This is a genomic window from Nocardia uniformis NBRC 13702 (genome assembly GCF_001613345.1).
In the GTDB taxonomy this organism is placed as follows: domain Bacteria; phylum Actinomycetota; class Actinomycetes; order Mycobacteriales; family Mycobacteriaceae; genus Nocardia; species Nocardia uniformis.
The window spans coordinates 115,344-171,681 of sequence record NZ_BDCE01000070.1 but is presented as its reverse complement, the minus strand read 5'-3'; the positions used below and the strand labels follow the sequence as shown (position 1 = coordinate 171,681).

Annotated in this window: 53 protein-coding genes and 1 pseudogene (1 of these 54 running past the window's edge); 25 read left to right on the top strand and 29 right to left on the bottom strand. The window is 67.2% G+C overall.

Translation table 11 applies throughout. The features are described from left to right. Positions 1–67 precede the first annotated feature (67 nt). Positions 68–217, bottom strand: a complete 150-nt coding sequence (locus NU1_RS43435) for a hypothetical protein (RefSeq protein ID WP_212761213.1) — start codon at positions 215–217, stop codon at positions 68–70. On the opposite strand from NU1_RS43435, the pseudogene NU1_RS44355 reads away from it, so the two are divergent. Further along, positions 161–301: pseudogene (locus NU1_RS44355) on the top strand (transcriptional regulator CynR); the annotation flags it as partial. The gene NU1_RS43435 and the pseudogene NU1_RS44355 overlap by 57 nt on opposite strands. An 86-nt stretch (positions 302–387) precedes the next feature. Here NU1_RS44355 and NU1_RS26585 read toward each other — a convergent pair. Both NU1_RS26585 and NU1_RS26580 read right to left on the bottom strand, forming a co-directional pair. Then, positions 388–840, bottom strand: coding sequence for an SRPBCC family protein (locus NU1_RS26585; protein ID WP_067525425.1), 453 nt, complete (start codon positions 838–840; stop codon positions 388–390). Positions 841–1,050: 210 nt separating this feature from the next. Continuing rightward, on the bottom strand, positions 1,051–1,773 hold the full coding sequence (locus NU1_RS26580; RefSeq protein WP_067525424.1) for a S1 family peptidase: 723 nt from the start codon (positions 1,771–1,773) through the stop codon (positions 1,051–1,053). A gap of 357 nt (positions 1,774–2,130) precedes the next feature. Here NU1_RS26580 and NU1_RS43430 point away from each other — a divergent pair, with 357 nt between their 5' ends. The 3 genes from NU1_RS43430 to NU1_RS26565 are packed head-to-tail and all read left to right on the top strand — an operon-like array spanning position 2,131 to position 5,200. After that, on the top strand, positions 2,131–2,631 hold the full coding sequence (locus NU1_RS43430) for a hypothetical protein (protein ID WP_067525422.1): 501 nt from the start codon (positions 2,131–2,133) through the stop codon (positions 2,629–2,631). Continuing rightward, positions 2,628–3,797, top strand: coding sequence for an MAB_1171c family putative transporter (locus NU1_RS26570; RefSeq protein ID WP_067525420.1), 1,170 nt, complete (start codon positions 2,628–2,630; stop codon positions 3,795–3,797). The genes NU1_RS43430 and NU1_RS26570 overlap by 4 nt, the downstream gene beginning before the upstream one ends. Then, complete coding sequence (locus NU1_RS26565) at positions 3,794–5,200, top strand: cytochrome P450 (RefSeq protein WP_067525418.1); 1,407 nt, start codon at positions 3,794–3,796, stop codon at positions 5,198–5,200. The genes NU1_RS26570 and NU1_RS26565 overlap by 4 nt, the downstream gene beginning before the upstream one ends. On the opposite strand, the gene NU1_RS26560 is transcribed toward NU1_RS26565, so the two are convergent. The 3 genes from NU1_RS26560 to NU1_RS26550 all read right to left on the bottom strand — a co-directional run bounded on the left by NU1_RS26560 (position 5,197) and on the right by NU1_RS26550 (position 6,715). Next, entirely contained in the window at positions 5,197–5,598 is a 402-nt protein-coding gene (locus NU1_RS26560) for a hypothetical protein (protein WP_067525416.1), read from the bottom strand. The genes NU1_RS26565 and NU1_RS26560 overlap by 4 nt on opposite strands. After that, positions 5,595–6,251 (bottom strand): hypothetical protein, encoded by a 657-nt coding sequence (locus NU1_RS26555; protein WP_067525414.1) that lies wholly within the window; start codon positions 6,249–6,251, stop codon positions 5,595–5,597. Before NU1_RS26555 ends, NU1_RS26560 begins: the two co-directional genes overlap by 4 nt. Positions 6,252–6,505: 254 nt before the next feature. Then, positions 6,506–6,715: a hypothetical protein gene (locus NU1_RS26550; protein WP_067525412.1), complete on the bottom strand. Its 210-nt coding sequence runs from the start codon at positions 6,713–6,715 to the stop codon at positions 6,506–6,508. A gap of 254 nt (positions 6,716–6,969) precedes the next feature. On the opposite strand from NU1_RS26550, the gene NU1_RS26545 reads away from it, so the two are divergent. Next, the gene (locus NU1_RS26545) at positions 6,970–9,375 is read left to right on the top strand and encodes a heavy metal translocating P-type ATPase (protein ID WP_084521830.1); all 2,406 of its coding nucleotides are present in this window, start codon (positions 6,970–6,972) and stop codon (positions 9,373–9,375) included. A gap of 217 nt (positions 9,376–9,592) precedes the next feature. On the opposite strand, the gene NU1_RS26540 is transcribed toward NU1_RS26545, so the two are convergent. After that, positions 9,593–9,853: a hypothetical protein gene (locus tag NU1_RS26540; protein WP_157553064.1), complete on the bottom strand. Its 261-nt coding sequence runs from the start codon at positions 9,851–9,853 to the stop codon at positions 9,593–9,595. Between the two features lie 271 nt (positions 9,854–10,124). Between NU1_RS26540 and NU1_RS26535 the strand changes: the two genes are divergently transcribed. Genes NU1_RS26535 through NU1_RS26525 form a run of 3 tightly spaced genes read left to right on the top strand, consistent with a single transcriptional unit; the run spans position 10,125 to position 12,696 of the window. After that, positions 10,125–11,144, top strand: coding sequence for an Acg family FMN-binding oxidoreductase (locus NU1_RS26535; protein ID WP_245720320.1), 1,020 nt, complete (start codon positions 10,125–10,127; stop codon positions 11,142–11,144). 35 nt (positions 11,145–11,179) lie between these two features. Further along, a complete protein-coding gene (locus NU1_RS26530; RefSeq protein WP_067525406.1) occupies positions 11,180–11,779 on the top strand; it encodes an Rv1733c family protein in 600 nt (199 codons plus the stop codon). 20 nt (positions 11,780–11,799) lie between these two features. Next, positions 11,800–12,696, top strand: coding sequence for a universal stress protein (locus NU1_RS26525; RefSeq protein WP_067525404.1), 897 nt, complete (start codon positions 11,800–11,802; stop codon positions 12,694–12,696). 68 nt (positions 12,697–12,764) lie between these two features. Here the strand turns inward: NU1_RS26525 and NU1_RS26520 are convergent, their stop codons facing one another. Together NU1_RS26520 and ppsA are read right to left on the bottom strand one after the other, a co-directional pair. Beyond that, complete coding sequence (locus NU1_RS26520; RefSeq protein WP_067525402.1) at positions 12,765–14,492, bottom strand: GAF domain-containing sensor histidine kinase; 1,728 nt, start codon at positions 14,490–14,492, stop codon at positions 12,765–12,767. 103 nt (positions 14,493–14,595) lie between these two features. Then, positions 14,596–16,902: a phosphoenolpyruvate synthase gene (gene ppsA, locus NU1_RS26515; protein ID WP_067525400.1), complete on the bottom strand. Its 2,307-nt coding sequence runs from the start codon at positions 16,900–16,902 to the stop codon at positions 14,596–14,598. Between the two features lie 204 nt (positions 16,903–17,106). On the opposite strand from ppsA, the gene NU1_RS26510 reads away from it, so the two are divergent. Beyond that, the gene (locus NU1_RS26510) at positions 17,107–18,483 is read left to right on the top strand and encodes a wax ester/triacylglycerol synthase family O-acyltransferase (protein ID WP_067525480.1); all 1,377 of its coding nucleotides are present in this window, start codon (positions 17,107–17,109) and stop codon (positions 18,481–18,483) included. Between the two features lie 9 nt (positions 18,484–18,492). Further along, positions 18,493–19,494, top strand: a complete 1,002-nt coding sequence (locus NU1_RS26505) for a zinc-binding alcohol dehydrogenase family protein (protein WP_067525398.1) — start codon at positions 18,493–18,495, stop codon at positions 19,492–19,494. Between the two features lie 6 nt (positions 19,495–19,500). Here the strand turns inward: NU1_RS26505 and NU1_RS26500 are convergent, their stop codons facing one another. Continuing rightward, the gene (locus NU1_RS26500; RefSeq protein ID WP_245720319.1) at positions 19,501–20,670 is read right to left on the bottom strand and encodes a site-2 protease family protein; all 1,170 of its coding nucleotides are present in this window, start codon (positions 20,668–20,670) and stop codon (positions 19,501–19,503) included. Between the two features lie 388 nt (positions 20,671–21,058). Then, complete coding sequence (locus tag NU1_RS44350; protein WP_084521821.1) at positions 21,059–21,937, bottom strand: DUF302 domain-containing protein; 879 nt, start codon at positions 21,935–21,937, stop codon at positions 21,059–21,061. A 527-nt stretch (positions 21,938–22,464) separates the two neighbouring features. On the opposite strand from NU1_RS44350, the gene NU1_RS26490 reads away from it, so the two are divergent. Both NU1_RS26490 and NU1_RS26485 read left to right on the top strand, forming a co-directional pair. Then, entirely contained in the window at positions 22,465–22,908 is a 444-nt protein-coding gene (locus NU1_RS26490) for a pyridoxamine 5'-phosphate oxidase family protein (RefSeq protein WP_067525476.1), read from the top strand. 174 nt (positions 22,909–23,082) lie between these two features. Beyond that, complete coding sequence (locus tag NU1_RS26485) at positions 23,083–25,809, top strand: HAD-IC family P-type ATPase (RefSeq protein ID WP_067525394.1); 2,727 nt, start codon at positions 23,083–23,085, stop codon at positions 25,807–25,809. 39 nt (positions 25,810–25,848) lie between these two features. Here NU1_RS26485 and NU1_RS26480 read toward each other — a convergent pair whose 3' ends face one another. From NU1_RS26480 to NU1_RS26455, 6 genes are all read right to left on the bottom strand, one after another. Then, complete coding sequence (locus NU1_RS26480; RefSeq protein ID WP_067525474.1) at positions 25,849–26,664, bottom strand: alpha/beta fold hydrolase; 816 nt, start codon at positions 26,662–26,664, stop codon at positions 25,849–25,851. 236 nt (positions 26,665–26,900) lie between these two features. Next, the gene (locus NU1_RS26475) at positions 26,901–29,306 is read right to left on the bottom strand and encodes a lysylphosphatidylglycerol synthase domain-containing protein (protein ID WP_067525392.1); all 2,406 of its coding nucleotides are present in this window, start codon (positions 29,304–29,306) and stop codon (positions 26,901–26,903) included. Further along, positions 29,303–30,034, bottom strand: coding sequence for a phosphatase PAP2 family protein (locus NU1_RS26470; protein ID WP_084521829.1), 732 nt, complete (start codon positions 30,032–30,034; stop codon positions 29,303–29,305). The genes NU1_RS26475 and NU1_RS26470 overlap by 4 nt, the downstream gene beginning before the upstream one ends. Before the next feature lie 43 nt (positions 30,035–30,077). Then, positions 30,078–31,064, bottom strand: a complete 987-nt coding sequence (locus NU1_RS26465; RefSeq protein ID WP_067525388.1) for an Acg family FMN-binding oxidoreductase — start codon at positions 31,062–31,064, stop codon at positions 30,078–30,080. A gap of 136 nt (positions 31,065–31,200) precedes the next feature. After that, complete coding sequence (locus NU1_RS26460) at positions 31,201–31,602, bottom strand: DUF302 domain-containing protein (protein WP_067525472.1); 402 nt, start codon at positions 31,600–31,602, stop codon at positions 31,201–31,203. 45 nt (positions 31,603–31,647) lie between these two features. Next, positions 31,648–31,917: a metal-sensitive transcriptional regulator gene (locus NU1_RS26455; RefSeq protein ID WP_067525386.1), complete on the bottom strand. Its 270-nt coding sequence runs from the start codon at positions 31,915–31,917 to the stop codon at positions 31,648–31,650. 252 nt (positions 31,918–32,169) lie between these two features. Between NU1_RS26455 and NU1_RS26450 the strand changes: the two genes are divergently transcribed. Together NU1_RS26450 and NU1_RS44530 are read left to right on the top strand one after the other, a co-directional pair. After that, the gene (locus NU1_RS26450; protein ID WP_067525470.1) at positions 32,170–32,787 is read left to right on the top strand and encodes a mycothiol-dependent nitroreductase Rv2466c family protein; all 618 of its coding nucleotides are present in this window, start codon (positions 32,170–32,172) and stop codon (positions 32,785–32,787) included. Beyond that, the gene (locus NU1_RS44530) at positions 32,787–32,942 is read left to right on the top strand and encodes a DUF8730 family Cys-rich protein (RefSeq protein ID WP_503826551.1); all 156 of its coding nucleotides are present in this window, start codon (positions 32,787–32,789) and stop codon (positions 32,940–32,942) included. The genes NU1_RS26450 and NU1_RS44530 overlap by 1 nt, the downstream gene beginning before the upstream one ends. Positions 32,943–32,968: 26 nt before the next feature. Here NU1_RS44530 and NU1_RS26445 read toward each other — a convergent pair whose 3' ends face one another. Continuing rightward, positions 32,969–34,357 carry a wax ester/triacylglycerol synthase domain-containing protein gene (locus NU1_RS26445; RefSeq protein WP_067525384.1) on the bottom strand — a complete coding sequence of 463 codons (1,389 nt, stop codon included), beginning with the start codon at positions 34,355–34,357 and terminating at the stop codon, positions 32,969–32,971. 46 nt (positions 34,358–34,403) lie between these two features. Then, a complete protein-coding gene (locus NU1_RS26440) occupies positions 34,404–35,117 on the bottom strand; it encodes a CBS domain-containing protein (protein ID WP_067525382.1) in 714 nt (237 codons plus the stop codon). A 188-nt stretch (positions 35,118–35,305) separates the two neighbouring features. Between NU1_RS26440 and NU1_RS26435 the strand changes: the two genes are divergently transcribed. Together NU1_RS26435 and NU1_RS26430 are read left to right on the top strand one after the other, a co-directional pair. Next, positions 35,306–35,881 carry a CBS domain-containing protein gene (locus NU1_RS26435; RefSeq protein WP_067525380.1) on the top strand — a complete coding sequence of 192 codons (576 nt, stop codon included), beginning with the start codon at positions 35,306–35,308 and terminating at the stop codon, positions 35,879–35,881. A 499-nt stretch (positions 35,882–36,380) separates the two neighbouring features. Then, positions 36,381–36,635, top strand: coding sequence for a hypothetical protein (locus tag NU1_RS26430; protein WP_157553061.1), 255 nt, complete (start codon positions 36,381–36,383; stop codon positions 36,633–36,635). Between the two features lie 193 nt (positions 36,636–36,828). On the opposite strand, the gene NU1_RS26425 is transcribed toward NU1_RS26430, so the two are convergent. The 3 genes from NU1_RS26425 to NU1_RS26415 all read right to left on the bottom strand — a co-directional run bounded on the left by NU1_RS26425 (position 36,829) and on the right by NU1_RS26415 (position 38,919). Further along, entirely contained in the window at positions 36,829–37,470 is a 642-nt protein-coding gene (locus NU1_RS26425) for a DUF4389 domain-containing protein (protein ID WP_245720323.1), read from the bottom strand. A 140-nt stretch (positions 37,471–37,610) separates the two neighbouring features. Further along, positions 37,611–38,564 carry a universal stress protein gene (locus NU1_RS26420; protein WP_157553058.1) on the bottom strand — a complete coding sequence of 318 codons (954 nt, stop codon included), beginning with the start codon at positions 38,562–38,564 and terminating at the stop codon, positions 37,611–37,613. A gap of 160 nt (positions 38,565–38,724) precedes the next feature. Then, positions 38,725–38,919 carry a hypothetical protein gene (locus NU1_RS26415; RefSeq protein WP_157553055.1) on the bottom strand — a complete coding sequence of 65 codons (195 nt, stop codon included), beginning with the start codon at positions 38,917–38,919 and terminating at the stop codon, positions 38,725–38,727. A 228-nt stretch (positions 38,920–39,147) separates the two neighbouring features. Between NU1_RS26415 and NU1_RS26410 the strand changes: the two genes are divergently transcribed. Together NU1_RS26410 and NU1_RS26405 are read left to right on the top strand one after the other, a co-directional pair. Next, entirely contained in the window at positions 39,148–39,444 is a 297-nt protein-coding gene (locus NU1_RS26410; protein WP_067525370.1) for an Hsp20/alpha crystallin family protein, read from the top strand. 101 nt (positions 39,445–39,545) lie between these two features. Next, positions 39,546–40,505, top strand: a complete 960-nt coding sequence (locus tag NU1_RS26405; protein ID WP_212761211.1) for a 1-phosphofructokinase family hexose kinase — start codon at positions 39,546–39,548, stop codon at positions 40,503–40,505. 605 nt (positions 40,506–41,110) lie between these two features. Here NU1_RS26405 and NU1_RS26395 read toward each other — a convergent pair. Beyond that, on the bottom strand, positions 41,111–41,419 hold the full coding sequence (locus tag NU1_RS26395) for an SHOCT domain-containing protein (protein WP_245720318.1): 309 nt from the start codon (positions 41,417–41,419) through the stop codon (positions 41,111–41,113). 233 nt (positions 41,420–41,652) lie between these two features. On the opposite strand from NU1_RS26395, the gene otsB reads away from it, so the two are divergent. The 3 genes from otsB (at position 41,653) to NU1_RS26380 (ending at position 48,280) form a co-directional block, all read left to right on the top strand. Further along, positions 41,653–45,642 (top strand): trehalose-phosphatase, encoded by a 3,990-nt coding sequence (gene otsB / locus NU1_RS26390; RefSeq protein ID WP_281221270.1) that lies wholly within the window; start codon positions 41,653–41,655, stop codon positions 45,640–45,642. 104 nt (positions 45,643–45,746) lie between these two features. Continuing rightward, a complete protein-coding gene (locus tag NU1_RS26385) occupies positions 45,747–46,664 on the top strand; it encodes an ABC transporter ATP-binding protein (RefSeq protein ID WP_067525360.1) in 918 nt (305 codons plus the stop codon). Beyond that, complete coding sequence (locus NU1_RS26380) at positions 46,661–48,280, top strand: ABC transporter permease (protein WP_067525358.1); 1,620 nt, start codon at positions 46,661–46,663, stop codon at positions 48,278–48,280. Before NU1_RS26385 ends, NU1_RS26380 begins: the two co-directional genes overlap by 4 nt. Before the next feature lie 184 nt (positions 48,281–48,464). Here the strand turns inward: NU1_RS26380 and NU1_RS26375 are convergent, their stop codons facing one another. The 4 genes from NU1_RS26375 to NU1_RS26360 all read right to left on the bottom strand — a co-directional run bounded on the left by NU1_RS26375 (position 48,465) and on the right by NU1_RS26360 (position 50,730). Continuing rightward, a complete protein-coding gene (locus NU1_RS26375; RefSeq protein WP_067525357.1) occupies positions 48,465–49,112 on the bottom strand; it encodes a DUF2267 domain-containing protein in 648 nt (215 codons plus the stop codon). 13 nt (positions 49,113–49,125) lie between these two features. After that, on the bottom strand, positions 49,126–49,680 hold the full coding sequence (locus NU1_RS26370) for a flavodoxin domain-containing protein (RefSeq protein ID WP_067525355.1): 555 nt from the start codon (positions 49,678–49,680) through the stop codon (positions 49,126–49,128). A gap of 68 nt (positions 49,681–49,748) precedes the next feature. After that, positions 49,749–49,991 (bottom strand): hypothetical protein, encoded by a 243-nt coding sequence (locus NU1_RS26365; RefSeq protein WP_157553053.1) that lies wholly within the window; start codon positions 49,989–49,991, stop codon positions 49,749–49,751. Positions 49,992–50,073: 82 nt separating this feature from the next. Further along, positions 50,074–50,730 carry a response regulator gene (locus NU1_RS26360; protein WP_067525351.1) on the bottom strand — a complete coding sequence of 219 codons (657 nt, stop codon included), beginning with the start codon at positions 50,728–50,730 and terminating at the stop codon, positions 50,074–50,076. A gap of 201 nt (positions 50,731–50,931) precedes the next feature. Between NU1_RS26360 and NU1_RS26355 the strand changes: the two genes are divergently transcribed. Together NU1_RS26355 and NU1_RS26350 are read left to right on the top strand one after the other, a co-directional pair. Continuing rightward, a complete protein-coding gene (locus NU1_RS26355) occupies positions 50,932–51,639 on the top strand; it encodes a hypothetical protein (RefSeq protein WP_084521819.1) in 708 nt (235 codons plus the stop codon). Between the two features lie 112 nt (positions 51,640–51,751). Beyond that, positions 51,752–52,678 carry a universal stress protein gene (locus NU1_RS26350; RefSeq protein ID WP_067525349.1) on the top strand — a complete coding sequence of 309 codons (927 nt, stop codon included), beginning with the start codon at positions 51,752–51,754 and terminating at the stop codon, positions 52,676–52,678. Here the strand turns inward: NU1_RS26350 and NU1_RS26345 are convergent. Next, on the bottom strand, positions 52,653–53,348 hold the full coding sequence (locus NU1_RS26345) for a universal stress protein (protein WP_067525347.1): 696 nt from the start codon (positions 53,346–53,348) through the stop codon (positions 52,653–52,655). The two genes, NU1_RS26350 and NU1_RS26345, sit on opposite strands and share 26 nt — an antisense overlap. 421 nt (positions 53,349–53,769) lie before the next feature. Here NU1_RS26345 and NU1_RS26340 point away from each other — a divergent pair, with 421 nt between their 5' ends. Further along, a complete protein-coding gene (locus NU1_RS26340) occupies positions 53,770–55,227 on the top strand; it encodes a bifunctional aminoglycoside phosphotransferase/ATP-binding protein (protein ID WP_067525345.1) in 1,458 nt (485 codons plus the stop codon). Positions 55,228–55,304: 77 nt separating this feature from the next. On the opposite strand, the gene NU1_RS26335 is transcribed toward NU1_RS26340, so the two are convergent. Continuing rightward, positions 55,305–56,054 carry an SDR family NAD(P)-dependent oxidoreductase gene (locus tag NU1_RS26335; protein ID WP_067525466.1) on the bottom strand — a complete coding sequence of 250 codons (750 nt, stop codon included), beginning with the start codon at positions 56,052–56,054 and terminating at the stop codon, positions 55,305–55,307. Positions 56,055–56,196: 142 nt separating this feature from the next. Between NU1_RS26335 and NU1_RS26330 the strand changes: the two genes are divergently transcribed. Next, a protein-coding gene (locus NU1_RS26330; RefSeq protein WP_067525343.1) for a hypothetical protein crosses the window boundary here: on the top strand, positions 56,197–56,338 show its 5' portion. The gene runs 266 nt beyond the window's last position; the window shows 142 of its 408 coding nt (coding positions 1–142); the start codon lies at positions 56,197–56,199; its stop codon lies beyond the right edge, outside the window.

Here is a 56,338-nt window from a genome sequence, read left to right as displayed (position 1 = left end):
ATGAATTCGACCTCGGCATTGCCTCTCGATCGCCAGCACCTGCCGGGTATCGCCGCCACCGGACTGTTCAGAGAATCTCGGCCGGGTCGTCGGCGCACGACCCGGCCCCGATCTCGGTGCGACGGTACCGGCGCGGGTTGTCGCCGAGCATCAGCTCACGCTGCTGAGCGCGGAATTCGCGACCCGGACCCGGATCGACGACTATTGCGACGCACACTGCGTGCGTCCACGAATTGCCGTGCAGGCCAACTGTATTCGGGCGCTTATCGACGTCGTGCAGTGCAGTTCACCGGTCACGGTACTGCCGCGTGCCGTCGCCGAGAATCATCGCGGATCGACCGCGGTTGGTCGTCGGCCGTGGCTACCGAAATACGTTCTGAACCAAGCCTATTCGACGACGGCCTTGATGCGTTCCAGTGTCTCGCGCATGCCATCGGCATTCGTCTTCCCGCGCGCTCGACCCGCCAGTAGCCAGTACAGCCGCAGCGGCAGGCTGTCGTGCAGCTGGAACGATTCGGTGACGTCGGTGCCGCCCTCGGCGGGCTCCAACCAGTAGCGCCACGTATTGATCTCGATACCGCCGGGACCCAGCACGGTGAAGGCGAACTCCCGACCCGGCTCGCAGGCGACGATGCGGCACACGGTCCAATACTTCAGACCCCAGCCATTGCGGTCGACATTCCCGCGGAACTTGACCCCCACGGCGGGTTCGGTTGCGCCACCGAGCCATTCGGCCGCGAACGTCTCCGGACTGAACTTCCCCGTATTCGTGATGTCGCTGATGAGCCGCCAGATTTCGTCGGCGGGTGCGGCCATCCGAACTGTCACACTTCCCTGCATCCCGTGCACGCTAGCAGGTGCGGGGTCGCGACCGTCCTCGGCCGCCCGGCGCGCACCTTCGCCGGCCGGTCGCCGACCACGCGGGGCGGACGGGCGGCAGGTGGCCCGGGCGGCCCGAACCGCGGCCGCCGTACTCGACTTCGGATTGCTTTGTCTCACAATTGTATTGCCGAGAATCCGCTACCGCGACCTCGGCGCCGGACGGGACGGTCAGAGTAGCCGGAATCCCGCGCCCGTCACGCCGAGGTGATCGATTTCGGCTAGTACCGCCGTGATCTGATTGGATACGTCCGGGTCGTGGATCGGGTTTCCGTTCCCGGTGCAGGCGGCTTCCGCGGATCCGAAGGGCGTGATCCCGGCATTGATCATGCCGACCAGTTGGTCACCGCGCAGGACTGGGCCGCCGGAGTCGCCGTGGTTGGCGCACACCTGGCTGATGAATTCGGCGGGATTCGCATCCCACACCACGCCGCAGGTGTAGCCGGTGGTGCGACCGTTCTTGCAGACCGTCTCCCACGCCCGGCCGGGTGCGCCGACGGTGGTGATGACCGACGGGCCGACCGCTCGGACCGGAGTGACATGGGCGGGGTCGAGTTCGATGACGGCCCAGTCGTGGTCGACATCCTTCGCCGCGACGAAACCGATCGGTCCGGTCCGCGGCGCGGCTTCGGCCCACACCGCCACGCCGGCGTCCTCGGCGCAGTGCCCGGCGGTAATGCCGACGAGGCGGTCGGCTCGGTCGTAACCGACCGCGGTCATGGTGCACAGCGCCACCATGGTCGGGTCGCTCGTCTGCAATGCGATACCGGACCCACCGCCGATCACGGCTGGCGCCTCCGCATGCGCCGGTCCGCACCCTGGCCCGACCGCCATCAGGGCGACCATGGCAATACCCACCGCGACCCTGCTGGCAACGCCCGTCGTGAACTCCATGCCCGCTCCATCCTTGAATCAGTGACGAGAGTGACGAGAGTGATCCGTGTCACGGTAGAGGCCGGTGTGGCGGTTTCAAGATCAACACACCGTAGGAGATCCCAGGTTTTGCGCGTCATGCGGTATCGCATGGCCGCCACCGACGGCCTTTCGGGACTCGGGGCGCGGCGATGTGATCGGAGTCCGGATCGAGTGGCTTTGTGGGACAGCGAATTTCCGGATAGGCCGGGCTCTGGGCGATGCAGGGCCGGGTTGTCCTGCACGCACTGTGTTTATGATCGTCGAGGATGACTGGTCATCTGATCGAATTTTGGGCTGGATAGTGGCGGGGACGAGGCCTGCGGGTGGTGATCTGGGATGGATGATTCGACGCACAGGGTGTTCGGCGGGCGGGCGGCAATCGCGCATCTGATCCCATCACCGTGGAATCGGGAGGAGTTCCTGGCCGCGCTGGGACAGTGGCGTGGTCGGCCGATTCAGCTGATGGCGGTCGAAGCCGACGCGCTGCCCGGTGTATGGAACCCGGTGCGGGGCACCCCGTGTGGTCTGTGGTTGGACACCGAGGCCGCCGATGTGATCGCGTACGCCGCCGGTACCACCGATTTCCATGTGGATCAGATCATCGCGCACGAAACCGGGCATATGGTGCTCGATCACGACGCGGGTACCGAAGGTATGCCCGGTTTGGAGCAATTGCTGCCGGATATCGACCCGGCCACGGTGCGGCGGGTGCTGCGGCGGTCGGAGTTCGCCGACCATCAGGAGGACGAAGCCGAGCTGTTCGCTGATCTGCTGCTGTCGAGTACCTCGCGGTGGCGCTCCAGCCGACCCATGCGCTCGTTCTGGGGTGATCGATGACGTCGTCGGCGCCGTCGGCAATCGCCTGGGCGATTCTCGGGTTCGGTCTGGTGGCGGCGACACTTCGACTGCTGTGGCTCTTCGATCGCACGCGTCCGAGTGAGCGGCTGGTCACCTACGGTCTGCTGCTGGGGACCGCCGCCGGGTTGTTGCGTGAGCGAGCGGTACAGGACTGGCTCGATGAGATCGGTGCGCTCGAAATCGGATTCACCAGACAGCTGTCGACGGCGGTGATGGTGCTGACGTTCGCACCGCTGTGCCAGTTGGCGGCCTCGTGGTCGGAGCGCTGGTCGACCCGGGCGATTCGCATGAGCCGATTCGTATGGGTCGCCGGGTACGCGTCGGCGATACTGATGCTGATCGTCGGATCGCAAGCCCGGTCGCTGGGGCAATACATCGACCGCACCGAAGGCTGGCAGACGCCCGTCTATTTCGCGTTCTTCTCCGGCTGGTGCGGGCTGACCGGTGCGCTGATGGCGTCCACGAGCCTGCGGGAGTTGCGGACCGGCGGTCTGCGCCCGCTGCATCGGATGACCTACCTGATCATCCTGGTGGTCGGTGTCTGGGCGCTGGAGGAGGCGGTCTCGATCTTCGCCAGCTCGGTGTGTGCCGCCACGGGAACCGGGCGCTCGTTCGTCGAATTCCGTTTCAGCGCAAACGAAAACAACTACATCTACCTGCTGGCCGGCGGTGCGATGGTCGCCGCCAGCGGTGTGGCGGCGGAAATCGCGCGCAGGCTGCGCGTCGACCCGGCGTCGCGCGCCGTGCGACAGCTGTACCCGATGTGGGAGGACCTGGTCGCCGCGTGCCCGGAGATCCCTCGTCCGGCGCGGTCGGGTACGCGGATGAGCCCGCGCTATCGTGTCCACCGCATAACCGTCGAGATCAGGGATTCGCTCCTGGTTCTCGGCCGGTTCGCCGAACCCGCGCCCGCCGGAGTCGATGGTCCGGCCGGTGAGGCGACACAGATCGTGGAAGCATTGCGGCGCAAGCAATCCGGTGCGGTTCCCGGGCAGTATCGGCGGCTGCAGGCTTCGGCGCCGGGCCGCGACATCGTCGACGAAACACGGGCCCTGCGACGGATCGCCGACCACTGGGCTGCTGCCCAGGCCGGTCCGTACCACCGATACGCCAGCTCCCTATTGGATGGAGACACAGCACGATGACCAGCACTACACCAGCGGTGGGGCGGATTCGAGCCAAGGACCGGGTGCTGCCGCATCCGCCGTATCGTCTGCCGGTGCTCGGTGACGTGTGGGATCTGCACGTGACCGACTCCAGCCAGTGGGGTATGCGTGGCGCGCAGAAGTACGGAGATATCTACGAGCGCAATATCTTCGGTGCCCGGGTGACCTACGTGAGCTCGCCGGACCTCCTGCGTGAGATCAACGATGACGACAAATGGGCGAAGTTCCTCGGTATCCCGATCCGCGACCTGCGCTCGGTAGCCCGCGACGGACTGTTCACGGCGCACAACAGTGAACCGAACTGGGCGAAGGCGCACGCGATTCTGGCGCCGTCGTTCACGGCGGCAGCCATGCGCGGCTACCACGCCACCATGCGCGACTGTGTCGGTGAGCTGATCGAGCACTGGGATGGCCGGGGCACGGAGTGGATCGACATTCCGAGCGATACCAACAAGGTGGCCCTGGAGGTGATCGGGCGCACGGGATTCGGATACTCGTTCGACTCCTTCGAGCGCACCGACGCCCATCCCATCGTTGCCGCGATGTTGCGTGCGCTCACCTACATCAACCGCTCCGCCTACTCCCACCCGCTGTTGGAGCGCACACTGTTCCGTGCGCAGCGCACCCAGCATCTGGCCGATGTCGAATTCGTCAACTCCGAAGTCGACGCGGTAATCGCGCAGCGGCAGCGCGAGGGCACCGGCGGGCACGAAGACCTGCTGGAGCGCATGCTCACCGCCACCGATCCGGAGACCGGGCAGCGGTTGGACTCGCAGAACATCCGTCACCAGATCCTGACCTTCCTGGCGGCCGGGCACGAGACATCGGCCGGTGTGATGGCGTTCGCGCTGCACTATCTCTCGGTCAATCCCGAGATCGCCGAGCGGGCACGCGCGGAGATCGCGCACATCTGGACCGGCGACGAACTCGAGTTCGAGCAGGTCGCCAAGCTTCGCTATGTCCGTCGCATCGTCGACGAATCGCTGCGGCTGTGGCCCACCGCGCCCGGGTATTTCCGCAAGGCCAATGCCGACACCATGCTCGGCGGGAAGTACCCGTTCGAGAAGGGCGAGTGGGTCTTCATCGTCCTGCTGCAACTGCACCGCCACACCCTGTGGGGCGACGACCCCGAGCGTTTCGATCCCGACCGGTTCCTGCCCGAGCGGGTCCGCGCCAGGCACCCCGAGTTGTACCGGCCCTTCGGTGTGGGAATGCGTGCGTGCATCGGACGCCAGTTCGCCTATCACGAGATCGTCCTCGTGCTGGCCACCATCCTGCGCAACTACGATCTGACGCCCGATCCGGACTACCGGCTGAAGGTCAAGGAGACGATCACGTTGAAGCCGGATCAGTTGCGGCTGAAGGTATCTCGGCGCGCTTAGGCTTCCGGTCCCGGCCGTTGCCGTGCGCGCAGCGCCTCGATCAGCGCTTGCCGATCGGAGGCGGCGGGCCGGCCGCGCAGGCGGACCCGCCGAACGCCGGCCTCGCGCAGTGCCCGCAGCAGATCCAGCTGCACGTAGGTGTCGACCACGCGCTGCGATGTCTCGGAATCGCTCAGGAACCACGGCGGCTGATCGAAATGTTCGGCGAGCGCGGCGAGTAATCGCGCCGACGGTGCGCCGTCCGTCCCGGCGCGGATCGCGGACAGATCGGCGGCGGTGGTCTCGACGCCGCGATCACGCAGCGCCGCGGCGACGAACTCCGTCGTGGGTTCGCCCTCCGCGGGGCTGTGCAGGGCGCGGAAGAGTATGTCGACGCGCTGTGCCAGGGACGGATTCATGCGCTCGCCTCGGTCAACCGTGTCTCGAATCGTCGGCGGGTCGACTCATCGAGTTCGACCCGCATTCCCGCCAACCACCGCCGGTACCGGGCTTCCTCCTCGTTATCGCGTGCCGGGTCGATCGTCCTGTCCAGGTACGGACCCAGAATCGCCACCAGTGGCCCCAGGGCGCCACCCTGTCGGCGGTTCGCCTCCAAGAGCTGGGTGACGAACCGGGCGTACAGCGGTTGGATGGTCGCGTCCAATCGCCGTGCCGCCGCCCGCATGGATGGCGACTCCGATTCCGCGAGGTCACCGATTTCGTGTGCGGCGGTAATCAATTCGGTAATGGTCTCGGCGTCGACGTACACCCCGGGCGGGCCGGTCACAATGCCGGTCCGCTCCTTCAGTGGTGTGGGATTGCCCCCGGCGAAGTAGACGTTCTCCGCCGACCCGGCCGTCCAGTCCAGCCCGATATCGAGCCTGCGCAGCGTTTTCGGTGTCAATCCGCGGGCTTCGCCGCGCTCGATCTTGAGCAGGGTGGGTTCGGTCGGGCCACCCCGCAGATGAACCCGCCGCCGCGATCGGTGCAGCGCCCCCATGCGGGCGACCACGACCTCGGCCAATCGCCGCGCGGACGTGTCATCCGTCGAGTCAGAGCCGGTCGCCGCCATCTACGCAATAGTAGTACGAAAATACCGTCGGCAGGAGGTCTCGGTAACACGATCAAGGTTTCCGCTGCTCGTCGAGCGATACCGCCAGGTCGTGCCTGTCATCCCCGCACTTGCTCGCCGCGCAGTATTTTCGTATTATTTTCGTATTCCGAATCGGGTCGGCGGACGCGGGCCACGAGTCGGATGCAGGCGATGGGTGATCGGCCGTGGAGGGGATGGTCGATCACCCACTGTTGCCTCCCGGCCCTCGAAAGTCAGCTCTTCGACTTATCGCCGCTCGGGTGGTGCGCACGGCCGCCGTGTGCCTGACCGCCCATCATGAACATCATCGACATCATCATCAGGGGACAGGCGAGCACCACCAGGGCGATCAGCAGTGTCGACATCGACGCGCCGCCGAGGGCCAGCCCGACAACCACCATGGCCAGTACGAGTGTGTACCACCATAAATACCGTTTGCTCACGGTCTTCCCCTTTCTTCGGGATCAGTTCGAGTCTGCTCTGGCGCACCAGGTTGTGGAACGGCACGAGGTCGCGCGGAGCGCGGCCGAACGGCCTTCGGGTGGCTGCCGAAGGGCCCTATTCGCAAGAGAACAGTCACGACAGCATCGAGAGGATGACCGGCCCGCGCCGGTCGTGGACGTCGATTTCGACGAACCGCGAGAATCGACGCTGGATCGCGTGTCCAGCAATCGTTCTCACGAAAGGAATGCTGGTCATGGCTCAGAACCCCAGGCGTAGTACGGCTGTGCTGGAAGTCGGCGGAATGCGGTCGGCCAGCCAGCAGAATGTCGTGACCGCTGTGCTCGGCCGCCGCCCCGGTGTGCTGGAGGTGTCGGCGAATCCGGTATCGCACACGGCGACTGTGGTTTTCGATCCGGAGCTGACCTCCTCGGCCGAGCTGACCGGGTGGGTTCGCGATTGCGGATTCCACTGCGCGGGTAGGCAGGTTCCCGCTCATATCTGCGATCCGATGGCCGAACCCGATCGACCCACCGGGCGTACGCCCGCTCCACCGACTGCGCACGACGTCATGGGGCACGGCGGAGACGAGGGTAGTTCGATGGCGGCGATGGTCGCCGATATGCGCAATCGCTTCCTGGTCGCGGTCCTCTTCTCGATCCCGATCGTGCTGTGGTCCCCGATGGGATCGCACATGTTCGGCCTGGATCTTCCCGTGCCATTCGCTGTGCGCGAAGATATTTGGGCGCTGGTGCTGAGCCTGCCCGTGATCTTCTATTCGTGCACGATCTTCTTCGATGGCGCCATCCGCGCGCTCCGGGCACGAACCCTGGACATGATGGTGCTGGTCGCGGTCGCGGTCGGTGCCGGGTGGGGCTACTCGCTGGTCATCACGGTAACCGGCGGAGGGGAGGTATTTTACGAGGCCGCAACGGTTTTGGCATCGTTCGTGCTTCTGGGGCACTGGTTCGAGATGCGCGCCCGCGGTGGCGCCAATGACGCGATCCGCACCCTGCTCGATCTCGCGCCGCCGAAAGCGGTGGTCCTGCGTGAGGGTGAGTCGGTGGAGGTTCCGACCGCCGAGGTGGTGGCGGGGGATCTGCTGCTGGTACGCCCCGGCGCCAAGATCGCCGTCGACGGCCTGGTCGAAGAGGGTGACAGCGAAGTCGACGAGTCGATGGTCACCGGTGAGAGCCTGCCGGTGCACAAAACCGTCGGTTCGGCGGTGATCGGTGCGACCATCAATGTCAATGGCACCCTGCGGGTCCGGGCGACGAAGGTCGGCGCGGACACCGCGCTGGCGCAGATCGTCGAACTCGTTCAGCAGGCCCAGAATTCGAAGGCGCCGGGGCAGAAACTGGCCGATCGTGCCGCGTTCTGGTTGGTATTCGTCGCCCTGATCGGCGGCGGGCTGACCTTGGCGTCGTGGCTGCTGTTCTCCGATCGCCCGTTCAGCACCGCGATGCTGTTCGCCATCACCGTCATTGTCGTCACCTGTCCCGACGCACTGGGGCTGGCGACCCCGACAGCGATCATGGTCGGCACCGGGCTCGGCGCGAAACGTGGCGTGCTGTTCAGGAACGCCCTCGCCTTGGAGGCCTCGGCTCGTATCGAGGTGGTGGTGATGGATAAGACCGGCACCCTCACCAAGGGCGAACCGGAGGTCACCGACATGGTGATCGGCGGTAGCGGTCTTTCCGAAGCAGAGATATTGCGGCTGGTGGCCGCGGTCGAACGGGAATCCGAGCATCCGCTGGCCGGAGCGATCGTGCGCCACGCGCGCGAGAACGGCACCCCGGATATCGCGGCGACACGGTTCGAGAACGTGCCCGGCCACGGTGCGATCGCCGAGGTCGAGGGGCATCGCGTGGTGGTCGGAAACCGGCGGCTACTCGACCGCGAAGGTGTCGATCCGGGGGCGTTGGCGTCGGCGCGCGACACCCTCGCCGCCACCGGGCACACCGCGGTGCTGGTCGCCGTCGACGGGGTCGCGGCGGCGGTGATCGGTATCGCCGACGCCCCACGCGAGACCTCGGCGGACGCGGTGGCCGCCCTGCGGGAGCTGGGTGTGGAAGTTGTGATGCTCACCGGCGACAACCATGCCACCGCGGCGCGGATCGCCCGCGCGATGGGTATCGACACGGTGGTCGCGGAGGTGCTGCCCGGTGACAAGGCCGCCGAGATCGCGCGGTTGCAGGCCGGTGGTCGCAAGGTCGCGATGGTCGGCGACGGTGTCAACGACGCTCCGGCGCTGGCTCGGGCCGATCTCGGTATCGCGATCGGTGCCGGCACCGATGTCGCCATCGAAGCCGCGGATGTGGTGCTGATGCGCTCGGACCCGCTCGATGTGGCGGCCGCCCTGCGGATCGGGCGCGGCACCCTGCGCAAGATGCGCCAGAATCTGGCGTGGGCAGTCGGTTACAACACCATCGCCCTGCCGATCGCCACCGGTGTCTTCGAGCCCACGTTCGGTCTGATCCTGCGCCCGGAGATCGCCGCCCTGTCGATGTCGGGCTCGAGCCTCATCGTCGCCGTCAACGCGTTGGCGCTCAAACGACTACGCCTGCCCGCCCCAACACCCGCGCGCGGCCACCTCGCCGCGGAGTCGGCCACCTCGACCGTGGAGAAGCGAACGAGTGCGATGGGCCTCGGTCATTCGTGACCTTCGTCCTCTGGGTCGCTTCGAGTGCTGGTCATCATCACATTGCTCGGTAAGTCGAAGTCAGCGCGGACGGTCGTGGTCGGCAACCGCGGCCGCGGCACGATCCGTCGTGCCGTGTGAGTACGGCCCACAGCAGCCCGCAATCGAGATCGCCTTCGAGTTATGTTGCGGCTCAGCATGCTTCGGATCTGGTGGAGTAGAGCCATTCCGTTCGCAGTCAGCGGCCCGGGTTCCAGTGCAGGTCGCCGTCGTGGTAGTAGTAGCCGGGCTCGGACGGGTTCTCCACCCAGTGGTGTTCGTAGCCGTTCTCACCGAACTGGAGGATGTAGCCGGATGTGCCGTCATCGGTTCGGCCTCCGGGTCCCGCGGCCGCCGTGCCCACCGTGAGGGTGGCTGCGGCGGCCAGTCCCAGGAAGGCCGCGGTTATCCGGAAGCGACGGTGTCCGGAGCGGCTGACGGGCTCAATCGTTTCGGTCATATCTCCAGTATTCGGCGCTCCGCCCGTGATCGCATCGGGGCCGACACCCTGATCCATCCCTGAATCGAACCCTGATCCCGGTGCTGAAGACCACGAGGGTTGGCGCAGCATCGGTCCACGGCCGGAAACCGGGTACGAGGCGCGGATCTGCGGCGACCGATCGTGGTCCGAGGACCTCAGCGATGGTGACTTTCGGCCGTCACCCTCAGCGGCGCGACACGGAATGCTCGATCACAACAGAGAATTCTTCGACAAGCGAGGGGCTGGCGTCATGACACACCTCCATGACAGCAGGGCGACCGGAACCACGGGCACGGGTGCTGGAAGCCGGCATCCCGATCATGACACTGTCCGTGCCGCAGTGGCGATGGCCGTGCGCGCGCCCTCGGTGCACAACACCCAGCCGTGGCTGTGGCGGGTCGGCGACACCACCGTGCACCTGTACGCCGACCAGAGCCGCCGACTGCCGCACACCGATCCGGATGAGCGTGATCTGCTGCTGAGTTGTGGTGCGGCACTGCATCATCTGCGGGTAGCGGCGCGGGGGTTCGGCTGGGATACGCGGGTGCACCGGCTACCGAATCCGGCTGACCCCGATCATCTGGCCGCGATCGAGTTCCGCGCCGCCGCACCGACCGAGGAGTCGGTGCGGATGGCGCGGGCGATCGGTATGCGGCGCAGTGATCGCCGGAGGTTCACCTCCTGGGAGGTGCCCGCGGGACATCTGGTGAAGCTGAGCGCCGCCGGAGCCGATAACGGGGTACTGGTACGTGATATCGATTCCGGGCCGGAGCGCTTCCATCTGTTGAGCGCCTTCGAACAAGCCGCTCGGATCCATGCGAACGATTTCTCCTACGGCGCCGAGCTGTCGCAGTGGAGTGGCCGCCACGCGACGTCGGAGGGCGTGCCCGCACGCAACGCGGTCGCGGCCGGCGATCCGACTGTGCGGCCGTTCTCGAACCCCGGACTGTCCGAGGCGGTGATCCACGATCGGGACGTGACCGACCACCTGGTGGTGTTGAGTACCGCCGGTGACGACCGGCTGTCCCGGCTGCGCGCCGGAGAGGCCACCAGTGCCGTGCTGCTCACGGCGACGATCGCGGGACTGGCCACCTGCCCGTTGACCGAACCCCTCGAGGTCTCCGCCATCCGAGACGCGATTCGCACGGATGTACTCGATGACAGCGGTTACCCGCAGATGATCATCCGGGTGGGGTGGGCCGCGACATCGGCGCCCGAAATCCCGCGGACACCGCGGCGGTCACTCGCCGATGTCGTGCAGCCATTGTGATGCGTGGCCAGCGATTTCGAGGGGATGTGGTCGCGATGTCGGATTCCACGGCACTGCCGCTTCGGCTGTGGCGGGTGCAACCGCTGAGCGCCAATCCGCTCATGCGCACGTCGGATCGGTTCGAGGCGGTGATACGCGTGCTCGCGATCGCGCTGGCGATGCTCGCGGTACCCCTGGCCGGAGCTGCCGGTACCGCGGCGTACACATCCAGCGCGGAGCGGATACGCACCGACAACTCCGCGAAAACCGTTGTGACGGCCACGGTTACGGGGGATCCGGAGCGAAAGATCCGGGCGGAGCACAACGGGACCGAGGAGTGGTTCGAGGCACCCGTACGGTGGAGTCTGGAGGGCCGGTCCGCGATGGCGAACGTCAGTGTGCCCGGCTCGACGGCAGCGGGCGACGCCGTTCCGGTGTGGATCGGTCCCGACGGTACACCGACCGGTGCGCCACAGTCGCCCGGCGCGGCGGCCGCACACGGGATAGCGCGCGGGCTACTGGTCCTGCTCGCGATATGGGGCGGTTCGGTAGCGGTGGTCGTATTCGTCGACTTGCTGTTGAGCGGTAGACGCAATGCACGTTGGGAATCGGAATGGCGCAGCCTGAATCGCCCGCTGGGCCACGACGCCCAGTGACTCCTGGAAGGGAAGAGACTATGACCGATCGAATCAATTCCGAAGGCGGGCAGGTAAATCCGCAGATCGTAGTGGCAGTGGACGGTTCCGCCGCCGCGTATGCCGCCACCGCGTGGGCCGCGGTGGACGCCGACCTGCGGCGGTGCCCGCTGCACATCGTCACTTCGTTGGGCATTCCCACCGACTACGGGCCCGGCGCGACACTGACGGATCCGGATGTCGAGTGGCTGCGCACCGACGGCGAACGCGTACTGACCGAAGCGACGCGGGTGGCCCGGACAGTGGTATCGGCCCCCGCCATCACCAGTGAGGTGATCTTCGGCCCGATCATCGCCGATCTCATCGACCGTTCGAGACAGGCGACCATGCTGGTCGTCGGCAGTCGCGGGTTGGGTACGTTCCAACGCGGACTACTCGGTTCGGTGAGCACCGCGATGTCCCGGCACGCGCATTGCCCGGTGGCCGTGGTGCATTCGACCTCCGCGACCGACGCGTTCTCGATCGGGAAGCCGGTGCTGGTCGGCGTGGACGGCACCCCCAACAGCATGCCGGCGATCGAACTCGCCTTCGAGGAGGCGTCACGGCGCAAGGTCAGTGTCGTCGCCCTGCACGCCTGGAGCGATGTGGGCGGACCGGACCTGCTCCTGGATGGCTGGGACGCGGTCCGCGAGCACGAGGAGACGCGCTTGGCCGAGAGCCTCGCCGATGTCGCCGCGCGCTATCCGGAGGTGTCGGTCCGGCGGGTGCTGGTCCGCGACCGCCCGGTGCGCTCGCTGCTCGACGAATCGGAGAACGCCCAGCTGGTGGTGGTGGGCAGTCATGGGCGGGGTGGTTTCACCGGAATGCTGCTGGGTTCCACCAGCGCGGCTCTGCTGCATTCGGTGGACTGCCCGATCATCGTGGTTCGTACTCGCTGACCGAGACGTCGGCACGTCGAACTATTCGAGATAGCCGGTGACGGCCGCCTCGCCCGGGCGACGGGTGGTCAGCGCAGAATCGCCGACCACCGGAGCTGAGTACCGGGCCGATTGCCCTCGGCGTCCGGATCGGGGCCGAGAACGAATTCTCCACCCACCTCCTCGGCGCGCCGTGCGAGATTGGTGAGGCCGCTCGGGGTGATGTTCTCCGGGATGCCACAGCCGTCATCGGTGACGACGATGACCAATTCGTCGGCGACCCCGATCTCGACAGCGACCGTGGACGCGCCCGCGTGCCGCACGGCGTTGCTGACCGCCTCGCGGATAACGGCTTCGGCATGGTCGGCCAGTTCGGGTGCGACAACCGACAGTGGGCCCGCGATCTGCACCGAACTGCGGATCTCGGTATTGCCGGTGTGCTGCCGGACGATCTCCTCGATGCGCTGCCGCAGCCGGGTGGTGGTTCCGGAGCCGCTGTGCAGGTCGAAGATCGAGGTCCGGATTTCCTGGACGACCTCTTGCAGATCGTTGACCACGTCGAGAAGTCGCTCCCGTACTTCGGGGACCCGAACGCGGGGGATGGTGCCCTGCAGAGTGAGGCCGCTGGCGAACAGCCGCTGGATAACGTGATCGTGTAGATCGCGGGCAATGCGGTCGCGGTCGGTGAGTACGTCGATCTCTCGCATTCGCCGGTGCGCGACGGCCAACTGCATGGCGAGCGCGGCCTGATCGGTGAAAGCGGCTGTCAATTCGAAGATTTCGTTGTCGTAGGGCGGGGATCCGGCCGGGCGCAGGGTGACCAGGATGCCGAGCGTGGTGTCCGGTGTCTGCAGGGGCAGCACCATCGCCGCACCCGCGTCGGGGAAGATCGCGCCGAGGTCGGTGCCGTGCGCGTCGGCCAGGCGATCCGCCGTGCGGTCGCGGAAGACCTTGCCCACGATGGTGCCCGGTACCGGCAAGGTGGGCTGGGGAGGTTTCCCGGCTCCGTGCCACTGTGTGATGCGCAGCTCGGTGACTTCGTCCGGTGCGCTGTCCGGATCGGTGACGACCGCGAGGAAAGCATGCTCCGAGCGGGTGAGCTCGCAGGCGTGATCGACGAAATTGGACAGCACCCGGTCGGTGTCGGTGCCGGCGAGGAATTCGGTGGTCAGATCGCGGATCGACTCGATCCAGGCCTGCCGGGTCCGCGAGGATTCGTAGAGCCGGGCATTGTCGATGGCGATCCCCGCCGCGGCCGCCAAGGCCTGAACGACGACCTCGTCGTCATCGGTGAACGACAGCCCGCCCGCCTTCTCGGTGAGATAGAGGTTGCCGAAGATCTCGTTGCGAATGCGCACGGGTACGCCGAGGAAGGTATTCATGGGCGGATGGTTGGCGGGGAAGCCGACCGAGGAGGAGTGGTCGGCGATATTGTCGAGGCGAATCGTTTTCGGTTGGGTGAACAGCAGGCCCAGTACGCCGTGACCGCGCGGGAGGTCGCCGATCCGGGCGCGGGTAGGTTCGTCGATGCCCTCGTAGATGAACTGGCTCAGGTCCTGATCGTGGCCGCGGACGCCGAGCGCCCCGTATTGGGCATCTACGAGGCTGATGGCGGTGTGCACGATGGTGGTCAGCGTCTGGTCGAGGTCCAGACCGGCGGTGACGGTGAGCATGGCTTCGACGAGTCCGTCCACGCGGTCGCGGGCATCGATGATCTGCTCGACCCGGTCTTTGACCTCCGCGAGGAGTTCCCGCAGGCGGAGTTGGCCGAGGGTGTCACGGACGAAATTCGAGGCGGGTCCGGGCTGCTCGGTCATGTCGAACAGCCCGAATACGGACGGTTTTGCCGGTCACTCACCCTCCCAGTGAATCATGTCCGGATCGTCGCCGCCGACACGAAACATCGACCGGCGTGGAAAGTCAGTCCGTCAGCGATGTCCGCGCATGTCCGAGCAGGATCCGACGTTCCGCGGCGGCGACGCCGCGACGGGTCGCCGCGACGGCGTCCGGAGTCACCGAAACCGAGGTGATACCCATCCTGACCAGGTGTTCGGCGAATTCCGGCCGGTTCGACGGAGCCTGCCCGCACAGCGAGGAGGTAATGCCGAGCCGCCGGGCGGTGCTGATAATGCGTCCGATGGCGTCCAGTACCGCCGGATCGGATTCGTCGAACAGTTCCGCGCATTCCTCGGAGTCGCGATCCACGCCGAGCATCAACTGAGTGAGGTCGTTGCTGCCGATGGAGACGCCGTCGATACCCATGCCGACGTATTCGGGTAGCCAATGCACCACCGACGGCACCTCGGCCATGACCCATCGGTGTAGTCCACGCTGGCGACCTAGCGGGCTCGCGTCGACCAATTCCAGGCACTGCTCCAGCTCCCAGCGGGTGCGGACGAAGGGAATCATCAGATGCAGGTTGGGAGTGCGCTCGCGTACTCGGGCCAGGGCGGTGAGTTCGAGGCGGAACAGTTCCGGCTCCCGGATGTAGCGGTAGCAGCCCCGGTAGCCGATCATCGGATTGCGTTCCTGGGGCTCGTAGCGGGTACCGCCCTGCAGGGCACGGAATTCGTTGCTGCGCAGGTCGGTCGCGCGATAGATCACCGGCCGGGGCGCGAAGGCCGCGGCGATGCGGTACAGCGAATCCGACATCCGCTCCACGAAGGACTGTTCCTCACCGCGCGCGATGAGGTCGCGCGGATGACGTCCGTCGAGTGCCTGGGTGAGCAGTGTTTCCGCACGCAACAGTCCGACGCCGTCGACATCGCTGAGCGCCACCTTCTCGGCGACCTCGGGGAGGGCGAGGTTGACATAGACGCGCGTACCGGTGGTTTCGGACGCGGGAGCGGTCGGCGTGGCCGAGCGTGGCGCGGTGGTGACCGCCGCGGATTCGGTTCGGCCCGCGTAGACCTGACCGGTGGAACCATCGACCGTGACCCAGGTGCCGTCCGTCAGGGTGGTGGTGCCGGTGCGGGTCCCGACCACGCAGGGGACGCCGAGTTCCCGGGCGACGATCGCGGCGTGGCAGGTCATCCCGCCACTGTCGGTGACCACGGCGGCGGCCCGGATAATGGTGGGCAGCCAGTCCGGATTGGTCATCGGGGCGACCAGGACGTCACCGTCGTGCAGTGCCGAACCCTCGGCCGGCGATTGCAGGACGCGCACCAGTCCGCTCGCCCGGCCCGGCGCCGCGGCCAGGCCGCGCAATAGCACCTGCGTCGGAACGGATTGGGCGGCAGCGGAACTCGGCTGATGTTCAGGGAGCATGGTGATCGGTCTGGCCTGAACCAGCCAGAGCCGCTCGTCGTCGAAGGCCCACTCCACGTCCTGGGGCAGGCCGCCGTGATGGCGCTGTACCCGCAGGGCGAGCGCCGCCACCGCCACGGCCTGCTCATCGGTCAGCGTCGGCGTGGCCATCTCGGTGTCGGTCAGGTTCACGTGCCGGTCACCATCGGTGCCGGGCACGATGGCGAAACGCTGATCACCGGTATGGGTTTCCAGCAGTGTCGGACCGTCCGCGTCGAGCAGATAGGTGTCCGGTTCGACCGCACCCGATACCACGACCTCACCTTGGCCGCGGGCGGCGTCGATGACCACGCGATCGCGGCGGCCGGTCGCCGGATCGGCGGTGAAAGCCACCCCGGCCTGTCGCGCGGTCACCATGCGCTGCACCACCACCGCCATTTCGGGCCGCTCCCGCATGTCGCGGCGGGCCCGATAGGTCAGCACCCGGGGAGTGAACAGCGAAGCCCAGCAGTCCACCAGCGCGTGCAGGAGCTGGTCGTCACCACGAATATTGGTGCGGGACAAGTTCATTCCCGCGAAGGAGGCCGTCGCGCCGTCCTCGCCGATGGCGGAGGAGCGGACCGCGACCGCCACCGCGTCGCCGAGGCGGTGATAGGCGGCTAGTACCGTCTCCCGCACGGCGGGTTCCGGATCGGTCGCGTGCACGAGTGCGCGCATGCTCCCGCACAGTTCGTCCAATCGGCGGGCGTCCTCCGGTGTCGCGCCCATCGCGGCCCGCAGTGCCTGCTCGTGCAGTGCGTCGAGTTGCGCACCGGTCGTTCCATTGTCGAGCATCTCGTCGTACGCGGCTTTGAGTACAACGAATCCGGGTGGCACCGGCAGCTGAGCCGCCACCAGTTCACCGAGATTCGCGCCCTTCCCGCCGGCGCGGTCGGCATCGGCCATCCGCAGTTCAGCGATATCGGCCACGTAGTCGCCCATTACTGCTCCGATCCCTCGAATGTCGTCTGCTGCCAGCCTCTCTCGGTGGCGTGCGGTACGACATGGCCGAAGGTCCCCTCGATTGCGGGCGTTGGACCCGTGCACCCCGGTCGTTACTCGCGGGACCCTTGATAGTGCCGGGAAAGACCCCGGATGTCCGCCCGCAGCGGCGGGCCACGCCAATTCGCGCGACAGGCCGACACGATGACTCACCTACGCCCGCTGGATTCGGGATTCATGGAACTCGAGGACGGCGACCGCCACATCAGCCTCGGTATCGGCGCGATCGCGATTCTCGCCGGGACTCCGCCGATGCGAGCCGAATTCGCCGACGCCCTCGTCGACCGACTGGCCTCGCATATCCGGCTGCGGCAGAAGGTGCGTCGCGCCCCGCTGGACCTGACCGCACCCGTATGGGAAGACGATCCGGAATTCGATGTAGCCCACCATATTCGGTGGACCGCGCTACCCGATCCGGGCGATGAGGCGGCGCTGTGTGAACTGGTGTCGACCGAACTCGCCGAGCGGCTGGATCGCGACCATCCGCTGTGGCAGTGCACGGTGGTCGAGCGTCTCGCGGATGACCGCTGGGCGCTCATCATCAAGGCACACCACAGCCTCGTGGATGGGGTTTCCGGGATCTCGTTGTTCGAGAGCCTGTGTGATCGGCCGAAAGTGGTAGCCGAGGCAACGCCGTCCACCGCGGTCGAGAAGGACTCCGCGGCAAGCTGGTTCGAACTGTTCATGAAGGGAGTTCGGCTACCCGTCGAGCTGCCGCGGCAGGTGCTCGGTCTGGCGGGAAGTCTGATTCCGGTGGCACTGGCGGCCGTCACTCCGGCGGCAGAATCGTCGTTGAACGGTCCGATCGGCACCATGCGCCGCTACGTCGTCGCCCGCACCACCCTGACCGACGCCCACGAGATCGGCGCGGCGTACGGCACGACTGTGAATGATGTGGTGCTGGCCGCGGTCGCCGCCGCGTACCGCGCGCTGTTATTGGGTCGGGGCGAGCGGCCGACCGGCGATACGCTGCGCATTTTGGTGCCGGTGTCGACGCGCGGCATTGAGGCGAAATACATTCCCGACAACAGAGTTTCGGCCATGCTGCCGTTCCTGCCCCTCGATATCAGCGATCCGGTCGCGCGGCTCACCGAAATCCATACCCGGCTGTCACACCACAAGTCCAAGGGCGAGACACAGGCCGAGACCACGCTGCTGACACTGGCGGACCGGCTGCCCTTCGCGCCCATCGCCTGGGGCGTTCGCCTGGCCGCGCACCTGCCCCAGCGCGGGGTCGGCGCGGTCGCCACCAATATCCCCGGCCCACGCCGTGAACTGACAATGCACGGCAGACGCGTGCTCGAACTGCTCCCGGCCGTCCCCACCGCCATGCGCCTACGCACGGCGATAGCCATCCTCAGCTACGGCGACCAGCTGAGCTTCGGCATTACCGGCGACTACGACACCACACCCGATCTCGCGGTCCTCGCCGAGGGCATCGAGAGCGAATTCCAGACCCTGCTCGAGCACGCCCGTCAGCACGCCTCCGATCGCGGCCCCGTCGGGTCGTCCGCGCACTAGGCTCGATAGATGCGGGCGTGGCGTGTCGAGCAACCTGGGACGATCGATCGCGGGCCGATGCGGTACGAGGAGGCGGAGGTCCCGGAACCGGGTCCGGGGGAACTGCTGGTGCGGGTGCTGGCCTGCGGGGTGTGCAGGACGGATCTGCACGTGGTGGAGGGGGATCTGCCGACGCACCGCGCCCGGGTCGTACCCGGGCACGAGGTGGTGGGGGAGGTCACCGCACTCGGGGCCGGGAGCGCCGGGGAATTCGGCATCGGGGATCGGGTGGGCATCGCCTGGCTGCGGTACACCTGCGGACAGTGCCGATACTGTCTGCGCGGAGCCGAGAACCTGTGCCCCCGGTCGCGCTACACCGGCTGGGACGCCGACGGCGGCTACGCGGAGTACACGACGGTACCCGCGGATTTCGCCCATCCACTCCCGAAGGGCTACAGCGATGCCGAGCTCGCGCCACTGCTGTGTGCCGGGATCATCGGATACCGCGCGCTCGAACGCGCGGCACTGCCGTCGGGAGGACGGTTGGGCATCTACGGATTCGGTGGCAGTGCCCATATCGCCGCGCAGGTCGCACTCGCTCGGGGTGCGCAAGTCCATGTGATGACCCGAGACGCGGTCGCGCGGGCACTCGCGCTGGAGCTGGGGGCGAGCTCCGCGCAGGGAGCCGCGGACCCGCCGCCCGTGGCGCTCGATGCCGCCATTCTCTTCGCGCCGGTGGGCGACCTCGTCCCACCCGCACTGGAGGCCCTCGACCGCGGCGGGATCCTGTCCATCGCGGGAATCCACCTCAGCGATATCCCCGTTCTGAACTATCAGCGGCACCTGTTCCAGGAAAGGGAGATCCGGTCGGTCACCGCCAACACGCGGGTCGATGCCCGTGAATTCCTCGGATTCGCCGCGGAACACCGTCTCGAGGTGACTGTCCACCCGTATCCACTGGATCGGGCCGATCGGGCGCTCGCCGATCTGGCTCATGGTCGCTTCGCGGGGGCGGCGGTGCTGGTGCCGTAGCAGGGTCTACCCCTGGTCCGCTGTCGCGTCCGACGCCCGTTCGCCGGTGACTCCGATCGGCAGGCCCAGCGCGGAACGGGTGCAGGCGAGTGCCAGGTCGGTGGCGGTGACCACGCCGCTCAGGCGGCCGTCACCGTCGATGACGGCGATAGCGTCGAGGTTGGGACGCAGGACAGTTCGGGCCGCGGCGTCGGCGACATGTTCGTCCGCGTGCGCGATTGCGGAGGCGGGCAGCCGCCGGGCTATAGCGCGAACCAAAGTGGTGTCGCGTAGGAGTTCGGGAACAGCGAGCACGTCCGGCCAGGCGATTACGGCGACCGGTCGGCCGGAATCGTCGACGACGGGGAAGACCCGGTGGTTGGTGTGCACCGCCTCCGAGCGCAAGAGTCCGCCCACCGTTTCCGAGCCCCGTACGGCTATCGGGCGCGCGGTCATGACCTCGTGAACTCTGGTGTCACCCAGACGATGACGCATACCGGCTACTACCAGCTCGGTGTGCGCGGCCGTCCGCAGGAACCAGCCGAGTAGCGCCAGCCACACACCGCCCAGGTGTCCGAACAGCCACAGTTCGGCAATGCCGAGGATGATCAACGCGGTGCCGAGAATCTGCCCGGCGCGGGCCGCGATCACCGCGGCGCGCAGACGATCGCGGGTGCGCCACCAGACGATGGCACGCAGCACCCGGCCGCCGTCCAAGGGCGCGCCGGGCAGCATATTGAATACCGCCAGCACGATATTCATCGTGGCAAGCCAGATCAGAACAGCGGTGATCGGACTGTTCGGGCTGATCACCGAGGTGAGCGCCGCGGCGCCGAGGCCGGTGGCTCCGATCACCAGGCTGGTGGCCGGGCCCGCGAGGGCGATACGCAGGTCGGCGCGCGCATTCGGCGGCTCCTCGGCGAGCTCGGCGACACCGCCCAGTAGCCACAGCACGATGTGGTCGACCCGGACGCCATTGCGGCGGGCCACGATCGCATGCGCCAGCTCGTGTCCGAGCAGTGACGCGCACAGGGCGAGCGCCCCGGCGACCGCCGAGATCCACACGACGGAGATGTCGGCGGTGCCGTCGAGGTAGACGGCGAGTACCCAGGCGAATAGGCCGACGGTGACCAGCGCCGACCAATGCGCGCCGATCCGGATACCAGCGACCTGTCCCAAAGGAATCGTTGCGCGCACGGTGGTGCCTCTCTGTGCTGTCGAAGTGCTCATCCGGCCCGAGATCGCGCCGCTGCCGCCGAGGGGGATCCGCCTTGGCGGTGATGCCGCAACACTGCGGGTGCCTCTCGGACGCAGGTGGATTCGTTCTCGGGTAGCGGCGTGCCCCGAGTCTGTCCGGAATACCCGGTGCGCCGAAACTGCCGTTCGGCCCGAATCGGCGGGCCCATGGTCGTCACGATCGCGTCGGTCGCCGTGAGCCGTTCGGGCCGGTGTGGCGAGGCATCCGCAGAAGGGGGCCGGTGGTGTCGTGACGAGCGGCGACAGATGAGAGTGCGCGGCCCGGGGAAGGCGCTGGGGCCACGGCACCGCCGCTCCGCTGGCGGTGACCGGCGGGTCCCGGCCGCGGTCACGACGTCGCGGGCGAGTACTCGACCAAGTCGTGCAGTGCGGCGATGAGTAGCCGCCGGGCTTCCGCTGCGACCGGGCGCAGCGCCGGCACCCCGGTGGCGTCGACCAGCACGTCCGGGTCGGCCGCCTCGACCACGATGCCCGTATCCACCGAGCGCACAACGACATTGCACGGCAGCAGCAGGCCGGCCTCGGGGTCGGCCGCCAACGCGCGATGGGCGAGTCGGGGATTGCAGGCGCCGAGGATCAGATAGTTCTCGATGTGCTCGCCCAGCTTCTCCTGTAGCGTCGCCCGGACATCGATCTCGGTGATCACGCCGAATCCCTGCCGCTGCAATGCTTCCCGGGTGCGTGCGACCGCGTCCTCGAACGAGGTGTCGAGATGTACGGCGATACCCGGTGCGGGAATCACCGGAATCCGGATCTCGGTGATCAGGCGTCGCGGATCGGTGACCTCGTCGGGGCCGATGAGATATGCCTCGGTCGGCGGTCCCGCGGATCGATAGCCGTTCTCCCGCATCCAGTTCTGCAGAGCGCGGTAGGCGGCGTCGAGCTCGCCGTAACCGCCGCGGTGGCAGGTGCGGGCGACGAGATGGTCGGGTTGCACCACCAGCACCGCACCCGAGGCGGGTCCGAGCCGGGGGGCGGGCTCCACCGGAATACCGAAGTCGACCACGATCGAACCGACCTGGCCCGGCTCCTCGGCGAAAGTGATGGTGGGTGCGCCGCTGGTGGTCAATCCGGCGCGTTCGGCCGTGGCCGCCAAGTCCCGCATGCCCTCGGCGATATCGGTGCCCAGTCGGTCCGCCCGGATCTCGCGTGGCAGGCAGAGCACGGTCTGCGGCACCGCCCGAACCAGATTCACCTGGTATTCCATGGAGCCCTCCTCAGTTCGTTGTGCCGAGCGTGCGCGCCGCGGCCGGGCGTGAACAGGGGAGAAGGTCCCGCCCGGGGCGGGTCCTACCGCCGCATCTGCGGGGAAGTGACAGAGGGCCCGGCTTCACGGCCTTTGCGCGCTGCCGGACGGGTCGCGCGTGACTTTGACTGGAGGCTCAGAGATGGCGGCGATCCGGAGGCGATCGGGCAATCGCGGCACGCCCATCGACGAGGACGATTACTGACGACCATCGGCTCGTGCGTCGGCTTCCGCACCGATGGTGGCGGATGACCCGGGGTCGGCAATCTCGGCAGGGCTGAAGGTGATCATGGTTGGGACCTTTGACCCTGTTGGGCGCGGCGGCGCGTCTGCTGCAATGGCAAGGTAGCGGCATATTTCGGGTTACGGAGAGCAAATGCCGCGCAATGACTGCTACGGCGCTCGGTGAGGTATCGGCGCGATCGGATGGAAAGGTGGTGCGTCGGGCGGTGATCGGGATTCCGGGCAACGGTGAGCATGGTTGCCGAATGATCGAACTCGATCGGGAGGAGTCCATGCGGCTGCTGACGGCCGCGACTTTCGGCCGCGTGGTGTTCACCCGCGACGCGCTGCCCGCCATCCGTCCGGTCAATCACCTGGTGGACGCCGGGACCATTATCGTCCGCACGCGGCTCACCTCGCGGCTCACCTCGGCCGTACGCGACTCCCGCAACCAAGTGGTCGCCTACGAGGCGGACGCCATCGACCCGGACAGCCATATCGGCTGGTCGGTCGTGGTGACCGGGTTCGCGCACACCATCACCGACCCCGAACGCGTCGATCGCTACGAGCGACTGCTGCGACCATGGGTCGACAAGGTCATGGATACCGTGATCGCTATCGAGCCGACGCTCGTCACCGGTGTGCGACTGGTCGCCGATACGGGTGATCCGCTGCCGGAAGAACCACCGATAGTCCTCTCGGAGAAGTGATTTCGTCCCTATTCGCGGTGCGGTCGGTACGCGATTGTCGAGGTTGACCCCATCGCAGAGAGGACGAACTCATGGACTGGCCGACCGCCGCGGTGATGATCGCGCTGATTATCGCGCTCACCGCCATCATCACCTCCTATCTCGCCACCCGCACGCCGAAGCAGTAGGAGATCAATGCTGGAACTGGCGAACGGCACCGCACACCATGGCCTTTCGGTCCATGAGGTGGCGTTGCTGTGGGAAACCGACCCGGGTCGCGGCCTCTCGACCGGCGAAGCCGCGCAGCGGCTGACCCGCTTCGGCCCGAACCGTCTGCCCGCCACCACGACCGCCGGGGTCGTACGGCGGATACTGCGCCAGTTCCACCACCCGCTCATCTATGTACTGCTGGCCGCCGCGGCGATTACCGCGGCGCTGTCGGAGTACGTCGATTCGGCCGTGATCCTGGGGGTGGTGCTGGTCAATGCCGCCGTCGGATTCATTCAGGAATCCAAGGCCGAAGCGGCGCTGGACGCCCTGCGTTCGATGGTGCAGACCCAGGCCACCGTGGTGCGTGACGGCCGCAGCCGCACCGTCACCTCGGACGAACTAGTACCCGGTGATCTGGTCACCCTCGAGTCCGGCGACAAGGTCCCCGCGGATGTGCGGCTGATTCGGATCACGGAGTTGCGAGTCGACGAATCAGCACTCACCGGTGAATCGATGCCGGTGGCCAAGGACGAGGTCGTACTGCCCACGACCACACCGGTATCCGATCGTCGCAATATGGTCTACTCGGGCACGCTCGTCACCGCGGGTGGTGGCGCGGGAATCGTGGTCGCCACCGGCGCCGAGACCGAACTCGGCGAAATCCACCGTCTGGTCGGGGCTTCCGAGCGCCTGGCTACCCCGCTGACCCGCAAGCTCGCCGAATTCAGCAAGATTCTGACCGTCGTCATCCTGGTGCTGGCGGCGGCCACGTTCGGCGTGGGTGTGCTGCGCGGGGAGGCGGCGGTGGACATGTTCACCGCCGCCATCGCGCTGGCCGTGGGCGCGATCCCCGAGGGACTACCGGCGGCGGTCACCATCACCCTGGCCGTCGGCGTATCCCGAATGGCGCGGCGGCGGGCGGTGATTCGCCGACTGCCCGCGGTGGAGACACTGGGCAGCACCACGGTCGTCTGCTCCGATAAGACCGGCACCCTGACCGAGAACCAGATGACGGTGCGGACCGTGTGGACGCCGGACGGGCGCTACGACGTCGACGGCTCGGGCTACAGTCCCGAAGGCACACTGCGAGACGCTCGTGGCGCAGACGTGTCGATGGATGACCATGTGGCGCTGCGATGGTCGTTACTCGCCGGCGCGGCCTGCACCGACGCGGTCCTCACCGAAGAGGATGGGCGGTGGGGCATCGTCGGCGATCCGACCGAAGGCGCGATGGTGGTCGCCGCCGCCAAGGCGGGAATCACCGCGAGCGAGGTCGCACGGTCGCTACCGCGCACGGCCACCATGCCTTTCAGCTCCGAACGCCGCTATATGGCCACCCTGCACCGCGATACCACCGCGTCGCGTCCCGGCGACGGGGTGGCACTGGTCAAGGGTGCGGTCGAACAGGTCATGGCCCAATGCCTGGGCATGCTGGGTGAGGACGGGCGGACCCGGCCACTCGACCGCGACACGATCATGGGTGCGGCCGACGAATTGGCCCGGCAGGGACTGCGCGTGCTCGCCACCGCCGTGCGGCCTTCCTTCGAATCGGCCGACCTCACCGCGAATACCTTGCGGGGCAACCTGATCCTGACCGGGCTGCAAGCCATGCTGGATCCGCCGCGCACCGCCGCCGCGGGTGCGGTCGCGGCCTGCCGGGCGGCGGGCATCGAGGTGAAGATGATCACCGGGGATCACCTCGGCACCGCGACCGCCGTCGCCGACCACGTGGGGCTACTCGACGGTGCTTCGGACGTCGAGCGAATGGGGCTCACCGGTGCGGAAATGTCCGCGCTGTCCGCGGCGGAATTCACTGACGCGGCGGAGCGCACGCGGGTATTCGCGCGGGTGTCGCCGGAGCAGAAGCTGCGGTTGGTCGAAGCCTTGCAGGCGCACGGCCACGTGGTGGCCATGACCGGTGACGGCGTGAACGACGCCCCGGCACTGCGTCGCGCGGATATCGGGGTGGCCATGGGCCGCGGCGGTACCGAGGTCGCCAAGGATGCCGCCGATATGGTGTTGGTGGACAACGACTTCGCGACCATGGAAGCCGCGGTCGAGGAGGGGCGCGGCGTCTTCGACAACATCACCAAATTCATCGCGTGGACCCTGCCCACCAATATTGCCGAGGGGCTGGTGATTCTGGCGGCGGTGGTCGCAGGTGCCGCCCTGCCGATCCTGCCCACTCAGATTCTGTGGATCAATATGACCACCGCCGTCGCGCTCGGTTTGGTGCTGACCTTCGAACCGAAGGAACCCGGCATCATGAACCGCCCACCCCGCGACCCGGATCAGCCATTGCTCACCCGGGCGCTGGTGACGCGGATCCTGCTGGTGTCGGCGCTGCTGGTGGCGGGCTCGTGGTGGTTGTTCGAGTGGGAGGTCGCACACGGGGCCGAGCTCGAGGCGGCCCGGACCGCGGCGGTGAACCTCTTCGTGGCGGTCGAAGCGATCTACCTGTTGAGCTGCCGCTCCCTGACCCGGTCGATCTGGCGGATCGGCCTGTTCAGCAACCCGTGGCTCATCGCCGGCGTCACGATCCAGATCATCGGCCAGCTCGCGCTCACCTACCTGCCCGCCATGAATACCATCTTCGGCACCGCGCCCATTACCGCGGACACCTGGCTGCGCATCGCGGCCGTTACCGCGATTGCCGGAGCGGTAGTGGCCGTCGACAAGGGATTGCGCCGCAAATACGGTGCGACGGAATGAGATTGCCGCTCTCCGGCATGGCCGGCGGCACGGTCCGGGTCAGCGGGAAGCCCCCTCCCGCGTATTCGCCTGGAAGTGCTCGACGAGCAGGCGGGACAGCGGTTCGGGTGCTTCATCGGGAATCCAATGTGACACACCTGGCAAGACTTCGAGCCGGAAAGGCGCGTCGACATACTGCTTGGTCAGCTTGACCCCGGTGGCGAGGACCGCGGTGTCGCCGTCGCTCCAGACCTGTAGCACCGGGACGGTGACCCGGCCGCGCAACAGGCGCGGCGAGGAAAACGGCATGCCCCGGTACCAATGCAAGCCGCCACGCGCGATCACGCGGTCGCGCAGGCGGTCACCCTCGCGGCGAGCGACCTGCACGGACAGGCCGGTGCGCCGCAGGAACTGTTGAAATAGTTCGGTGCGAACCGCCAGTTCGGGAATGACCGGCAGCTGAAAGACGTACATGTACCACGACGCGAGCCCCTGCCGACTGGTGAGCATGGCGCGGGTGAACGCACCCGGATGCGGCACCGATAGCGCCGACAGCGACAGCAGTCGGTCGGGCCTCGAAATGGCCGCGGCCCACGCCGCCGCCGCGCCCCAATCGTGGCCGACCACATGGGTCGGCCGACCGATGCGGTCGATCATCGCCACCACGTCCGCGGCCAGTTCGTCGAGCCGATACGCCCACCGCCAGCGCGGCGCCGCGGTCGGACTGGCGCCGCGCAGGTCCGGCGAGAATGTCCGGTACCCAGCCTGATTCAGCAGTTTCGCGACCGTGGTCCAACTGCGTGAGTCCTGCGGCCAGCCGTGCAGCAGCAGCACCGGCTCGCCCGCGATCGGCCCGGAATCGCGGACCGGGAACATCAGTCCATCCCGGTGAAATGCGGTGATGCGGCCCGTGTCGCTCGCGCGGTCGCCTGGCTCGGGAACGGATACGTCGGTCGTCGTTGACACCTGTACCTCCAAAGGTCGGAGCATTATCGCTACAGCGTGTCACATCAAATTATTTAACGCTACTGTCGGTTACATATAGAGTTGCCAGTGCGGCCGACGCCCCGGTCATCGCTGGTGGCTACCCGCGCTACGCGGTACGCCGACGCTCAGAGGATGTGCTGGCGTTGCAGCGATCGGAAGGAGAAGAACCCTATCGCCGAGGGCAACCAGAAGGTCGCCAGCCGGTAGGCGAGCACTCCGGCCACCGCGGCCGCACTGGGCACACCACCCACCATGAGGCCCGCGACGAGTGCGGCCTCCACGACACCGAGTCCGGCGGGGGTGGGGCTGGCCGCCCCGAGCGCCGAGCCACCGAGAAATACGGCAGCGACGAGTGCGGGTGAGGGCGTGCCGCCGAATGCGTGCACCGCGAAGCCCAGCGCCGCGATGTAACCGATATTCGCGGCCAGGTGCCCACCGATCAGCATTGTCGCCCGTCGTGGTCGCCGCAGGACTGCGGCCATGGCGCCGGCGGTATCGCGCAGTTCCGAGAGCCAGCCGGGTCGCCGCACCAGTACGGCAATGGCGACACCGAGGGCGGTCATGGCGGCGACGAAACCGATGAGCAGCGTCCAGCCGCTGGGGAGCGCGTCGGTGAGCATTTGCCGAGATTGCCCGAGCCACAACCCGACTCCGGCCAGTTCCAGCATATGTAGGACGAAGGCCGAGCTCACCGTGAGAGCCAGGGTCGCGACTGCGCTGGCTCGGGACAGGCCGGAGCGCTCCAGATAGCGTTCGTTGACCGCGGTGCCGCCGAGCCCGTACGGTGCGAGGCGGTTCGCGAACGAGGTCGCCAGCTGGACATTCAGGGTGCGCCCGAAAGCGAGGGCGCGCGGGCTGGCACCCATGAGGGTGACGGACGCGGCGATATAGGTGGCCGCCGACATGGCGAGCATGCCCGCCAACCATTCCCACTGTGCGTCGTCGATGGTCGTGATGATCTGTCTGTACTGACCGATCTGCGGGAGCAGTACGTAGGTCGCGAAGACCGTCGCCGCGATCCAGCCGAGGGTGCGCCATCGGAATCGCACGAGAACCTCCGGGGGGACGGTGTCGGTGCCGGTCACCGCCGCTACAGCCGACCTCACCTCGTCGAGCAGACCGCGACTGCTGCGGGCCGCGCTGCGGGTGGCCGCCGCCAGTGCCAGCGGCTGCAATAGCGGTGCGGCACTGGTCAAGGCGTCCGCGCCCAGTACGGCATGGGCGGCCGCGACGGTGCGCCGCACCCCGACCCGCAGGCTCATCGATACCAGTAGTTCCGCGACATCGGCCGCGAGCCGATGGTCCGAGGCACCGGATTCGCCGAAGCCGAAATCGACGACCCATGGTGTGCGGTGCTCGTCGAGCAGGATATTGGCCAGGCGCAGGTCTCGGTGCGCGATACGCGCGGCCCGCAGCAGTGCGACCTGACCCCAGATCTCGCGCAGCACCTCATCGGAAATCTCGACGGTCGAGCGCGCGAGATTGCGTCCGGGAACGCGGGTTTCGGCGAGCCAGGCATCGCCACCGGCGGCGACGCCGACCGACACGATGTCGGGCGTGCGCACCCCGGCGCGCTGTGCGAGTAGCGCCACGAAAGCCTCGTGTTCGGCTTCCTGTTTCGGTGTGGCGAACGGTGATTCGTCCTCGACTTCGCGAAATATGAGGTGGCGGAACAGTTTGAAGAGCAGGTCGGCATTGCGCTCGTGGTAGCCGATCACCTTCACGAACAGGTCGGCATCGCCGCCGGTGGTGCCGGTCGTGACGAGAAACGGGCGGGAACCCCGGGCGTCCAGGGCAACCGGGACGACTCGTATCGCGGGCAGTCCGGCGGCGACGAGGGCCTTCAGCACCGCAGGCGCTTCGGCGCGATGTACCGGCGCTCCCCACAGCAGATGCAGAGCGGCGGCGATCGTCCAACCGAGTGCGGCTCCGCCGAAGACATCCAGCACCAGATGCGCGCCGACGAAGACGCGCGAGAGCGCGACCGTGGCCGCGAGCGCCCAGACCACGCGCCGCCAGGGCCGGGGCAGCCATGGCGCCGCGGCCGCCGCCAGCGCCGCCGCCACAGCGGCATGTCCCGAGACGAAGCCGAGCCCTCCCTGCATCGAGCGCAGGGTCAAATCCTCGAGCAACATATCGGGCCGCGCGCGACCGACGAGCGACTTCACCTCGATCGCGAGGAAATAGGAGATGACCCCCGCGGCGGCGACATCACGGGCCAGTCCGTACCGGCGGGCCGCCAGCGCCGCGACCGCGGCCACACCGACCGCACCGATGGTGCCGAGTTGCATGACGGGCCACAGCACCGGCAACACCCAGGACGGCAGATCGTTGATCAGCCGGAACAGGTCGACCTCGAGCGGCGGTACATCGGTGTGCCGGGCCACCAGTGCGGAAATCACCAGCGCCACCAGACCGAGGGCGACTCGCACGGCATCGCCGAAGTGCCGCTGCACCACGGTCGGATACCGCTGCTCCGGTGGGATGGCGGCGGATGCGGCTGTGCCCGTGGTGGTTTCGGTGATCGTCATCGCTCCTCGACTTCTCTGCGGTGAATCCGCACTCTCCCAAGAGAAGTCACCCGCGCTCCAGAGGCCTTCGGCTCGGACGTCGGGGCCGATAGGCCCTGCGGTTGATGGCTGCGGGGTGCGGCCGCCGCCTTCGTGACGCCGACGAGCAGCGTCAGGAGTGCGCCGATCGCGATACCCGCACCCGCTCCGCCGATGACGTCCAGGGGCGTGTGCGCGCCGAGATAGATGCGTGAGAATCCGGCCGCCACCACGGCTGCCCCCATGGCTAGCCGGGTTCGGTGGCCGAGATACGGAACCAGCAGGGTTGTCATCCCGAACAGGATTACCGCATGTCCCGAAGGAAATGCCGAGCCCGCGGTCGGCACATCGCGCAGAATCGCCGTGGATATGGTGGCGCCGGGGCGCGGCCGGTGCACGATCGCCTTCAGAATGTCATGTTCCACAAAGAGTTTCGCGGGTACGAGGAATATCAGCGCAATGGCGACACGTGGCCGCCGCAGCGCGAGCGCCGCGAGAGCGGCAATGAGCGGAGCGCCCAGTACACCGAGCAGCTGTACGGCCCACATCGGTCGATACAGCAGGTCCGGCAACCCGTTTATCAGCCCGAATACCCAGCGATCGACGCGATCGGCGACCGTCCATTCCGACAACCCCGCTGCTCCGGTGGTCAGGGTGACTCCGGCGGCTGCGAGCCACAGGTAGATCGGTGACCGCTCGGGCCGCGTCATCGACATCATCTCGCTGCGGTCGGACGGTCGGAACGCGAACCACTTACCCGCCACCCGGCATCTCGAGGATCTCCGCGAGCGGGCGGCGCGGTGTCGGGAGCACATCGTCATCCGGTTCGGCAGCGATGCCGATGCGGACGAGGACCTGAGGGAGTTCGGACCGGCCGGTGAGCTCGCGGACAATGGCGCGGCTGCCCCGCAGTTCGATGAGGTGGGTCAGCGGGCAGGTCGAGAAACCGGCGACGGTGGATTCCAGCAGCACCGTCGACAGCGACTCACCGCAGCGCACCAGATCCTCGGCGGTGTCGGTATCGGTGGACAAGACGATGACTGTCGAGCGGTCCGAGGGAAGTTCGACCCGGGCGGTCGCGGCGAGTTCGTTCGGGAAGCTGCGGCCGACATCGACGCGCGCCCGTTCCTGCGCGGTGGACAGTGCTCTGCGTGGGACACCGGAGGATGCGATGGTATGCCCCGTCCACCAGTGTAATTCGGCCTGATATTCGGAGTCGTAGCGGCGCAGCGCGGCGGTGAGTTCGGAGGCGTGCGCGAGGCGCGGGCGACTCTGCGGCGGTAAGACGGTGAGGAGCACGTCGGTGGGATCGATGAGGGTACGCAATACCGTCTCGAAATCCGTCCAGCCGGTCGGTGCCGCGAACGTTCGGCGATCGGTGTGCCGCCGGGTAATGGCAGCGGCGCGATCGCGATCGGCATCGGTGACGACCGTCGCCGGAGGGAAGGTGATGGTGGCCAGATGTTCGCGTCGATTCGGATCCGGGAATCGCGCGACGCTACAGCGCCAGCCCGCCGCCGCCATGGCGACCCGCAAATGGTCCAGCGCGATGCCGCAGCTGAGGAGCCGCTGCCGCCCGGCGGTGTCGGTGGCGGGCAGTCTGCGATCAGGCACCGCGTACAGCCGCAACGCCGCACCGTCGAATACCCAGTGCCAGGGCTGGCTGTTGTGCAGCGAGGGTGCTCGACCGGCCAGCAGGACGGCCTTCTCGATGATTTCACCAGTTGGATGGGGGTTCATAACGCCACGGTAGGACTACGGGGGCACCGTGTGAGGGGTCGTTGGTCATCGATTCCGGGGACTTGGGAAACGTGTCCGTCGGACGACCCCCGCGACGGTGGGAACTACTGCCGCGCGGCGGGCTCGTACCGAACCCTCAACGCTCGCGCAGGGATTCGATCGCCGCCCGGAGCTTGGTGGCAGCCTCCTCGGCGATGGGTTCGAGCGCGGGTTCATCGGTGACCTGAACCATCAGATCGGGGTTCATGGCTTCGACGATGATGGTGTCGTCGGACTCCGGGTCGCGGCGGACCACCACATTGCACGGCAGTAGGAGTCCGATCTGGCGGTTCACTCCGACCGCGCGGTGTGCCAGCGGCGGATTACAGGCGCCGAGGATACGGTAGTCCTCCATATCCGCGCCGAGTTTGGCCTTCAGGGTGGCTTTCATATCGATCTCGGTGAGAATGCCGAACCCCTGCTCGGACAGGGCTTTCCGGGTTCGGTCGAGAGCCTCGTCGAAATCGGTGTGCAGGGTGGTGGACAGGGCCAGATTCATGTGCGTGTCATCCCATCGTGTGATGCGCACTCGCGGCCGGATCGGTCAGGCGAGTGCGAGAAACAGTTTTTCGAGTTCGGCTTCGGTCATCGGTTCGGAGCCGTCGGCGGCGTCTCCGGTGAGGCATTCGCGCAACCCGGTGGCGACGATCTTGAAGCCGGCGCGGTCGAGGGCGCGCGAGACAGCGGCCAGCTGGGTGACCACCTCTTTGCAGTCGCGCCCCTGCTCGATCATGGAGATCACGCCGGCGAGCTGGCCGTTGGCACGGCGCAGCCGGTTGAGCACTTGGTTGATGGTTTCCTCATTGCCGACCATGGTGTTTCCTTTCCCGGTTCTCTCGATCGAGAATACCCGTAGGGGTATCCCCGGGCTCGCAGCGTGCCGGGCTCGGAGCTGGCGAAGTCAGTGGTGGCAAATGGCGAGGGAGTCGGTCACCACATTCTCCTTTCATACCCCTGGGGGTATTCTGAACACTGGATCGAACATACCCCCAGGGGTATCGAGTTGAAAGGTGGCATCCGGCACACGGCGCCGATGTCCTCCGATGGCGGTACGGAAGGTAGTGAAATGGCAGCGATTGACCTCTATATCGATCCGGTGTGCCCATTCGGGTGGGTGACCGCGCAGTGGCTCCTGGCCGCGACTCGCGCGGCGGAAGTCCCGGTCGAGCTGAAGCAGATGAGCTTGGCCGCTCTCAATGAGGGGCAGGATGTCGACGCCCATCATCAGCCCATGATCGACAGCTCGCGACGCCTGGGCCGACTCTTCGCGGCCGTCTCCGAAAAGCACGGGGCCGAGGGATTCACGCGCCTGTATCGAGCCGTCGGCACGAGCGTGCACGTGCATCGGAATCAGCTCACCGACAAGGTGATTGCCGAGATACTCGCCGAACTGGGAATGGACCCGACGCTGCTCGACATCCTCGATGACGCCGGTGTGGACGGCGCGGTTGCCAGTGCGCACGCAGCCAGTCAGCAGGCGCTCGGTGGCAGGGGCGGCAGTCCGATCATCGCCATCGACGGCCACGGCTTCTTCGGCCCGGTGCTGACACGAATTCCCGACCCGGACAACGGCGCGGCGTTACTGCACGCGGTTATCGCCGCGGCGAGAACACCGGGATTCGCGGTCCTGCAACGGCCGTACTCGGGTCCGCCCGCCACCGAGCAACACGAGGAGAACAACTGATGTGCTACCCCGCGCGATGCCGTACCTGCGGTAAGACCACGTGGTCGGGTTGTGGTGCCCACATCGAGCAGGTGCGCGCCGAGGTCGCCGACGAGCAGTGGTGCCGCGGGCACCCGGAACAACCCGCCGGTCCACGTTGGTGGCAACGACGTTGACCGCGCCGCGCGCCGTAGAGCGCGAGTCAGTTCGTCGGTGGAACGCTCGAGGGTTCGTTATCAACGCTCGAGGGTTCGTTATCGCCGATGATGTGATCGAACTCGGCCCGCAGCGCGGCGGTCAGTTCCGTGAGGTCGGGGAAGTGGTCGGGATCGGCGGCGGTGGTGACGACGAGTGTGCCCGCATAGGAGAGCATTTCGAAGTAGACCGGGGTGTTTCCGCTCGGGCCCACGCCGATCGGGATGGCCGAGGTGACCGGCACTCCGCCGAAGGTCACCGGTTCGTCGGGGCCGCGCACATGGGAGATGAGCGTGTGGAATCGGTGCTGGTGGTTCATGTACCAGCGGTATCCGCCGAGGGCCGCGAGCGGCCGGAACAGCCAGCCCAGCAAGGCGATCGGGGGTGGTCCGGTCGCGGCGGCCCTGTGGACGCGGACCTGATCGGCGACACGCTGGAGGCGATCGGGCAGCGTGCCGGTGGTCGGCACCGAGACCAGCATCGGGCTGACCATATTGCCGAGTGCGGAGCCGGTCTCGGGGCGGCGACCGGATACCGGCACGGTCGCGACGAGGGGGTCGACCGATTCTCCCTTACGCACCAGTACTTTTCGGAGTGCGGCCGCCGTCGCGACCAGCACGGCGTCATTGGTGGTCGCGCCGTGTCGGTGCGCGGCTGTCCGGATCGCGGTGCGGTCGGCGCGGACCACCGCGAGGCGCAGACGTGATCCCGCTCGTTGATTGAGTGAACCGGGGGAGATTCGAGGCGGGCGAATTCCTCCCGCGCCCTCCAGTGATGTGCGTAGGAGCCGCCATGACCGGGCCGCGTCGTGGATCGCGCGCAGCCGGCGCGTGCATGCGTCTCGGACAAGTAGCGCCCTGGCGGGCGCGGACCGGGGAAAAGCGTAGGCAGGCGCTGCGACCAGCGTGTCGGTGAGGTTGGCCAGCACCGCGAGCCCGCCGACCCCGTCGGCGAGCACATGGTGCAGAACGACCACGAGCGCACATCCACCACCGCGGAGCCCGCTGACCAGCACCACCGACCACAGTGGCGCATTCTTCGGCAACGGGGTCACGATCACCGCCAGGGCGGCGTCGAGCAGTGCCTGCTCATCGGCCGGTTCCGGACAGGTGAGCGCGCGGACGTGCGTGCGGATATCGAACCCCGGATCGTCGACCCAGATCGGGCCGCCGCATCCGAACGGAGTTCGGGTCAAACGCTGGCGCAGGCGGGGGACAGTGTGGACGCGTTCTCCGATCGATTGACGTACCCGCGGCAGATCGATGGTGCTCGCGTGCTCGAGCGTCAGGACCACACCGAACTGTTCGGGGACGTCCCCGGTGTCCATTGCCAGGAATGCCCTATCGGTCGGGCTGGCGCGATCGATCAAGGTGGGAATCTCGTCGAGGTGGGCCATCAGGTCTCCGAGGTGTTCGACGCGGGATCGGTGTCGGTCACAGGCGTCAATGTCCCGTGCGCGGGTGCGTCATTGTGAGCGCTTCCGGCGAGGTAGGCGGACGGTGCGTGTCGTCGGTTTCGGCGACGATCTCATTGCGCACGTCGATCACACCGTCGACGGTCTCGGTGAGGGATGTGATGACCTCGATCATGCTCTGCCGCACCACTTTTCCGCGCAGGGTGACGACCCCGCCGTGGACCTGCACCCGGACGTTCATCGGTGCCACGGACAGGGCGCGGGTCAGAACCTGTTCCCGGATCTCGGTCGCCAGGTCCGCATCGTGGCGCAGATACACCGACAGCAGATCCCTACGGCTGACAATGCCCCGCAAGACACCGTCGGCATCGAGGACCGGCGCGCGTTTGACGCCGTGGCGGGCCAGGGTCGCGGCGGCGGAGGCCAGCCGGTCGTTCGCGCCGACCGTCACGGCGGGGGAGCTCATCAGATCGGCGGCGGTCAGGGACACGCCACGGCGGGTGAACGTCTTGTCGCGCAATAGATGCCACATCCAGGCGCCGTCCGTGCCGCCGGCGCGGGCTTGCCGGGCGAGCAGGTCGGCTTCGGACACGATACCGACCACGCGACCGTCGGCGTCGAGCACCGGCAGGCCGCTGACATGGTGCTCGGCCAGCATTCGCGCCACCTTGCGGAACGGCGCATTCGTTTGCACGGTGACCACATCGCGGGCCATGACATCAGCGACTCGTTTGTGTCTCATAGCATTTCAGCTTGCGCCGGTCGACGGTCCGCCGACAGGGCCGAATGTCCATCGACGGCGGGCACATCCACTGATCACCGACTGAGGACGTTCGTCCCACCGGCAGGGACGGGAAGCCTCTGTCGGGTGAGTGCGATTTCGGCAACTCTGAAGCAGAAGGAATCGATACCCCTATGAGGTGGTCCGCCATGCACGCTCGTGACATTCTCAGCCGCCCGGTTGTGACGGTACAGCCGCAGATGCCATTGCGGTCGGCCGTCGCGCTGCTCACCGCGCACGGCTACGCTGCCCTGCCGGTCGTCGACGACGATGACCGTGTGGTCGGGCTGCTGTCGGAATCCGCTGCGCTGGCAGCGTCATCACACCTGGAGACGGCCCTGGTCGAGGCGGTGATGACCGTACCCGTCGAGGTGGTGAATCCGGGCACGGACACCTCGACCATCGCTTCCCGCATGCTGGCCGGCGGGCTCCGGTCCATGCCGGTGGTCGAGGCCGGCGTGTTGGTCGGCATTGTCGCTCGCCGTGATCTGTTGCGCGCCCTCATACGCGATGACACGACCGTGGAAGCGAAAATCCGCGCGCTGCTGGACGAATACGCGGGGAGCCGCCGCCAGTGGGAGATCGACTCGATCGACGGCGAGGTCACCATTCGAGGCATCTTCGCCGACGACAGTGAAGAACGCATCGTGGCGACCCTCGCACGCACCGTCGACGGGGTGCACGGTGTGGAGACCAGCGATACCGGCGCCCTGCGACACCGCTGAGGATTCGAAACGATCCGGATATGGTGCGGGCCAGACCGAGTAGTGCGGCACCGTCGCATCGAAGGGGTCATGGACCCGTCGCATCAGGTCGCGTTGGACCGGCGTCGTAGGGTCCGTAATCGAGCGCCATGAGTAGTGGAATTTCGGGTGCTGCTGAGTCCTCGGGGAGTATGGCGGACCCGGCCGTTTCGTTTCGTATAACGAGAGCCTGCCCGCATCGGAATCGTCGGTGAGCCCAGCCCGGTACGCCCCGACCGCGCGATCGGCGAGGTGGTCGATCGGGTTCGTCGGCGTCCCCGTTCGACTCGCGAGCCGGCGGGTGAGGTCATTGCGCAGTGCGCCGGACCCTTATCGGATGACCTTGGACGCCGATGGTGTCGGCAACGGGGTGCTGCCTTTGTCCGTATCGAACGTTCCGTGAAATCCGCGCACCGAAGACACCGCGAGATAGGGGCTTTCGGCCCTGCCGGAAGGTGCGTCCGGGCGGCACAGTACAGCTGTGATTTCCGTACCGACGGCGTACGAGCCGAGGCGAGTGATCGACCAGACGTCCTTCGACCAGATGGTCGAACGACTGTGGATGGAGTTCGGCGACGGGTTCTCGCGAATCCAGGTGCGGCAGGCCGCCCGGCGATGCATGGACGACCTAGCGGGAAGTCCACCCGGCGCGCTGCCGGAACTCGGCGAGCGCCTTGCTCGGCAGCGGTTGCTGGATGCCGAAGCGATCCGCACCGGTGCGGGCGGCAGATCCTGAGCGGTGATCCGCGCGATCGGGCCGTGGTCCGGGCGGAATCGGGGTCGCGGCTGCCCGAAATCGATCCGTCGTTCCGCGGCACAGCCCCGGCAAAGCCCGTATTCGACAATGTCGATACCGGATCGGCGGCGGCGAGCCGAGGATCCGGTATCTGCACGGTGCTCGAACAGCGTTATGGCTGTGTCGATTCCCTTCAGCGGTCGATGAGACCGGGTTCCCGAGGCCCCTGGTCGAGTCGGAACGGCGGGTACTCGTCCCGCATCAGCGCGGCATAGGCGAGAACTCGGTAGAACCACCGGTTGATGCCGAGCAGGAAATCGAACAGTCCGCGCGGATACCGGCCGGTGAACAGCAGTGCGACCGCGGCGATGATGACGAGAATTCCGATCACCGGCACGGCCGTGGTGGCGTTGTCACCATTGTTGTCGCCCAGCACCACGGCGCCGTTCCAGAGCGCCATGACGATCAGGTAGTGGGGGATGGCGAGCAGCCACCACTTCACCAGCACCAGGCCACGCGAGAGCCGCTCCGGGTATTCGACCTCCAGTTCGGCCGGATAACCGGCGGGGCGCAGCGTGAATGGAGGATATCGATCGGTTCCGAGGGCGGCATAGGTGTAGAACTGCACCCGCCACGACCATCGCATCACCCCGACATTGAAGTCGAACAGGGGCCGTGGATAGCGCCCCGTGAAGAGGATGGCGAATCCGGCCGCGACGGTGAGCACCCAGAACGCGAGCCACAGGAACAGCAGTATGACGTAGTGCGGAATGGCGAGAAGCCATTTCACCAGCCACAGCCAGCGTGACAGCGGCTCGTCGAGATCGCCGCGCAGATGTACCGGATATCCGGATTTCGCCGGGAGATTCGCCGTCGGTCCGAAGGCCGTGTTCGGTTCGGGATTCATGATTCGCTCTTCCGTTGGGGTGTGGTGGGCAGGGGGCGGGCGCAATACCCGTCAGTGGTGGGCCGGAATCACGGACGTGCCGACGCTGACACGGCGTGCGAGCGACCGCCGTGTCCGGTGCTCACCGCCGTTTCGGCGGGAAGCACAAGAACCGGACAATCGCAATGACGGACGAGTTCGTGGGCGAGCGCGGCGGTCGCACCGCCGCCGTAGCGGTGGTCGGCGGTTCCGATGACCACGAGTTGCGCTGCGGCGCTGAAGCGTTCGATCGCCTCGGCGGGATTACCGGCAACCGTGACCGACCGGACCTCGACGTCGGGGTGGGTCCGTCGACACTGTGCGATCTGCGCATCGGTGACCCCGGACGGAGCCACATAGTGGCCGGGGGGAGCCGCCCACGGGCGGCCCTGCCAGATTCGGACCACCAGCAACTCGGTATGGCGCAGCGCGGCGGCCCGCATTCCCGCCATGAGAATCGGTGCGGCGGCGGGCCAGCCGATAACCGGAGCCAGCACCGGACCCGTCGCGATGCCGGGGCGGCGCACGATCGCGACGGGGCAGTGCGCGTTGCGCACGAGGGCAAGTGCGGTCGAACCGAGTACCACCCTGGTGAGGAACCCCGCACCACTCGTGCCGACGACGATCAGGGCTGCCGACTCGGACATCTCCAACAGGGCAGTGTCGGCGTGCCCGCGCAATACCGCGGTCTGAACTTCGAGGCGGTCCGGCTCTGGGACCTTGCCCAGCACCATCTTCCGGGCGGTCTCGAGCAAGTCGCGCGCCTGGCGGAAGCGGGTACCTCCGGGCCGGAACGCGGGTTTGTCGACGGGTGCGACGAAGTGGATCAGCCGCAGCGGCACCTGCCGGGCGGCGGCCTCGGTCGCGGCCCATTCGGCGGCGTGCATCGCGGCGGAAGAGCCGTCGACACCGACGACAATCGCTGGGCCCGGATCGATGCCGCCGCTGTCGCTCGCCCCGATCTCGTTGGCGCAGTCGGTATTCCGGAGTCCTCTGGTACTCATGAATTCAGCGTGTGCCCCGCTGACGGCGGGGGATAGGGACCGGACGTACCGTGCCGCGAGGACCAACGGCCCCTGTCGCGGGGGACTTTTCGCCACGCTCGACGCGATATGCGCTGGCTCAGGGCTGTGCGTGGCGGCGACTTTCGGGCACAGGTGCCGGTCAGCCGAGCTGCTCGGCACCGGGGCGAGGGCGTGCGTGACGATCGTGCCCCGGCAGCAGCAGCATCATCAGGATGGGAGCGCCGAGCGCCCCCATGGTCGCCAGCAGCGCGATCGGTGGGGCTCCCACCAGCGCGAGCATTGTGATGAGGGCAGGAAGTAAGAGCACGAACAGTGGTGAGTGACGGATGGTCACGGGTGCCTCCCGGTGGTGTGTGACCGGACTCGTCCGGCGAATGATCACGAGCCTGGCCGTGCCGGCGTGGTCGGATCAGAGGCGTCGTGCCCATCCTGCCCGGGACGATGGTCACCGAACCGCTGGGCTTGCGGCCTCTGCGTCGCAGGACCCGCTGCCCTATCGAGCTCGGCGTGCCCGGAGTGGAATCATTTGTGTCAGAATAACTGTGGATTCCCAGGAGGAATCATGGACGGCAAATACGTCATCCGCGCGGAGATCCCCGGTATCGATCCGGCCGAGGACGTCGAGGTGTCGGTGCACGACGGCCGTCTCACGATCAAGGCCGAGCGTTCGGAAAAGCATGAGGAGAAGGGCCGTTCGGAGTTCAGCTACGGCTCCTTCGTGCGCACCGTGTCGCTGCCGCCGGGCGCCCAGGAAGACGGTATCGCCGCCGCGTACAACCGGGGGATCCTGACCGTCACCGTCCCGATGAGCGCATCGAAGTCGGAAGCCAAGCGGGTCGAGGTCACCAGCGGCGAGTAGGCGGACATGTGGGCAGGTGCCGCACCAATAGTGCGGCACCCGCTATCCGTGTCGGACCGGGTGTCGCTGCGCGGTGCGGCGGCCAGGATCGGAGAGAACCGATGACATCGATCGTCACGTTGACGATGAATCCGGCCGTCGATCTGGCCAGCCGCGTGGAACGCGTCGTGGCGATCGACAAGCTGCGTTGCGCGGCACCGAGATTCGATCCGGGTGGGGGCGGGATCAACGCGGCCCGCACCATCGACGTACTCGGCGAGCAGGTGCTCGCGGTATTCCCCGCCGGTGGTCCGGCCGGACTGATGCTCGCGGAAATGGTGCACGCGGTCGGGGTGCCGATGCGATCCGTTCCGGTATCCGGCCATACCCGGCAGAATCTCTCCGTCACCGAAACCCGCAGCGATGATCAGTACCGATTCGTTTTTCCGGGTGCGCTGCTCAACGCCGTCGATCGGGAGCGCTGCCTGCGTGAAATCGACCGCGCCCTTACTGATTCGAGCTACCTGGTGGCCAGCGGCAGTCTGCCACCCGGTGTGCCCGCGGACTTCTACCGCACGGTGGTGGAGCTGGCGCGAGCGCGAGGCGTCCGCGCCATTATCGATACCTCGGGCGCGGCACTGCGTCAGATCCGCGGTGCCTATCTGATCAAACCCAGCCTGCGTGAGCTCTCCGAACTCGTCGGCCGGCCGCTGCCGGACCGGTCCGAGCAGGTGGCCGCGGCCCGGCAGCTCATCGCCGACGGACTGGGCGAGAATGTGGTGGTATCGCTCGGCTCGGCGGGCGCACTCGCGGTCACCGCCGAGACCGCGCGCCGGTACCCGGCACTCACCGCCAGGGTGGTCAGCGGAATCGGAGCCGGCGACGCCATGGTCGGTGGAATAACCGTCGGGCTGGCCCGTGGCGGCGATCTGTTCGCGGCGACCTGCCTCGGTATCGCGGCCGCGACCGCCGCGCTCGAGACTCCCGGCACGCAGCCCGGACGGCCGCGGCGCATCGCCGAACTGTGCCGTGCACTCGGGACCGCCGTCTGTGAGAAGAGCCCGAACGCCCTGAACTCGTAATTCGTCACGGGGCCATCCGGGCAGCCTGTACCAGGGCCGAAAGTCCTCGCCACCGCCGAGGCATTCCCCCGTGCGCGCACGGGATCCTGCCTGCCGCCGCGTCGCCCGCCGCCATCGGTCCCTGTCCGCAAGGTCTCTTCTCCGCGTCGGCGCATACCGATCGGCACGCGCACCGGTGACCTTTGGGCCTGTGGCGCATGCCGTCGTCGAGCGCACCATTGGTATATGACGCGAAACGATTCGATGTCCTCCGGTACATCGCACCACCCGTGTTATGCGTACGGACGGCCGACAGCGTAGTCGACCGGGATGCCGAGGCCACCACAACGGCGTGGCGGCGAAGCTTCCGCATTCCGTACCGCACGTCGATTCGGCTCGGTGGGCGCCAGCTCACCGGAACCGGTCAGATGGTGCCACCGGGCATGGTGAATGCGAGACGTCTGTGGCAGTGCCGGCATTCGGTGCGGTGCACCGAATGCCGCGCGCTCACTGCGACCGTCGACCTTCCGCGAGTGCGAGTGCGGACGAGGTGTTGAGCGTATTCCAGGAGAAGTGGCGGGCGGCGGCGACATCGTGGCTGACTGCTGATTCGGCTGACTGCTGACTCAGAGGTTCGCCGAATGGGTGCGCAGGGTGGTGAGGCGGTCGGCATATTCCCGCTCGTCGATATCGCCGCGCGCGAATCGTTGCGCCAGTAACTGTTCGGCCGCCGACGGGCCTGTGGTCGGGCGGGGAGGTTGATCCGAACGGACGGACAGCCGAATCAATACCACGATGGCGGCGATAATCAATCCCCAGAACAACACCATCCCGATGCCCATCCCGGCATATCCCCAACCATTCATGTTTTGGTGGTCGTACCAGAACATTGCGACGCACCTCCTTGTCTCAAATTTCCTGTCGGGTGCGGACATACCGCTCCCGGTTGTTCTCACTATTGCCCCATCTGTCGTCCCGCGGCAGGGACAATCGTCACCGGATACGGTGACCAATGCCTTGTTCGAGCCTCGCTGTCCTGCGGGACTCGATCGGTCCATCGGTCCTGGGGGAGGACAGTCGTCCCGTAAGGCGCGCGATATGAGTTTCGGCCCGGGGTGGAGGTCTTTCGTCTCTAGTCCGGATGGGCCGCCCACCGCAGGCTGAGGACGTGCGAGATAACGCTTTACCTGCGCAGATCGATGCCCGTCACCATGACGCGGTGCTCTTCGATATGGACGGAGTGGTCACCGACAGCGCGTCCATGCACGCCGCGGCGTGGACCGAACTCTTCAACGCCTTCCTGTCACAGCGCGCCGCGACTCCGGGGGAGGACCGGTCGCCGTTCACCGCGGCCGACTATCTGCGGTATGTGGACGGTAAGCCGCGCTACAGCGGCGTCGCGGATTTCCTGGCGGCCCGCGGTATTTCACTGCCGATGGGTTACCCGTCGGATCCGGGTGACGCCGAAACGGTATGCGGGCTCGGCAATCGCAAGGACCAGCTGTTCCTGGATCGCCTCACCCGCGACGGCGTCGGCGTCTTCCCCGGCACGGTCGATCTGATCCGGCGGTTGCATGCGGCGGGAATCGGTACCGCGGTGTTCTCTGCCAGCCGCAATTGCGCGCAGGTGCTGGCCGCTGCCGGGCTCGACGATTTGTTCGAGGTGCGGGTGGACGGTCTGGTCGCCGAGCGGCTGGGCTTGGCGGGAAAGCCGGATCCGGCGATGCTGCTCGAGGCCGCGCGGCGGCTCGGTGCCGAACCGGGCCGGACGGTGGTCGTGGAGGATGCCGAGGCCGGGGTGGAGGCGGGGCGGCGTGGCGGATTCGCCGTGGTGATCGGTGTGGATCGCGGCGGGCACGCCGAGCGGCTGACCGCGCGCGGCGCGGATGTGGTGGTTGCGGATGTGGCGCGGGTGCGGTTGCGCGCCGACTACCGGCGCATGTCGGATCTACCCGACATCCTGCGCTCCTGGCCCGAGCTCACCGACCGGCTCGATATCGAAAAGGTGGCCGTACTCATCGATTTCGACGGCACCCTGTCCGATATCGTGCCGGTACCGGATGCCGCCGTTCCCGTCGAGGGTGCGATCACGGCGCTGACCGAGCTGGCGGCGGTCTGCCCGGTCGCGATTGTCAGCGGGCGCGATCTGGAGGATGTCCGTACCCGCGTCGGAGTGCCCGGCCTCTGGTACGCGGGCAGTCACGGATTCGACCTGATGGCCCCCGACGGCACCCGCTATGTACACGAGGTCGACCCGGGTATGGTGGCCGCGCTGGACCGGGCCGCGACCGAATTGCGGGGCCGGGTCGGCGGTGTGCCCGGAGTGCTGGTGGAGCAGAAGCGCTTTGCCGTTGCCATCCATCATCGCGGCGTGGAGCGCCGGCTGGTCCACACGGTCGTGAGTGCGGTTCATGAGGTGGCGAGCGCATCGGGCCTGCGGGTCACGAGTGGGCACGAGGTCACCGAACTGCGTCCGGATGTGGACTGGGACAAGGGCCGGGCGCTGCGTTGGATACTGGCGCACCTCGACGTCTCGGTGCTGCCGATCTACCTCGGCGACGATCTCACCGACGAGGACGCCTTCGATGCCATCGAATCCGACGGCATCGCGATCGCGGTGTCCGCGACGGAGAACCGCGAACGCTACACCGCCGCACGCTTCATCGCGCACGGGCCGCGGCGGGTCCGGGATTTCCTCGACCGACTGACGCGGCTGTTGCGTGCCGAAGCCGAGACGGCCGGGTCCGATAGCTGGATGCTGACCTACGACGGCTATGAACCGGGAGCGGAGCAGCTGCGGGAGGCGCTGTGCACCGTCGGCAACGGTTACCTCGGCACCCGGGGCGCGGCCCCGGAATCCGTTGCGGGAGAGCGACACTATCCGGGAACCTATGTCGCGGGCATCTACAACCGGCTCTCCGACACCATCGCGGGCCGGGTCGTCGATAACGAAAGCCTGGTCAATCTGCCCAACTGGCTACCGGTGAACTTCCGGATCGCGGACGGCGACTGGTTCGATCTCGACACCGCCGATCTGCTGTCCTACCGTCAGCAATTGGATATGCGGCGGGCCGTCCTGATTCGGGTGTTCCGCTTCCGTGACGCGGCGGGCCGTATCACCGCGGTGCGGCAGCGGCGGTTCGCCGCCATGCACGCGCCGCACCTGTGCGCACTCGAAACCACGATCACGGCCGAGAACTGGTCGGGCCATGTCACGCTACGCTCGGTACTCGACGGGGACGTGCGCAACTCCCTGGTGGTGCGCTACCGCGACCTCGCGAGTGAGCATGTGGTGCCCGTCCACACCCGCGCGGTGAGCGTGGATACGGTCATCTTGTCGGCGCGGACGAATCACTCCGGGATCGCGCTGGCCACGGCAATGCGCAATACCGTGCACGATGGTAGCGAAACAGTATGCACGACAGTCGAACTCGTCGACGACGGCCGCTTGGTCGGACACGATATCGAGGTCGATCTGGTGACCTGGGAATCGGTCACGCTGGAAAAGACCGTCAGCATCTTCACCGGGCGCGATCACGCCATATCGACTCCCGAAGAAGCCGCGGTGCGGAGCCTGCGGACAGCGGGGAACTTCTCGCAACTGCTCGCCGCGCACACCGGCGCCTGGCGGCGGCTGTGGGATCGGCTGCACATCGATCTCGACGGTGGTGACGGCGCGGCCATGGAGCGGGTGCTGCGGCTGCATCTGCTGCATCTGGCACAGACGCTCTCCCCGAATACCGCGGATCTGGACGTCGGTGTCCCCGCCCGTGGGTTGCACGGCGAGGCCTATCGCGGGCACATATTCTGGGACGAGCTCTTCATCTGCCCGGTGCTCACTCCCCGGTTCCCCGCTCTGACCGCGTCGGTGCTGCGCTACCGGCACCGCCGCCTGCCCGAAGCGCGCCGTGCCGCCCACGAACAGGGCTGGGCCGGAGCGCTTTTCCCCTGGCAGTCGGGCAGCGACGGCCGGGAGGAATCGCAGCGGATGCATCTCAATCCGCTCTCGGGCCGCTGGAATCCGGATCCGAGCCACCGCGCCCACCACAGTGGACTCGCCATTGCCTACATCGCCTGGCAGTACCATCAGGCCACCGGCGATCTCGGCTTCCTGACCGAATGTGGAGCCGAACTACTCGTGGAGATCGCCCGCTTCTGGGCCAGCCGAGCCACTCACGATCCAGGCGATGACCGGTACCACATCCGCGGCGTGATCGGGCCCGACGAATTCCACACCGGCTACGCGCAGGCGATCGGCACCGGTATCGACGACAATGCCTACACCAATGTGATGGCGACCTGGACGATCCTGCGCGCCCTGGACGCACTCGATCAGCACTGTCCCCGCGAGCGCGCCCACCTGCTGGAATCTCTCGGGGTGGCCGCGACCGAACTCGAGCGCTGGGACCAGCTCACCCGGCGCATGTACGTCCCGTTCCACGATGGTGTTATCAGCCAGTTCGAGGGTTACGACCAACTGGCGGAACTGGATTGGGAGGACTACCGCGGCCGCTACGGTGACATCGCGCGGCTCGACCGCATTCTCGAGGCCGAGGGCGACGACATCAATCACTACCGGGCCGGGAAACAGGCAGATGTCCTGATGCTGTTCTACCTGCTGTCGGCCGACGAACTGCGCGACGTCCTGGGGCGGCTCGGATATTCGCTGCCCGCCGCGATGATTCCGCGCACGATTGACTACTACCTGGCCCGCACCTCGCACGGCTCCACCCTCAGCGCGGTGGTGCATTCGTGGGTATTGGCGCGCGCCAATCGAATCCGGGCCGTCGAATTCCTCGAACAGGTCCTCGCCTCCGACATCGACGATATCCAGGGCGGCACCACCTCCGAAGGAATCCATCTGGGGGCGATGGCGGGCAGTGTCGATCTGTTGCAACGGTGCTTCACCGGGCTGGAGATGCGGGCGGACCGGCTGATCTTCACGCCGAGCTGGCCGGAAACCCTGGGCACACTGACGTTTCCGATCTTCTATCGGGGGCACCGGTTGACCATGAGTCTGAGCTGCGACGAGCTGGAGGTCCGTTCCGACCCCGGGCCGGCGGCTCCGGTGGAGATCGAGTGCCGAGGGCGGACCGAACTATTGGCGGCGGGACGCATCGTGCGACTGCCCACACAGGACGTCCTCGAGTCGTCCTGACCAGCGGTTCAGGTCGGCCACGGGTCGTGGAACGGGCCGAAATCCGCTGCTCGAGGGGACTTTCGGACCTGTCAGGTGATTCCGGTGCGGCTCAGGCTGGAGAGATGATGAGCGACAATGTGATCGAAGCCGTCGGCTTGACGAAATCGTTCGGCCGGACCCGGGCTCTCGACCGTTTGGACCTGAGCGTGCGGGCCGGGGAAGTGCACGGTTTTCTCGGGCCGAACGGGTCCGGCAAGACCACGACCATTCGGATTCTGCTGGGACTGCTGCGCGCGGATTCCGGGACCGTGCGCATGCTCGGTGGTGACCCGTGGGCGGACGCGGTGTCGTTGCACGCCCGGTTGGCGTACGTGCCCGGCGAGGTAACCCTCTGGCCGGGTATTACCGGCGGTGAGGTGATCGACCTGATGGGCCGGTTGCACGGCGGCCTGGACCCACGGCGGCGCGCGGAATTGCTGGATCGGTTCGATCTCGATCCACGCCAGAAGGCCCGAGCGTATTCCAAGGGGAATCGGCAGAAGGTAGCCCTGGTCGCCGCCCTGGCCTCCGATGCCGAACTACTGCTGTTCGACGAACCGACGGTCGGACTCGACCCGCTCAAGGAGGTCGAATTCCAGTCCTGCGTCAAGGAATTGACGAGTCAGGGCCGCACGGTGCTGCTGTCGAGTCATATTCTCGGCGAGGTGGAGGCGCTGTGTGACCCGGTGAGTATCATCCGGCACGGGCGCACGGTGGAGAGCGGAACACTGCGCGAACTGCGCCATCTGACCCGAACCACGATCCAGGTGGAAACCGTCCGTCCGGCCGCCGGTCTGGCCGACCTGAAGGGTGTGCACGACCTCGTCGTCATCGGTGACCAGGTTCGATTCGATATCGAGACCACTGATCTCGACCCGGTGTTGCGTGCGGTGGCCGCACTCGGTGTGCGCGAGATCATCAGTACACCACCCACTTTGGAAGATATCTTCTTGCGTCACTACGGTGGCGAAGCGGTGGCGGCCGTCGGGGCGCCGTCATGATCGGATCGCTGGTCGTGCGGGACCCACTTCGTGAACTCACCGCCGGTGTCGGCACCCTCCTGCGTTTCGCGCTGCGGCGCGAACGGTTCACGCTGCCGTGCTGGGTGCTGGGGGTCGCGCTGCTGCTGGCGTCGCAATCGGTGGGCAGTCAACGCCTGTACGAGACTCCCGCACAGCTCGCGCGGCTGCGGGAGACGATGGGCGGCAATGCGGCCATGGTCGCCATGGGAGGTCCGGCCCGGCTACTCGAGACCATCGGCGGCGAGGTGCTGTTCGAGGTCTTCGCCTACCTCGCCATCGTGATCGCGCTCATGAATATGTTCGTGGTGGGCCGCCACACCCGCACCGACGAGGAATCCGGGCGCGCCGAGCTGATCCGCTCCGCCCGGGTGGGGCGTCGCGCCCCGGTGGTCGCCGCGCTCACCCTCGCGGCTCTGGCCGATTTCGTGGTGGCGGTGGTGATTTTCGCCGTCGCGGCCGGAACCGGACTGCCGGCGCACGGATCGCTGCTCCTCGCGATCGCATTGGCCGGGCTCGGCATCACCTTCGCGGCGCTCACCGCGGTCGTTGCCCAGCTGTTCGAGTACCCGCGTGGCGTGTACGGATCGGTCTCGCTCCTACTCGCCGCGGCCTATGTCCTGCGCGCGGTCGGCGATGTCGGCGACGGCACGCTGTCGTGGTTGTCGCCGATCGGTTGGGGGCAGCGCAGCTATCCGTACGTGGACAACCGCTGGTGGCCGGTCGGGTTGTTCGCCGGTGCGAGCGCGGTGTTGATCGCGATCGCGTTCATCCTGTTGGAACGCCGTGACTTCGGGGCAGGTCTGCTGCGCCACGGAACCGGTCGATCGACCGCGTCCTGGGCCTTCCGCTCGCCGCTGGCGCTGGCCTGGCGGATTCAGCGTGGTTCGCTGATCGGTTGGTCCGCGGGTGTTTTCGTGCTCTGCGCCGCCTACGGTTCCTTCGCCGACAGTATCGAGGAATTCCTCGCCGACTATCCCGAGATCGCCGCCTACCTGCCCGGTGGGATCGCCGATGCCGTCGATGCGTATCTGGCACTGAGTCTGTCGATCGGTGCGCTGCTCACCGCCGCCTACGCGATTGTCATTGTGCTGCGGGCGCACACCGAGGAGGTCACGGGCCGGGCGGAGCCGATCCTCGCGGCATCCGTGGGCCGGATCGGTTGGTTCGCGGGCCATCTGAGTGTTGCCCTGATCGGCAGTGCGGCGGTGCTGGCCGCCGGAGGTATCGGGGCCGGACTGTCGTACGGCCTGGCCATCGGTGATCTCGGCCAGGTGCCGCGGGTGACCGGCGCGGCCCTGGCCTATCTGCCCGCCGTCTGGATAGTGATCGCCGTGGCGGTGGCGGCCTACGGCATCCTGCCCCGGGCCGTGCCCGCCATCGCCTGGGCGTTCTTCGTCTATTGCCTGGTAGCCCTGCTGTTCACCGAATCCTTCGATCTACCGGCCTGGTTCGATGACGCGTCCCCGCTGAGCCATACTCCGCGCGCACCCTTGGAGCAGGTCGGCCCGGGCGTGGTGCTGACTCTCCTCATGATCGCCTCAGCGGGCATCGCCGCCGGGCTGGCGGGTCTGCGCCGCCGCGATTTCGGAGGTTGAGCGCCGCCGGGTGTCGACGTCGGTTGTCCGTTCTGGGCTGCCGATGTCGACTACCGTGAGCACGGACTGCACTGCCGTCAGCACACCTACCTCAATAGAACAGACCTATGCGGTCACCGTATGCACGGTGACCGCATAGGTCCGCAGTCCGGTCGAGGCTGGCGAGCGCCGAGTGGATACGTGGTCAGATCTGCGGCGCGGTCAAGCCCTCGGCGAGCAGAATGCGGTGGGCCTGCTGTGCGGCCGCCGCTCGTGCGGCCTCGTCGCCGCTGGTGCCGGGCAGGTCCTCGAGGCCGCGGGTGAGTACCGCCACCGCCTCGCTCAGGGCGCGAAGCCGAATATCGAGTTCCTCGACCCGCTCGGCCTCACCGGGGGTGAATACCGCGGCGGCCGCGAAGACGCCGGCCAGGTCGACGCCCAGCAGCACATGCCGGAGTGCGACCGGCAGCTGGGCGAGAACATGATCGAGCTGTCCGGGGGAGAACAGCTGCGCGAACGCGTCGGTGACCGCACCGGCCAGTGCCGCGGCCTCGTCGGCGGAAATACCCGCCTCGTGGGCGAATTGGCTGATGAAGGAGGGCACGTCGTGGGCGACCGGGACGTGGGCGGGTATCCAGCCCTCGTAGAAGATGCCGCGCAGCATTTCCGGTAGCTGCGCGCTCAGGTGTGCGGCCGCATTGACGCTCAGGCGGTCGCGCACGGTATGCAGCCAGGCGCGGATCGCGCGGTGGGTGAACGCGTGGTCGCTGGTGCCCAGGTCATCGGCAACGGCTTTCAGCCAGATGTGTGCGGTGTGGACCGCCGGTGCCAGCGGGTCACGGTGTTGGGACATGGTCGACTGCCTTTCAGGGTTGGACGGTGGCGGATTTCGGGTGCGGCAGCCGCAGACCGCGGCCGATATCGCCGGTCCAGACGCGGATGGCGGTCCAATCCCGGAGGTCGCCGTAGCGGCCGCCACCCAGCAGTCGGTAGAGGATGCGGGCGGGCAGTGAGACGCCGACTCGTTCGTAGTGTCCGGCGAATGCCTGATATTCGCGCGGGTGTATCGAATCCCGGGTCGCGGCAATGTGTTTCGGTACGATGCGGGCCACGCGACGGCCGAGCCTGCCCCGCAGCGCGGGACCCACCCCGACACTGAACAACCAGACGTCACGGGCCAGGAGTTCGTCCGTGTGCGAGCGGATGTACTGGGTCGCGGCGGGCAGGAGATCCATATTGTGTACGGCACTGCCCAGCACCACCGCGTCGAAGCGGGACAGATCGGGTGCGTGGTCGATATCGGCCAGCTCGACCGTGGCGCCCCGGGCGATCAGTTCGTCGCTGATGAACTCGGCGATATCTCGGGTCGATCCCTGTGCGGTCGCATAGATTACGGCGATACGCCTCTTCTCGGTTTCCATGGATCCAGCCTGCTCCCGGGACCACCGCGATCATGAGAGGCGAGGTGCCCACGACCTCGGGACGATGGTCACCGGTCCGAGCGGCGGGTGGCCCTGTCGGCTCGGCGCAGGGTCTCGGTACCCCACCACATCAGCCCGGCGGCTATGGCCATGTATTCGACCAGGGCCAGGTAGACCAGTGCTGTGCCATAGGCGTCGGCCCACCCGGGAAGTCGGCCCGGGAGGAGGATGACCGCGCTCACCATGGTGAGGCCGATCAGCGTCGCCGCTTCCGCCAGTGCGCGCGGCTCGGTCTCACGAGATGTGGTCATGATCAACAGCATGGCCACGCCCGCCACCAGCGGGGAGAGTCGTAGTGCCCTGAGGTCGAGGGACCAATGACTCGGTCGGGTGTCAGACCCGGTGGGGCCGAGCGGCTGATCCCGCGCGCAGCTGGGAAGCCAGTACGGCGGCTTGGGTGCGGCGTTCCATACCGAGTTTGGCGAGTAGCCGGGATACGTAGTTCTTGACGGTCTTCTCCGCGAGGAACATGCGTTCGGCGATCTGCCGATTGGTGAGGCCCTCACCGAGTAGGTCGAGTAGTTTGCGCTCTTGTTCGGTGAGTCCCGCGAGGGGTCCGTCGGGCTCGGTGCTGCGGCGGAGCCGGGCCATGAGCGCCGCCGCGGCGCGGTTGTCGAGCAGTGAGCGGCCGGAGCCGATCTCCTTGATGGCCGCGGTGAGTTCCATACCCTTGATGTCCTTGACCACGTATCCGCTGGCCCCGGCGAGTATGGCGTCGAGCATGGCCTGTTCGTCGGTGAACGACGTCAGGATCAGGCAGCGCAGATCGTCGAGGGTGGACAGCAGGTCCCGGCAGAGTTCGATGCCGTTGCCGTCGGGCAGGCGCACGTCGAGGACGGCGACATCCGGTCGCAGGGCGGGAATGCGGGCCATGGCCTGGGACACGCTGGCCGCCTGACCGATCACGGTCAGTTCCGGATCGCTGTCGATCAGGTCCACCAGACCGCGACGGACGATCTCGTGGTCGTCGACGAGAAATACGTTGTACATGACGGCCGTCCCAATTCGCAGGTGTGGCCACCGTAACCCGCTCCAGGGTGCTGGAGTACGGCCGAAAGTCACCTCTATTCCTCCGATTCTAGTCCCGTTCGACAATGTCGACGGTGACCTTCGGTTCTGGGGCGGGACCGGGCGTGGCGCGCACGATCAAGGCATGACAGGGATCCGATTCCACACCCCGCGGAGGCTGTCGTGACCACGCGAACCAGCGCGACCACGAAGTACGAGACGTCCGGATTCGGCTCGTCGGCGGTCCTCTTGCGTGCGCCGCGACCACGGTCGAGCCTGCGGCGGCGCTGGTTCGTCGCCGTCACACTCGGTGAGCTGCTGGGTTTCGTCGCGCCCGCGGTAGTGGGGGTCCTCCTCGTCGCCGATGGCCCACCGGCGGCGGCAGTGGTGGCGCTCTTGCTCGCCGCGGTGATCCAGGGCAGTGTGCTGGGTTGGTTCCAAGCCGGGGTGCTGCGAAAGGAACTGCGCGGGTTCCACAGTCGCGACTGGATCGTCGCCACGATCGTCGGCGCGCTCGTCGCGTGGACGATCGGGCTGGTGCCGATGCTGTACGGCGAGCAGATAACCGACTGGCCGGTGGCGATACAGGCGCCGGTGATAGCGCTCGGCGCGATCGTGATGGTGTTCGCTCTCGGTGTGACGCAGTGGTTCGTCCTGCGGAACTGGACCAATCGCGCCGCATTGTGGATCTGGGCCAGCGCTCTCGGCTGGATCGGTGGGCTGGCGGCCTTCGCCGCGGTCACCACGCCGCTGTGGCAACCAGGGCAGCACGCCGTTCTTTCGATCGCGATCGGTGGACTCGGAGGCGTCGCCATGGCCGCCGCGATGGCGTTCGTGACCGGTGCGTTCCTCGTGCCCATCCTGAACCCCGCCCATGCGGTGCGGCGGTGAGGTCTTTCGGCCCCCCGCACGGTGACGATCGACCGCATACCGACCACTTGCTCCATTCCTACCGTTATGGGAGCGACGCAGCTCACTCCACCACACCGCCTCGGAGGCCGATATGACCGCACAGCATTACGACGATCCGCATCACCTCGCCTCCGCGCCGGTTGTTGTCGGTGTCGACGGGACGACCGGCTCGGATATCGCGCTGCGCTGGGCCGCGGAGTACGCGAAGCGACACCGTCGCTCGCTGCGGCTCGTGCACGGTCTGGAATTGGTGGGGACCATCCGAGTGCTGGGCACCTACGCGGTGGTGACCCCGGCGTTGACCGACCTGGTGCGCGAGAACGGACGCCGAACGATCGCGCACGCGAAAAAGGTTGTCCATGAGATCGATCCGAATCTGCGGTTGTCGATCTCGATGTCCGCGGATACCGCCTCGGCGCTGTTGATCGAGGAGAGTGAGACGGCGTACGCGACCGTGCTCGGCGCGACCGGCGACCTCGGCACCCTGGCCCACCTGGGCTCGACACTGTTGGCGGTTACCGCGCACGGGCACGGGAACGTCGTAGTGGTGCGACCGGATCCTGCCGAGGACAATACGATTCGCGACAGCGGCCCGGTCGTGGTGGGAATCGATGGGAGCCCGGTGAGCGAGTCCGCGATCGAGGTCGCGTTCGCCGAGGCCGCCGCGCGCGAGTGTGAGCTGGTCGCCATTCACACCTGGGTGGATCGGGATTTCGGTGCCTTCGCGGGGAGCGACACCTACCTCGTCCCGGAAGCCGAACGCGCGCAGTGCGAATGGGCGATCCTCGGCGAGCGGCTGGCGGGCTGGCAGGAGAAGTATCCGGACGTCACGGTGATCCGCCGGGTATATCCGTCGGGTCCCGCCGCGCGTCTGCGGGTCTGGTCGGAAACGTCGCAGCTGGTGGTTGTCGGCAATCGTGGCCGCGGTGGGTTCCGCGGTCTACTTCTCGGCTCGACCGCGAATTCCCTGGTGCAGCATGCTCATTGCCCGGTCATGGTTGTCCATCCCGGCGTGTGATGGCATCGCCCGATGTACACGGGGCCGTCGGTATCAACATGACCGGTACCGACGCGCCCGAGACCGCCGCGCGCACCGTCTGTGCCCGGCCCGGGAGCAGTCGCCGCGACCAGCCGAGAATGATCAGGTCCGCCTCCGCCTCGGCGACCGTGACAACATTCTCGCCGGGCGCCCCGCTGCGTAGCGTTACGGTGGGCGGTGGTGACCCGTCGAAATACGGTGTGCACCAGCGGGCCCGGAATTCGCACTCCCAGGCGGCACGGGCATGCGCCGCCTGATCCCAATGCGGTGGCACCGTACTGCGGTCGAAGACGTGCAACACCACGATCTCGATACCGGCGGACCGGAACAGCCGCACCGTCTGCGCCACCGCGTGCGCGGACTCCTCGGTGCCGTCCAGGGGAACGAGCACCCGGGCAATTCGCCCCGGGTGTTCATTCGCCCGTACTCCGGTCGGTACCAGCACGATTGGCTTCGGCGATCGTTCGACGATTTCCCACGCGGTGTCGTCGAACGCCAGTACCCCCAGGACCACATCAGGAGCTTCCAGTGCGGCGAGGAATTCGTCGTTGGCGGTTGCCGCGGTCAGCACCCCGCCGCCGACGATATCGGCGAGTGCGTCGGCAATCCTCGATGTCTGGTCCGATGGACGCAGCAGAATCTCAGGCATGGTGTCGTTCTTTCGCTGTGGCCCAAGGGTGTTGGTGTCGACGGGACGGCCCGGTCACATGGGCGACATGGGCGGAAAGACGCCCTGTTCGTGCAGCCACATCATCAGTGTGTGCAGCACCTGGTGCAGTTCCATCATGATCGTTCACCTCCTCGAACCATTGTCGATTTGTCGGATACCCCACGATGCGCGGAAGCCGGGTGTGGAAACAGGGTCGGAGGTCCTCGTGTCGGAGGTTTCTTGCACCGCGGGGGCGGACCTGTAGTCGAATGGCCTTGCGGCTGGAGATATGTCCCCCTGGACGCGGGGCCGGATAGCGGAAGGGCCCGTGATTCGGGGACTTTCGGCCGTCTCATCGGTCGCCAACCGCGCCGATGCTGGTGTCATACCGCCCGACTCCGACCAGTGAGCTGAGTATGCGATGAATCCGACTTCCGAACCGTTCGCTCAATTGCGGGAAACGCACACAGGTCTGGTGCTGCTGTACGGCGACCGGGCCTACAAGACCAAGAAGCCCGTCGTCACCGACTTCCTCGATTTCGGGACCGTGGCGGCCCGGGAACATGCTTGTGCCCGGGAGCTGGAACTGAACCGACGTCTCGCACCGGACGTCTACCTCGGACTCGCGCATCTGAGCGACCCGGAAGGCGGGCCGAGCGAGCCGATCGTGGTGATGCGCCGGATGCCCGAGTCCAGCCGACTGTCGGCGCAGCTCGATGATGGTGCTGTCGCTGCCAGCGGATTGGCTTCGCTGGCCGCGATGGTGGCGAGCTTCCACGGTAAGGCTCGCCGCGGGACCGATATCGACCACGCCGGAACGCCGGAGGCGCTGCGCGGACGCTGGCGGGTACTGCTGCACAGTCTGCGCGAGCAGCCGCCCGGCGCGATCGATTCGAATCTGCTCGACCGGGTGCAGCGCCTGGCGCTGCGCTACCTCGACGGCCGCGAGCCGCTGCTGGCTCGGCGCATTGCCGAGGGATATATCGCCGACGGGCACGGCGATCTACTCGCCGAGGACATCTTCGCCCTGCCCGACGGCTTCCGCATTCTCGACTGCCTCGATTTCGATGACGAACTGCGCCATATCGATTGCCTCGACGATGCCGCGTTCCTGGCCATGGATCTGGAATTTCTCGGCCACCCCGAACTCGCCGCCGGCTTCCTGAACGACTATGCGCGCGAGACCGGCGATACGGGCCCGATGTCGTTGCGCCACCACTACATCGCGTATCGAGCCACGGTGCGTGCCAAGACCGACCGCATCCGCGCCGGACAGGGTGCGGCGGCGTCGGCCGAACGCGCCGCGCGTCACCTGGCACTGGCCGAACGGCATCTGAGCGAAGGCGCTGTGCGGCTGGCGCTCGTCGGTGGGCTGCCCGGTACCGGAAAGTCCACTGTCGCGGCAGAGCTCGCGGCCGCCACCGGTGCGCAGGTGCTATCCAGTGACACCGTGCGCGTGGGATTACGCGCTGCGGGTGAAGTAGCCGGTTCCGGCGGGACCTTCGGTGCGGGCGCATACCGCCCCGCGGAGAAGGCTCGGGTGTACGCGGAACTACTGGACCGGGCTCGGGAGCTACTCGAACAGGGCGTCTCGGTGATACTCGACGCCAGCTGGACGGATGCGGCCGAACGCGCCCGCGCCGCCGACCTCGCCGAGCGAACCGCATCCGACCTGGTGGAACTGTGCTGCGAATGCCCTCGGTCGCTGGCGGCCGAACGGATCGGAGCTCGGCGGCCCGGGGATTCGGAGGCCACCGTGGCGGTCGCCGATTCGCTGGCCGCGGTCGCCGATCCCTGGCCTTCCGCGACCGCGCTCGGTACGGCGAACCCGCTGGCGGACACCCTGGCTGTGGCCCGCCGGATCTGGTCCCAGATCTGATTCGAGCACCGATCTGATTCGAGCACCGAGCCGCGGGCCGGAGTCGGCCCGCGGCTGCACGGATTGCTTGTTGTGACTCAGGAGGATTCGGTCAGCACCAGTGCCTGACCCGCGGTGGCCCCGCCGTCGAGGACGAATTCCGAGCCGGTGGAGAAGGTGGCCTCGGTAATCAGGAAGCGCACCATCGCTGCCACCTCCTCCGGTTCGCCGAAGCGAGGCAACGGCTGTGCCGCCGCGACAGAGTCGGGCATGCCGGCGGTCATCGGCGTGTGGATGGGCCCCGGATGCACCGAGCACACGCGGATACTCGCGGAACCGAGTTCCACCGCCGCGGCCTTGGTCAGTCCACGCAGTCCCCATTTGCTCGCCACGTAGGCGCCGATCCCCGCGTAGCCGGTCAATCCGGCGGTGGAGGAGATATTGACGATCGCGCCACTGCCGGCGGCGCGCATGCGCGGCACGGCCAGGTGCATGCCCAGCCAGGAGCCGTACAGATTGACGTCGACGACGTGGCGGAACAGCGAGGGGCTTTGGGTTTCGATGCTGCCGAAGTCGAGGATTCCGGCATTGTTCACCAGCACTCCGAGCGGCCCGAACTCGGCTTCGGCATCGTCGATTACCCGTCGCCAACCGTCCTCGTCGGTGACATCGAGGTGTCGGAAGATCACATTCGGCGCGAGGTCCGCGGCGAGCGCGGCACCGTCGTGATCGAGCAGATCGGCGATCACCACACCGAGGTGTTCCTTCGCCAATTCGGCCACGATCGCCGCGCCGATCCCGCGCGCGCCGCCGGTGACAATCGCACTCCTACCCTGAAAATCGGCCATGGCCATATCCTTTCGGTTCGTTGTGCTGCGTGTACCTCTTCAGCATGGCGCGCGCAGTCGCCGCGTATGACGGCCGAAAGTCACCGAAGTGCCGGGTCTATGGAATCTTCTGGTGGGTCCGGGAGTACGGCACCGTCGAGCTATGGCATTCACACAAGAGGTACGAGAAACGAGCATTCAACAGGCCGTCCTCGCCCTGCTGTCCGGATTCGTGTCGGTGTGGGCGGTGGCGGGTGCGGTGGGGTTGGCGGGCGGCGGTATCGACCTGGGCGCGGTTGTCGTCG

Coding starts and splice junctions, on each gene's coding strand:
- NU1_RS26585 (WP_067525425.1), bottom strand. CDS start 840: ATGCAGGGAAGTGTGACAGTTCGGATGGCCGCACCCGCCGACGAAATC.
- NU1_RS26580 (WP_067525424.1), bottom strand. CDS start 1,773: ATGGAGTTCACGACGGGCGTTGCCAGCAGGGTCGCGGTGGGTATTGCC.
- NU1_RS43430 (WP_067525422.1), top strand. CDS start 2,131: ATGGATGATTCGACGCACAGGGTGTTCGGCGGGCGGGCGGCAATCGCG.
- NU1_RS26570 (WP_067525420.1), top strand. CDS start 2,628: ATGACGTCGTCGGCGCCGTCGGCAATCGCCTGGGCGATTCTCGGGTTC.
- NU1_RS26565 (WP_067525418.1), top strand. CDS start 3,794: ATGACCAGCACTACACCAGCGGTGGGGCGGATTCGAGCCAAGGACCGG.
- NU1_RS26560 (WP_067525416.1), bottom strand. CDS start 5,598: ATGAATCCGTCCCTGGCACAGCGCGTCGACATACTCTTCCGCGCCCTG.
- NU1_RS26555 (WP_067525414.1), bottom strand. CDS start 6,251: ATGGCGGCGACCGGCTCTGACTCGACGGATGACACGTCCGCGCGGCGA.
- NU1_RS26545 (WP_084521830.1), top strand. CDS start 6,970: ATGGCTCAGAACCCCAGGCGTAGTACGGCTGTGCTGGAAGTCGGCGGA.
- NU1_RS26540 (WP_157553064.1), bottom strand. CDS start 9,853: ATGACCGAAACGATTGAGCCCGTCAGCCGCTCCGGACACCGTCGCTTC.
- NU1_RS26535 (WP_245720320.1), top strand. CDS start 10,125: ATGACACACCTCCATGACAGCAGGGCGACCGGAACCACGGGCACGGGT.
- NU1_RS26530 (WP_067525406.1), top strand. CDS start 11,180: ATGTCGGATTCCACGGCACTGCCGCTTCGGCTGTGGCGGGTGCAACCG.
- NU1_RS26525 (WP_067525404.1), top strand. CDS start 11,800: ATGACCGATCGAATCAATTCCGAAGGCGGGCAGGTAAATCCGCAGATC.
- NU1_RS26520 (WP_067525402.1), bottom strand. CDS start 14,492: ATGACCGAGCAGCCCGGACCCGCCTCGAATTTCGTCCGTGACACCCTC.
- ppsA (WP_067525400.1), bottom strand. CDS start 16,902: ATGGGCGACTACGTGGCCGATATCGCTGAACTGCGGATGGCCGATGCC.
- NU1_RS26510 (WP_067525480.1), top strand. CDS start 17,107: ATGACTCACCTACGCCCGCTGGATTCGGGATTCATGGAACTCGAGGAC.
- NU1_RS26505 (WP_067525398.1), top strand. CDS start 18,493: ATGCGGGCGTGGCGTGTCGAGCAACCTGGGACGATCGATCGCGGGCCG.
- NU1_RS44350 (WP_084521821.1), bottom strand. CDS start 21,937: ATGGAATACCAGGTGAATCTGGTTCGGGCGGTGCCGCAGACCGTGCTC.
- NU1_RS26490 (WP_067525476.1), top strand. CDS start 22,465: ATGATCGAACTCGATCGGGAGGAGTCCATGCGGCTGCTGACGGCCGCG.
- NU1_RS26485 (WP_067525394.1), top strand. CDS start 23,083: ATGCTGGAACTGGCGAACGGCACCGCACACCATGGCCTTTCGGTCCAT.
- NU1_RS26480 (WP_067525474.1), bottom strand. CDS start 26,664: ATGTTCCCGGTCCGCGATTCCGGGCCGATCGCGGGCGAGCCGGTGCTG.
- NU1_RS26475 (WP_067525392.1), bottom strand. CDS start 29,306: ATGACGATCACCGAAACCACCACGGGCACAGCCGCATCCGCCGCCATC.
- NU1_RS26470 (WP_084521829.1), bottom strand. CDS start 30,034: ATGACGCGGCCCGAGCGGTCACCGATCTACCTGTGGCTCGCAGCCGCC.
- NU1_RS26465 (WP_067525388.1), bottom strand. CDS start 31,064: ATGAACCCCCATCCAACTGGTGAAATCATCGAGAAGGCCGTCCTGCTG.
- NU1_RS26460 (WP_067525472.1), bottom strand. CDS start 31,602: ATGAATCTGGCCCTGTCCACCACCCTGCACACCGATTTCGACGAGGCT.
- NU1_RS26455 (WP_067525386.1), bottom strand. CDS start 31,917: ATGGTCGGCAATGAGGAAACCATCAACCAAGTGCTCAACCGGCTGCGC.
- NU1_RS26450 (WP_067525470.1), top strand. CDS start 32,170: ATGGCAGCGATTGACCTCTATATCGATCCGGTGTGCCCATTCGGGTGG.
- NU1_RS44530 (WP_503826551.1), top strand. CDS start 32,787: ATGTGCTACCCCGCGCGATGCCGTACCTGCGGTAAGACCACGTGGTCG.
- NU1_RS26445 (WP_067525384.1), bottom strand. CDS start 34,357: ATGGCCCACCTCGACGAGATTCCCACCTTGATCGATCGCGCCAGCCCG.
- NU1_RS26440 (WP_067525382.1), bottom strand. CDS start 35,117: ATGAGACACAAACGAGTCGCTGATGTCATGGCCCGCGATGTGGTCACC.
- NU1_RS26435 (WP_067525380.1), top strand. CDS start 35,306: ATGCACGCTCGTGACATTCTCAGCCGCCCGGTTGTGACGGTACAGCCG.
- NU1_RS26420 (WP_157553058.1), bottom strand. CDS start 38,564: ATGAGTACCAGAGGACTCCGGAATACCGACTGCGCCAACGAGATCGGG.
- NU1_RS26410 (WP_067525370.1), top strand. CDS start 39,148: ATGGACGGCAAATACGTCATCCGCGCGGAGATCCCCGGTATCGATCCG.
- NU1_RS26405 (WP_212761211.1), top strand. CDS start 39,546: ATGACATCGATCGTCACGTTGACGATGAATCCGGCCGTCGATCTGGCC.
- NU1_RS26395 (WP_245720318.1), bottom strand. CDS start 41,419: ATGTCCGCACCCGACAGGAAATTTGAGACAAGGAGGTGCGTCGCAATG.
- NU1_RS26385 (WP_067525360.1), top strand. CDS start 45,747: ATGATGAGCGACAATGTGATCGAAGCCGTCGGCTTGACGAAATCGTTC.
- NU1_RS26380 (WP_067525358.1), top strand. CDS start 46,661: ATGATCGGATCGCTGGTCGTGCGGGACCCACTTCGTGAACTCACCGCC.
- NU1_RS26375 (WP_067525357.1), bottom strand. CDS start 49,112: ATGTCCCAACACCGTGACCCGCTGGCACCGGCGGTCCACACCGCACAC.
- NU1_RS26370 (WP_067525355.1), bottom strand. CDS start 49,680: ATGGAAACCGAGAAGAGGCGTATCGCCGTAATCTATGCGACCGCACAG.
- NU1_RS26365 (WP_157553053.1), bottom strand. CDS start 49,991: ATGACCACATCTCGTGAGACCGAGCCGCGCGCACTGGCGGAAGCGGCG.
- NU1_RS26360 (WP_067525351.1), bottom strand. CDS start 50,730: ATGTACAACGTATTTCTCGTCGACGACCACGAGATCGTCCGTCGCGGT.
- NU1_RS26350 (WP_067525349.1), top strand. CDS start 51,752: ATGACCGCACAGCATTACGACGATCCGCATCACCTCGCCTCCGCGCCG.
- NU1_RS26345 (WP_067525347.1), bottom strand. CDS start 53,348: ATGCCTGAGATTCTGCTGCGTCCATCGGACCAGACATCGAGGATTGCC.
- NU1_RS26340 (WP_067525345.1), top strand. CDS start 53,770: ATGAATCCGACTTCCGAACCGTTCGCTCAATTGCGGGAAACGCACACA.
- NU1_RS26335 (WP_067525466.1), bottom strand. CDS start 56,054: ATGGCCGATTTTCAGGGTAGGAGTGCGATTGTCACCGGCGGCGCGCGC.